Source organism: Borreliella californiensis (genome assembly GCF_014205885.1).
Classification (GTDB): Bacteria; Spirochaetota; Spirochaetia; order Borreliales; family Borreliaceae; genus Borreliella; species Borreliella californiensis.
The window spans coordinates 403,700-461,370 of sequence record NZ_JACHFB010000001.1 but is presented as its reverse complement, the minus strand read 5'-3'; the positions used below and the strand labels follow the sequence as shown (position 1 = coordinate 461,370).

General features: G+C 28.3%; 43 protein-coding genes (2 of these 43 running past the window's edge). 13 read left to right on the top strand and 30 right to left on the bottom strand.

The window, feature by feature from the left end; translation table 11 throughout:
• The 3 genes in view from HNP67_RS02170 to arcA are tightly spaced (at most 59 nt apart) and all read right to left on the bottom strand, a layout consistent with a single transcriptional unit that may run on beyond the window.
• Window positions 1-190: the beginning of a YfcC family protein gene (locus HNP67_RS02170; protein WP_184124528.1), read on the bottom strand. Its footprint begins 1,238 nt before the window's first position; only the first 190 of its 1,428 coding nucleotides appear in the window; its start codon is at window positions 188-190; its stop codon lies beyond the left edge, outside the window.
• 51 nt (window positions 191-241) lie between these two features.
• Window positions 242-1,225: an ornithine carbamoyltransferase gene (gene argF, locus HNP67_RS02165; protein ID WP_184124525.1), complete on the bottom strand. Its 984-nt coding sequence runs from the start codon at window positions 1,223-1,225 to the stop codon at window positions 242-244.
• Between the two features lie 59 nt (window positions 1,226-1,284).
• Entirely contained in the window at window positions 1,285-2,514 is a 1,230-nt protein-coding gene (arcA, locus tag HNP67_RS02160) for an arginine deiminase (protein WP_184124523.1), read from the bottom strand.
• 187 nt (window positions 2,515-2,701) lie between these two features.
• Between arcA and HNP67_RS02155 the strand changes: the two genes are divergently transcribed.
• The 3 genes from HNP67_RS02155 to HNP67_RS02145 are packed head-to-tail and all read left to right on the top strand — an operon-like array spanning window position 2,702 to window position 5,439.
• A complete protein-coding gene (locus HNP67_RS02155; RefSeq protein WP_184124521.1) occupies window positions 2,702-4,312 on the top strand; it encodes a hypothetical protein in 1,611 nt (536 codons plus the stop codon).
• 7 nt (window positions 4,313-4,319) lie between these two features.
• Window positions 4,320-4,919: a ribonuclease H family protein gene (locus HNP67_RS02150; protein ID WP_184124519.1), complete on the top strand. Its 600-nt coding sequence runs from the start codon at window positions 4,320-4,322 to the stop codon at window positions 4,917-4,919.
• Window positions 4,888-5,439, top strand: coding sequence for a hypothetical protein (locus tag HNP67_RS02145; RefSeq protein WP_184124556.1), 552 nt, complete (start codon window positions 4,888-4,890; stop codon window positions 5,437-5,439). The genes HNP67_RS02150 and HNP67_RS02145 overlap by 32 nt, the downstream gene beginning before the upstream one ends.
• A gap of 9 nt (window positions 5,440-5,448) precedes the next feature.
• Here HNP67_RS02145 and HNP67_RS02140 read toward each other — a convergent pair whose 3' ends face one another.
• Genes HNP67_RS02140 through uvrB form a run of 3 tightly spaced genes read right to left on the bottom strand, consistent with a single transcriptional unit; the run spans window position 5,449 to window position 13,706 of the window.
• Window positions 5,449-8,889 (bottom strand): LPS-assembly protein LptD, encoded by a 3,441-nt coding sequence (locus HNP67_RS02140; protein ID WP_184124517.1) that lies wholly within the window; start codon window positions 8,887-8,889, stop codon window positions 5,449-5,451.
• A complete protein-coding gene (uvrA, locus tag HNP67_RS02135; protein WP_184124515.1) occupies window positions 8,844-11,696 on the bottom strand; it encodes an excinuclease ABC subunit UvrA in 2,853 nt (950 codons plus the stop codon). Before uvrA ends, HNP67_RS02140 begins: the two co-directional genes overlap by 46 nt.
• A gap of 3 nt (window positions 11,697-11,699) precedes the next feature.
• The gene (gene uvrB, locus HNP67_RS02130; protein WP_184124513.1) at window positions 11,700-13,706 is read right to left on the bottom strand and encodes an excinuclease ABC subunit UvrB; all 2,007 of its coding nucleotides are present in this window, start codon (window positions 13,704-13,706) and stop codon (window positions 11,700-11,702) included.
• 132 nt (window positions 13,707-13,838) lie between these two features.
• Between uvrB and HNP67_RS02125 the strand changes: the two genes are divergently transcribed.
• From HNP67_RS02125 to HNP67_RS02110, 4 genes are read left to right on the top strand one after another with little or no spacing between them, the layout of a single operon-like run.
• A complete protein-coding gene (locus tag HNP67_RS02125) occupies window positions 13,839-15,548 on the top strand; it encodes a phospho-sugar mutase (protein ID WP_184124511.1) in 1,710 nt (569 codons plus the stop codon).
• Between the two features lie 22 nt (window positions 15,549-15,570).
• Complete coding sequence (locus tag HNP67_RS02120; protein WP_184124509.1) at window positions 15,571-17,790, top strand: AAA family ATPase; 2,220 nt, start codon at window positions 15,571-15,573, stop codon at window positions 17,788-17,790.
• A 14-nt stretch (window positions 17,791-17,804) separates the two neighbouring features.
• The gene (ileS, locus tag HNP67_RS02115; RefSeq protein ID WP_184124506.1) at window positions 17,805-20,933 is read left to right on the top strand and encodes an isoleucine--tRNA ligase; all 3,129 of its coding nucleotides are present in this window, start codon (window positions 17,805-17,807) and stop codon (window positions 20,931-20,933) included.
• Window positions 20,927-21,751, top strand: coding sequence for a hypothetical protein (locus tag HNP67_RS02110; RefSeq protein ID WP_184124504.1), 825 nt, complete (start codon window positions 20,927-20,929; stop codon window positions 21,749-21,751). Before ileS ends, HNP67_RS02110 begins: the two co-directional genes overlap by 7 nt.
• Window positions 21,752-21,775: 24 nt before the next feature.
• Here the strand turns inward: HNP67_RS02110 and HNP67_RS02105 are convergent, their stop codons facing one another.
• Genes HNP67_RS02105 through HNP67_RS02095 form a run of 3 tightly spaced genes read right to left on the bottom strand, consistent with a single transcriptional unit; the run spans window position 21,776 to window position 26,825 of the window.
• Window positions 21,776-22,711, bottom strand: a complete 936-nt coding sequence (locus HNP67_RS02105; RefSeq protein WP_184124502.1) for an ROK family protein — start codon at window positions 22,709-22,711, stop codon at window positions 21,776-21,778.
• A gap of 33 nt (window positions 22,712-22,744) precedes the next feature.
• Entirely contained in the window at window positions 22,745-25,594 is a 2,850-nt protein-coding gene (locus tag HNP67_RS02100; RefSeq protein ID WP_184124555.1) for an AAA family ATPase, read from the bottom strand.
• Window positions 25,581-26,825 carry an exonuclease SbcCD subunit D gene (locus HNP67_RS02095; protein ID WP_184124500.1) on the bottom strand — a complete coding sequence of 415 codons (1,245 nt, stop codon included), beginning with the start codon at window positions 26,823-26,825 and terminating at the stop codon, window positions 25,581-25,583. Before HNP67_RS02095 ends, HNP67_RS02100 begins: the two co-directional genes overlap by 14 nt.
• Window positions 26,826-26,899: 74 nt before the next feature.
• On the opposite strand from HNP67_RS02095, the gene topA reads away from it, so the two are divergent.
• From topA to HNP67_RS02075, 4 genes are all read left to right on the top strand, one after another.
• On the top strand, window positions 26,900-29,452 hold the full coding sequence (topA, locus tag HNP67_RS02090; protein ID WP_184124498.1) for a type I DNA topoisomerase: 2,553 nt from the start codon (window positions 26,900-26,902) through the stop codon (window positions 29,450-29,452).
• A 2-nt stretch (window positions 29,453-29,454) separates the two neighbouring features.
• Window positions 29,455-31,926: an ATP-dependent RNA helicase gene (locus tag HNP67_RS02085; protein ID WP_184124496.1), complete on the top strand. Its 2,472-nt coding sequence runs from the start codon at window positions 29,455-29,457 to the stop codon at window positions 31,924-31,926.
• A gap of 128 nt (window positions 31,927-32,054) precedes the next feature.
• Complete coding sequence (locus HNP67_RS02080; RefSeq protein WP_184124494.1) at window positions 32,055-32,570, top strand: hypothetical protein; 516 nt, start codon at window positions 32,055-32,057, stop codon at window positions 32,568-32,570.
• Window positions 32,563-33,345: a phosphodiester glycosidase family protein gene (locus HNP67_RS02075; protein ID WP_214646521.1), complete on the top strand. Its 783-nt coding sequence runs from the start codon at window positions 32,563-32,565 to the stop codon at window positions 33,343-33,345. The genes HNP67_RS02080 and HNP67_RS02075 overlap by 8 nt, the downstream gene beginning before the upstream one ends.
• Here the strand turns inward: HNP67_RS02075 and HNP67_RS02070 are convergent.
• The gene (locus tag HNP67_RS02070) at window positions 33,338-33,883 is read right to left on the bottom strand and encodes a hypothetical protein (protein WP_184124492.1); all 546 of its coding nucleotides are present in this window, start codon (window positions 33,881-33,883) and stop codon (window positions 33,338-33,340) included. The two genes, HNP67_RS02075 and HNP67_RS02070, sit on opposite strands and share 8 nt — an antisense overlap.
• 80 nt (window positions 33,884-33,963) lie before the next feature.
• On the opposite strand from HNP67_RS02070, the gene HNP67_RS02065 reads away from it, so the two are divergent.
• Window positions 33,964-34,335, top strand: coding sequence for a hypothetical protein (locus HNP67_RS02065; RefSeq protein WP_184124490.1), 372 nt, complete (start codon window positions 33,964-33,966; stop codon window positions 34,333-34,335).
• A 141-nt stretch (window positions 34,336-34,476) separates the two neighbouring features.
• On the opposite strand, the gene miaA is transcribed toward HNP67_RS02065, so the two are convergent.
• The 8 genes from miaA to panF are packed head-to-tail and all read right to left on the bottom strand — an operon-like array spanning window position 34,477 to window position 41,666.
• Window positions 34,477-35,397, bottom strand: a complete 921-nt coding sequence (gene miaA / locus HNP67_RS02060) for a tRNA (adenosine(37)-N6)-dimethylallyltransferase MiaA (RefSeq protein ID WP_184124488.1) — start codon at window positions 35,395-35,397, stop codon at window positions 34,477-34,479.
• Window positions 35,384-35,584, bottom strand: coding sequence for a DNA-directed RNA polymerase subunit omega (locus HNP67_RS02055; protein WP_184124486.1), 201 nt, complete (start codon window positions 35,582-35,584; stop codon window positions 35,384-35,386). Before HNP67_RS02055 ends, miaA begins: the two co-directional genes overlap by 14 nt.
• 35 nt (window positions 35,585-35,619) lie before the next feature.
• Window positions 35,620-36,162 carry a (d)CMP kinase gene (cmk, locus tag HNP67_RS02050; RefSeq protein ID WP_184124484.1) on the bottom strand — a complete coding sequence of 181 codons (543 nt, stop codon included), beginning with the start codon at window positions 36,160-36,162 and terminating at the stop codon, window positions 35,620-35,622.
• On the bottom strand, window positions 36,159-37,025 hold the full coding sequence (locus HNP67_RS02045) for a YicC/YloC family endoribonuclease (RefSeq protein ID WP_184124482.1): 867 nt from the start codon (window positions 37,023-37,025) through the stop codon (window positions 36,159-36,161). The genes cmk and HNP67_RS02045 overlap by 4 nt, the downstream gene beginning before the upstream one ends.
• Before the next feature lie 10 nt (window positions 37,026-37,035).
• Window positions 37,036-38,442: a UDP-N-acetylmuramate--L-alanine ligase gene (murC, locus tag HNP67_RS02040; RefSeq protein WP_184124480.1), complete on the bottom strand. Its 1,407-nt coding sequence runs from the start codon at window positions 38,440-38,442 to the stop codon at window positions 37,036-37,038.
• Window positions 38,432-39,379, bottom strand: coding sequence for a hypothetical protein (locus HNP67_RS02035; RefSeq protein WP_184124479.1), 948 nt, complete (start codon window positions 39,377-39,379; stop codon window positions 38,432-38,434). Before HNP67_RS02035 ends, murC begins: the two co-directional genes overlap by 11 nt.
• Complete coding sequence (locus HNP67_RS02030) at window positions 39,348-40,295, bottom strand: pseudouridine synthase family protein (RefSeq protein WP_184124477.1); 948 nt, start codon at window positions 40,293-40,295, stop codon at window positions 39,348-39,350. The genes HNP67_RS02035 and HNP67_RS02030 overlap by 32 nt, the downstream gene beginning before the upstream one ends.
• A 9-nt stretch (window positions 40,296-40,304) precedes the next feature.
• Window positions 40,305-41,666: a sodium/pantothenate symporter gene (gene panF / locus HNP67_RS02025; protein ID WP_184124553.1), complete on the bottom strand. Its 1,362-nt coding sequence runs from the start codon at window positions 41,664-41,666 to the stop codon at window positions 40,305-40,307.
• A gap of 299 nt (window positions 41,667-41,965) precedes the next feature.
• Here panF and coaBC point away from each other — a divergent pair, with 299 nt between their 5' ends.
• Window positions 41,966-43,165 (top strand): bifunctional phosphopantothenoylcysteine decarboxylase/phosphopantothenate--cysteine ligase CoaBC, encoded by a 1,200-nt coding sequence (gene coaBC, locus HNP67_RS02015; protein ID WP_184124474.1) that lies wholly within the window; start codon window positions 41,966-41,968, stop codon window positions 43,163-43,165.
• Window positions 43,166-43,168: 3 nt separating this feature from the next.
• Here coaBC and HNP67_RS02010 read toward each other — a convergent pair whose 3' ends face one another.
• The 12 genes from HNP67_RS02010 to nusA form a co-directional block, all read right to left on the bottom strand.
• On the bottom strand, window positions 43,169-44,578 hold the full coding sequence (locus HNP67_RS02010; protein WP_184124473.1) for a HEAT repeat domain-containing protein: 1,410 nt from the start codon (window positions 44,576-44,578) through the stop codon (window positions 43,169-43,171).
• A complete protein-coding gene (murJ, locus tag HNP67_RS02005) occupies window positions 44,575-46,095 on the bottom strand; it encodes a murein biosynthesis integral membrane protein MurJ (RefSeq protein ID WP_184124472.1) in 1,521 nt (506 codons plus the stop codon). Before murJ ends, HNP67_RS02010 begins: the two co-directional genes overlap by 4 nt.
• On the bottom strand, window positions 46,088-47,215 hold the full coding sequence (tgt, locus tag HNP67_RS02000; protein WP_184124471.1) for a tRNA guanosine(34) transglycosylase Tgt: 1,128 nt from the start codon (window positions 47,213-47,215) through the stop codon (window positions 46,088-46,090). Before tgt ends, murJ begins: the two co-directional genes overlap by 8 nt.
• Before the next feature lie 31 nt (window positions 47,216-47,246).
• Window positions 47,247-48,314 carry an LptF/LptG family permease gene (locus HNP67_RS01995; RefSeq protein ID WP_184124470.1) on the bottom strand — a complete coding sequence of 356 codons (1,068 nt, stop codon included), beginning with the start codon at window positions 48,312-48,314 and terminating at the stop codon, window positions 47,247-47,249.
• The gene (locus tag HNP67_RS01990; protein ID WP_184124469.1) at window positions 48,311-49,600 is read right to left on the bottom strand and encodes an LptF/LptG family permease; all 1,290 of its coding nucleotides are present in this window, start codon (window positions 49,598-49,600) and stop codon (window positions 48,311-48,313) included. Before HNP67_RS01990 ends, HNP67_RS01995 begins: the two co-directional genes overlap by 4 nt.
• Window positions 49,575-51,086 carry a ligand-binding sensor domain-containing protein gene (locus HNP67_RS01985; RefSeq protein ID WP_184124467.1) on the bottom strand — a complete coding sequence of 504 codons (1,512 nt, stop codon included), beginning with the start codon at window positions 51,084-51,086 and terminating at the stop codon, window positions 49,575-49,577. The genes HNP67_RS01990 and HNP67_RS01985 overlap by 26 nt, the downstream gene beginning before the upstream one ends.
• Window positions 51,087-51,092: 6 nt before the next feature.
• A complete protein-coding gene (gene pnp, locus HNP67_RS01980) occupies window positions 51,093-53,261 on the bottom strand; it encodes a polyribonucleotide nucleotidyltransferase (RefSeq protein WP_184124465.1) in 2,169 nt (722 codons plus the stop codon).
• A 15-nt stretch (window positions 53,262-53,276) separates the two neighbouring features.
• Window positions 53,277-53,543, bottom strand: a complete 267-nt coding sequence (gene rpsO, locus HNP67_RS01975) for a 30S ribosomal protein S15 (protein ID WP_002557393.1) — start codon at window positions 53,541-53,543, stop codon at window positions 53,277-53,279.
• Window positions 53,544-53,711: 168 nt separating this feature from the next.
• Window positions 53,712-54,560 (bottom strand): tRNA pseudouridine(55) synthase TruB, encoded by an 849-nt coding sequence (gene truB / locus HNP67_RS01970; protein ID WP_184124463.1) that lies wholly within the window; start codon window positions 54,558-54,560, stop codon window positions 53,712-53,714.
• A 2-nt stretch (window positions 54,561-54,562) separates the two neighbouring features.
• Window positions 54,563-54,925, bottom strand: a complete 363-nt coding sequence (gene rbfA / locus HNP67_RS01965) for a 30S ribosome-binding factor RbfA (protein ID WP_184124460.1) — start codon at window positions 54,923-54,925, stop codon at window positions 54,563-54,565.
• A 23-nt stretch (window positions 54,926-54,948) separates the two neighbouring features.
• Entirely contained in the window at window positions 54,949-57,498 is a 2,550-nt protein-coding gene (gene infB / locus HNP67_RS01960; protein WP_184124458.1) for a translation initiation factor IF-2, read from the bottom strand.
• A gap of 2 nt (window positions 57,499-57,500) precedes the next feature.
• On the bottom strand, window positions 57,501-57,671 hold the final stretch of the coding sequence (gene nusA, locus HNP67_RS01955; protein ID WP_184124456.1) for a transcription termination factor NusA. 1,278 nt of this gene lie beyond the right edge of the window; only the last 171 of its 1,449 coding nucleotides appear in the window; its start codon lies beyond the right edge, outside the window — the gene reads right to left on this strand; it ends in the stop codon at window positions 57,501-57,503.

Below are 57,671 nucleotides of genomic sequence, written 5' to 3'. Positions count from 1 at the left end.
GGTGTAAAAATCCCCTAGGCCCTCGATCGACATATTGATAAGTTCCGGCAACAATTATTTCCCTTTTGGATCCATCACCCATTTGCTTAAATTCTTTATCAAACTTACCAGCGGGAATCACATACGTTAAAATGGTAACAAATATAATTAAAGAAAATATTATTGTAAAACTACTTGGCATTCTGATCATAACGCTCCTCCTAAATCATTTCATAAATTTAATTTTACATAAAAAATATTATTATCCTAAAGTTGCTACCATAATAGCTTTAATGGTATGCACTCTATTTTCAGCCACATCAAAAACAACTGAATTTTTACTTTCAAAAATTTCTTCTGTAACTTCAATTCCATCAAGTCCATATTTATCAAAAATATCCTTACCAATCATAGTATTTAAGTCATGAAAAGCGGGTAAGCAATGCATAAATATTGCATCATCTTTTGCTTTGCACATTATCTCTTCATTAACCTGATAAGACCTCAAAAGATTTATTCTATCTTCCCAATTACTCTCTCCCATAGATACCCACACGTCTGTATACACAACATCGGCACATTTAACAGCCTCTTCTTTAGAATCTGTAATTGTAATTTTACCCCCACTCTCTAGTGCCAAAGCTCTGGCCTTAAGCGTCAAATCGGGGTCTGGAAAAAGCTCCTTGGGAGCAAAAATTCTAAAATCAAGCCCCATAATAGCACAGCCCTTCAATAACGAATTGGCAATATTTCCCCTACCATCGCCACAAAACACTATTTTAATCCCCTTTAAACTCCCCTTATATTCTTTTATTGTCATTAAATCGGCTAGTATTTGAGTTGGATGAGAAATATCTGTCAATCCATTGTAAACAGGAACATTAGAATAATTCGCCAAACATTCAACAGTCTGCTGAGAAAACCCTCTAAATCCAATAGCATCATACATTCGCCCCAAAACTCTGGCGGTATCTATCATAGACTCTTTTGAGCCTATTTGATTCCCCTTGGGTCCTAAATAAGTAACATTTGCCCCTTGATCATATGCCGCAATCTCAAAGGCACACCGGGTCCTTGTTGAATCTTTCTCGAAAATTATAACTATATTTTTACCTTTAAGTTTTTGCACTTCAATTCCTGCATATTTTGACTTTTTTAAATCAATTGATAAATCAAGTAAATATTTAATATCTTTGCTTGTAAAATCTAAAAGATTTAAAAAGCTCCTATTTCGTAAATTATACATCAACCACCAACCTCTTTACAATCAAGTTTTTTAAAACTCATTTAACTCATACCTAACTATTAAATATCCTCCCTTACTAAAGGCATAGACATACATCTTGGCCCACCACGACCTCTTGAAAGCTCACTAGACGGAATTCTATGAACTTTAATGCCATTTTCTTCAAGTAACTTATTGGTTACATGATTCCTAGAATAAGCAACTACTTCTCCTGGAGCTATCGCCAAAATATTAGCACCATCATTCCATTGCTCTCTTGCACCATGTATTAAGTCTCCACCTGCACATTTTATTATGTCAACTTTCCTGCCTAGATAAAAACTCAAAACATCTTTGAGTTTAGCTTTTTCTTTTTTAATATTAATTTTATTAGAACTTGAATTACAAGTTAAAACATAAATTGAGAAATACATATCATCACTTGTAAAACTTGTAAAAACATTATAATCAATTTGAGTAAAAACTGTATCTAAGTGCATATAAATTCTACTTTTTGGAATTTTAAAAGCCAAAATTGTATTAAATGAGGCCCTATTTTTAAAAAGACTAAAAGCCAGTTTTTCTACAGACTCCGCTTCTGTTCTTTCGGAAATTCCTATAACTAAAAGATCTTTACTTAAAACAAACTCATCTCCACCTTCCAAAGAAGTCTCTTCCCATCTATTTAACCAAATTGGAACATTTTCTTTGTAAATGGAATGGTATTTAAAAATATATTCTGCAAATATTGTCTCTCTGCGCCTAACCTTGGTAAACATTTTATTTATTGTAATTCCATTACCAATACTGGCAAAAGGATCCCTAGTAAATAAAACATTGGGCATGGGATCAATAATAAAAAGACTTGCGCCATTAACCAAATCATCAAGAGAAAATGCACAATCTTTAAGCTCTTCTCTTGCAACGCCCGAAATCATTTTAGAAACCATATTATCAACGGTTAAATTAGAAAAATAATCTTTTAAAATGTTAATTATGTCATCTGTTTTTATCTCTGCCTCAAAAATAAATTGAGATATAAATTTATTTTTGAGCGCCACAGAAGAAGCAAGAACCTCGCTAACAAGATCCTCAACATACTCAATTTCAACTGAATTATTTTTTAAAGTATTCACAAAAACTTCATGCTCTTGTCTTGCAACTTTAAGATAAGGAATATCATCAAATAAAAAATTTTTCATAATAAAGGGCGTCAAATTTTCCAATTCTTCTCCTGGCCTATGAAGCAAAACTTTTTTCAAACGACCTATTTCCGAAAATATATTTATTGGATTTAAATATTCTTCCATCCATTTCCCCCTTTATAAAAATTGCCATACATTAAAATATTAATGTTTATATTAAAAAATATCAACTATTTTTTAAAAAAATTAAAAAATTAATCTGGGTGTAAAAATTGCAAAAACAAAAAAAGCAGCTCAAAATAAAACTTTAAATCAAAACCATTGGACAAAAAATTATGCTAAAATACTACTCATGAGGAAAATTAGTAGATTATTAATATTAACTACACACATTTTATTATTCTCTTGTGCCTTAATTGCAGATAACAAGTTAAAAAATATAAGCACGTCAGAAATCATATTAACACAAAAAACACCACTAGAAAGCTCTTTAATAAAAAATCCTTCTAATATAGAATATCGAATACCAATATCTAGTATCCAAGAAATTTTAAACAATAATGATAATTCCTTTTTAATAAAACAAACGGCAGCAAAAGTCAAAATAAGCCCACAAAAACTTGAAGAAATAAAAAACTATCTAAATGCTTATAGAAATTATCTAAATAATGAAACAGAATGGATAAAGTTTTTAGATCAAAGCAGCGTCAATGGAAATCTAACAATTAAAATTGATACTGCTTTTGAAAAAAAACCAAATTTTAATCATACAAATTCAGATAATGAAAACTTAACAGAACTAATAGAACTACAAATGCATCTAGAAAAAGAAATTCTAAACTTAATCGAGCAAACATTTCATGATAAAAATTTAGGATATATACAATTAAGTCACATCAACTCATTCTTTCCTCAAGAAAATATAAACTCAATAACAAAAGAAATAATAGATGGAAAAGAATATATTGCACCGCACACAATAGCAAATCAATTATTAAAAATAAAAGATAAAAAATATTTTAAACAATTTATGCACTTTTTAAAAGTTGAAAACAGCAACATAGAAACAATAATTGAAAAGCAAAAAATTTCAGATCTTCACAATGAATTGTATTATTCAAAACAACCACCACCTAGAAGAAGAAAAAGGTCAACTGCTGACTCCGACAATAACAATAAACACGATATAATACCAAAAATAATAGATCCAAATACAGGTATTGAAATAACTCCTAAAAATTTAAGGTCTATTTTATCAAATGGAGACATAATATTAATAAAACCAAAAATAGATTGGACAGAGTTTTTTTATTTTTGGCAACATGTAGGAATATTTGATGAAGAAAAATACGAAGCTACTAAAAAAATTGCATTCAATGGAAATGATAGTTTTGATATAAAATCAATAATTACAAGCAATCAAATCAAATTCGATACAGCATCTACTCAAGGCTCAGGATATGAAAAACTTTCAACATATGTACAATCAAGAATATTAAAAATATTCTCACCAATAACAGACACAAGAACAATTAAAAAAGCTATTAATTTTGGAAGAAACAGATACATTGATAATAACTTTGGATATATGGTTCCCTTAATATCCTCTAATTTATGGACAGATTCATTTAATCTTGAAGAAATTCACAATAAAACTTATTGCTCTTTAGTAGTTGATAGAATATATAAAATAGCAGGTCTTAATGTATCAAGAAATTATGAAATTTCAGGAATAATTACTCCTGGAGAAATAAATGCAGCCGCTTACAATTTTTACATGTCTTATACGATTACGGGAATACTTCCAAGCGTGCTTCCAAAAAGGCTCATTAAACCAACCTTAAAAGAAAAATTCATTGGTTACAACAAAGAAATAGTAGATGCAATAGAATTAAAAAAATCGAAAGAAAAAATTTTTGGAAGAGCTTGCAATATAACAAATATCTGGTGCTCAGGAAGTTAATACTACCATGAACAAATATTATGCATGTATTTTGATTAATAGTAATGAAAAAATTATTTTCAAATCCTGGGAAGAATGCAAAAACACTATTAAAGGGAAAAATAATAAAATAAAAAGTTTTAAAACAATAGAACAAGCTCAAAATTGGCTATTTAATAATGATAACAAAATTTATCACCACCCAATTGGAATATATTTTGATTCTGGAACAGGAAGAGGAAAGGGCGTAGAAATTAGAGTTGTAAACGAAAAAAAAATTTCAATATTGGATAAAATCTTAGATAAATCCTTGATTAATAAATATGGAAATTATTATGTCAAAAATTTTCAAGGAATTAGCAATAATTTTGGGGAACTGCTTGCCCTATATACAGCACTCAAAATAGCATTAAAAGAAAATATAACAAACATATTTGGCGACAGTAAATTAATAATTGACTACTGGTCAAAAGGAATCCATAATAGCAAAAAATTACCACAAATTACTATTAATTTAATCAAAAAAACAGCTGAACTAAGGAAAAAATTTGAAGAGAAAGGTGGAAAAATTTCTTTTATTCCAGGAAATGAAAATATTGCAGATCTTGGTTTTCATAAAACTAAGTAGAAATATTGTCAAAAAATACATAAAAACAATATTTCTTATTTCAATGGTTTATTTTTTTTGTTGCACGACAATAAAAATAAACCATGATTATGAAACAGATTTTAAAATTCTAGAATCTCCTCCCTCTAAATACATTAAAATAGATGTAATTAAAGCCACAAATGAATATATTTATATTCAAATTACAAACAATAGCTTAGACATAGTAAAAATAGATTGGCAAAATACTAGTCTTAACAACGATAAAATCGTCTTAAAAAAAGAAGATCTTACAATAAGCAATAAAACAGAATATAAAAATAAATACAGAGAGTTTTTTATTGGCCCTAAAACTTCATTTAAATTTATAGCATATCCATTAAAAATTCACTCTAAAAACAAAAATAGCAATAACTCAAGCTCAGATATTAAATATCCGTCTATTTTCAAACTCAACATATCAAAAGTAGGAATTGAAGCAAAAAAACCAATAAACGTTTTAATAACAAGAACTATAAAAATTAATATTACTAATACATGAAAATCGTTATCATTTTTTTGTTTTTCTATTAATGATAAGCTCATAGCTTGTATCTTTATTGTTTTCAAATGATGCTTTTATAGGAGCAAAAAAATTCCAAGAAATATAAATTGTAAAATTATTTCTCCAAATAGGAGAATAAATTCCGTCAGATCCTATTAACAAATCTGGCTCTAAATTATATTCGCCAACAAATTTCCAATCATAAAAATTGAATTTAAAGCCTGATGAAAATTTTTTAATTTTAAAAAGTGAATCTTTTCTGTCTTGAGAATTAAAGAAATTAAAAGATTTTAATAAATCAGTAAAGACATTGACAGTCTCAAGGCCAATTTGGTCCATATATCCTTTAAAGTATTTAAAAGTCTTAGTATTAATAGAAAAAGTAGAAAAGTAAATTTCTAAAAATTCTGTATATTTAAACTTCAAGGTCAATGCAGATCTAAGCTCATTATCTGTAAATTTCTGCAAATTTATTTTCCAGCCAAAATCTACCCCTAAAGTAAAAGAAAGCTTCTTATCAAAAAAAGTTAAAACGTACAATTCTTTTTTATAACTAGAATCTAAAGAATATGGAACAAGTTTAGTTGTAGTGCCAACCTTGAAAAAATCTCCTTTTAAAGGATCATAATTATATTCAAAGTCATCTTTCATAGCAAATAAAAATTGGAAATCAAAAACATTAAGCTTAAAAGAAAGCTCGGAAACTCTATTTATCAAAGGATCATAAGCAGCTAAAAAACTAAATTTAAAATAATCCAAATATCTCGGCTCAATTTTATAATACAAAGCAGGAGACATTTCTATATTTTTATAAGGCGATGATGGTTTTTGGGGCTCTAAAGAATTTTGAATAGCAGAAATTCTAAGGTTTTTCATAGCATCTTCTTTAAATTTTTTATAATATTTAATTCCAATCCCGGCTTCTTGCAACAAATAAGGAAAATCTAAAGAAAATTTAAGCTCAGAAGAAGCCTTAATATCTTCAAAACTATTTTTTAATTCGCTTGAAAGCTCAGCACTAAAATAATCATAATCATAAATTAAAGAAGCTGTTAAACTTTGATAAAAAGTTTCCGGATCAGATAAAAAAATACTACTATTTTTATTAACCAAAGATTTTGCATCAGAATCATATTTTTTATTAAATGAATACAAGGTAGCCTTATTCTCAAACTTTAAAGTACTTCTAGAGAATAAAGAGTACCTAATAAAAGGAAGCAAGTTTAAATTTATTTGGTTAATAATAGAGTGCTCACTTTTTTTATCTTTATCTTCAACCTTAAAATCTTTATTTAAAGGATTATACTCAATAGTATTAAGATATAATAAATTTTCAAAAGTAATTAAACGATTATAAAAATCAGCATGAATTTTTATATCCGTTTTATTTTTTATATCAAATAAATAATTTTTTATTTCATAATCAAAGTCCTTTGGACTTGTTATACCATAATTATTAAAAAAAACATTATTTCTTAAATAAGGATTAATGCCAAACCTAATAAAAAAAGAATCGGATTGGTCAATATTTTCCAAAGTAATTGGTTCTGGAGGAATATACAAATCTTTGGTTAATTCTGCTGTTTTTTTAACATTTTTATCCTTCACGCTCTTTTTATTATTATCTTTATCTTCTAGATTTTTAATTTCTGGGCGCATTATCATTTCTCTAGTATCAGCTGGAAATGTCCATTGATTATTGTAAAGGTCTTTTTGGAAATTTAAATCAATATATGGAGCATAAATTCTCTCCAGATAAAACCATTTTCTTGTGGGATCATTAATATCTTTTGGTTTTTCCAAAGGAGATTTAACATAAAGATTTTCATAGCCCGACAATTTAAAACTTAAGCCTAAATTATTTAATTTATAATCTAAAATTGAACCGTCATTAAATGTTCGCTTATAAAAAGAAGACAAATTCCAATCAAAAGTACTAATGCTGGCTTGATCTTTAACAGAATCTTTATCTAAATTTAAAAGAGAAAAAAATGTGGCACTTTCTATTCTATCTTTAAAATCAATATTAACATATGGATCAGAATAGTGCTCTAAAACAACCGAAAAAAGTGCATCGCTTAATAGAAATTCTGTTTTTAATTTAAGTAAATATCTAAAAGGAACTTCAAACCCAAATATATCTCCTTTGTTAAGATTAGAAAAACTAAAAAGAGATTGTTTTAAAATCCTATTGTCAAAAGGATAATATCCTCCATCATAACTATAAACATTCCTAGTAAAACCTAATCCAAAATTTCCTTCCAAAGTTTTAAAATGTCCTAAAGTATTGCCCAAATTAAAATCAACTCCGGAATAGAATCCTAGATTAGCATAAATGTCAAAAATCAATTTAACATAATCTTTATTAAGACTGGATGCTGAATTTTCTGCAAAAAAATACGTTAAATATCCATTTCTTATATAAGGTTTTTTACCTGAATTATAAACAGAATTGAAATCAAAATCCAAAAAAGATGAATCTTCGCCTGAAGATTTATTGCCAAAAAGATAAACGGTATTAAAAACAGAAAAACCTTTTCGTGGATTTAGGCCTAAAGATGGATTAAAAAATAAACTATCTCCCGGTCTGAAAAAAAAGGGAATGTAAAATACTGGAACTCTTCCCATGTAAAATATAGCATTTAAAAACCCAAAATCTCCTGAGGGCAATACCCATATTTTAGAAGCTTTAATTGAATAGTACGGTTCTGGAATTTTACTAGTTGTTGCAAAAGCTTGTTCCAAAATGGTAACATCATTGTCTATCTTTTTTAAAACCTTTCCTCCAAACGAAAGAATATGATCTATTTGATTTTTTTGCATCTTTTTTTGAAGAATACCATCTTTTAATAGAAAATTTTGAGAATCAAAATCGACAAAAAATTCATTACCATAAAAATAAAGCTTTTCATTGGTATCCATATCAAGAATATATTCAACATTTCCAATAGAATAAAGTTTTTTAGAGTTCCTATTAAGGACTATCCTGTCACCTTTAATATTGTGTTTTTTATTCTCTTTAATATCTTCAACCAAGATATTAACTCTTCCTTCAAAAACAATGCTTTCATCCTTGGTAAGTCCATAAGTGAAATTTTCAAGATTATCTGTAGTTTCAATTATTATTTTATATCTACCAGATCCGGCAAGTCCTTTCCCCTTGACAAAAAGCTCAGGATCTATTCCAAACTTTTTTAAAAGCAATTCTCGTATTTTTGAAACATCTGTTTCTTTTAGGCCCTCTTGTAAGGCCCATTTTTTTAAATCCTCATCAGTTGAAAGCTCAAGCTCTCTTAAATAAGATTTTTGACTTAGGGTTAGCTTATCTCTTTTTTTAGAATTCTTGTCATTTACAGTCTGAGCAAAAATTGCATTAGAAAATATTAAAAAAATTAAAAATACTATAAAAGATTTTTTAAAAACATTCCTGTATAGGAACTTTTGCATTTTGCAACCTCTTCGGGAATACCAGAAACAACAATATCCCCCCCTGCCAACCCACCATCAGGACCCAAATCTATTATATAATCTGCCTGTTTGATTACATCCAAATTATGCTCTATTAGTACAACTGTATTACCATTAGAAACTAAACGCTGTAAAACCTCTAATAACTTCTTTATGTCATCAAAATGCAACCCGGTTGTTGGTTCATCAATAATATAAAAAGTTTTACCTGTGCTCTTTTTACTTAACTCAAAAGCTAACTTAATGCGTTGAGCTTCACCTCCTGATAAAGTTGTTGCGGATTGTCCTAATTTAATGTATTCAAGCCCAACTTCAATTAAAAATTTTAAATAATGACTAATTTTGGGGACATTCTCAAAAAATTTACTCGCTTCAAACACGCTCATCTCTAAAACATCGTGTATATTTTTTCCTTTGTATCTAACTTCTAAAGTTTCTTCATTAAATTTTTTACCCTTACACAAATCACAAGGAACAAAAACATCTGGTAAAAAATGCATTTGAATATTAAGATATCCATCTCCTTGGCATTTCTCACACCTTCCCCCTTTAACATTAAAAGAAAATCTACCGGCCTTAAAGCCCCTTGACTTAGCATCTGGCAGCTTAGCAAAAAGCTCTCTGATTTCTGTAAAAAATCCAACATAAGTTGCTGGGTTTGACCTTGAAGTTCTCCCTATTGGCTTTTGATTTATTTGAATAATTTTATCGATTTTTTCGTATCCAATAATGTCTTTAAAACCATCACAATACTTTTCATTAAACTTTAATCTACTATCAAGAGCTGGGTATAACACTTCGTTAAGTAAAGTGCTTTTTCCACTACCAGAAACACCTGTTATTACGGTAAAAACTCCCAAAGGGATACTTACATCTATATTTTTAAGATTGTTTTTATTAGAACCTAAAAGTAAAATTTCTCCCTTATCTGCCTTTCTTCTAGAGCTTGGAACATCTATTTTAAACTTACCGCTAAGATATTGACCAGTTAAGCTATTCTTGCTATTTAAAATATCAATTAAGGCTCCCTTTGCAACTATTTCCCCTCCAAGAATTCCAGCACCAGGCCCCATATCAATAATATAGTCTGCAGTACGTAAAGTTTGCTCATCATGCTCAACAACAATTACAGTATTGCCAAGATTTTTAAGATTAACAAGAGTAGAGATTAATTTTTCATTATCTCTTTGATGAAGACCAATACTTGGCTCATCAAGAACATAAATAACGCCTGAAAGTGCTGAGCCTATTTGAGTAGCAAGCCTAATACGCTGAGCCTCACCACCAGATAGGCTGCCTGATATTCTATTTAAATACAAATAAGAAAGACCAACATCAATTAAAAATTTAAGCCTACTTTTAATTTCTTTTAAAATTTCTTTAGATATTTTTTCATCCACCAAATCAAGCTGCAAGTTTTTAAAAAATACATAAGAATCAAATACAGACAAATTAGTAAGATCTTGAATGTCTTTCCCATTGATTTTCACAGTTAAAGCTCCAACGCTTAAACGTTTACCTTTACATGAATTACATATTTTTTTAGACATCAAATTTTCGTAAAAAATTTTAGTGCTCTCTGATTCTGTTGCAAGATATCGCCTTTTTAAAAGCGGCAAGAGCCCTTCAAATGTTTTAGAATAATGAAATCCTCCATCTAACTCCTTTGCTTCCATTTCTTTGGACTGGTAAATAAAATCTATTTTTTCATTTGAGCCGTATAAAATCTGTTTAAGAACTTTATCTGGAATGTCTTTTATAGGGGTATTTAAATCAAAATTATAATGTTTGGCAAGTCCTTTAAAAATAGCCACAGACCAAGACGAACTTGTCTTAAACGTAAGAAAAGCATCATCATTAAAAGAAAGACTAGTATCAGGACAAATACTTTCAAAATCAAACTCAAGTGTAACGCCAAGACCAGAGCACTCGCTGCAAGCACCAAATGGACTATTAAATGAAAAAAGTCTAGGCTCTATTAGAGGAAGTGAAAATCCGCACAAAGGACAACTATTGTGCTCTGTAAATAGTTTATCTATTTTCCCCAAATCATTATCAATTTCTACTCTTAAATATCCATTAGAAACAGCAAGAGAAGTCTCAATAGATTCTGCAAGTCTAACTCGAACATTATTGCCAAGCTTAATCCTATCAACTATAATTTCAATGGTATGTTTTTTATTTTTATGTAAATTTAAATTAAGTGCATCTTCTATTAAATAATCTTCAGAATTTATTCTAACTCTATTAAAACCTTGATTTAATATTTTTTCTAAAACCTTTTTATGAGAACCTTTAGAGCCCCTTACAATTGGTGCAAAAAGTATAACCTTAGATCCCTCAGAATAACTTAAAATAGTATTAACTATTTTATCTAACGATTGCTCTTCTATTAATCTTCCATCATTTGGACAGTATGCTTTGCCTATTTTCGCAAATATTAGCCTATAATAATCATAAATCTCAGTAATTGTTCCAACAGTAGAGCGGGGATTATTGCTTATTGTTCTCTGCTCAATAGCTATAGAAGGAGAAAGTCCATCTATATAATCAACATTGGGCTTTTTCATTACACCCAAAAACTGCCGTGCATAAGCTGAAACAGATTCCATATACCTTCTTTGCCCTTCTGCAAAAATAGTATCAAAAGCCAGAGAAGACTTGCCAGAGCCACTTTTGCCAGATATTACAACTAAACCATCTTTTGGAATATCTACATCAATATTTTTTAAATTATGTTCTTTTGCTCCTCTGACAATAATTTTTTTTTTCAAACTTTTTTCCAAAAATTACACCTCTCTTTTTTTATTACGAGCTATACTAATTTTGCTACTAATCTCTTTTATTTTGTCTCTTAAAACAATTGCATCTTCAAATCTTTCATCATTAACGGCTTCTTCTAAATCAAATTTAAGCTTATCAATAAGCTTTTTTTTAGACAATTTCTCGCCTGAAATAATTTTTTCAAAATCATAACCAAAATTTTTATTTTTATTATTGAGTTCTTTTTCTAAAATATTTTGAATCTTTTTAACAATTGTCTTAGGAGTAATATTATTCTTTTTATTATAATCAATCTGAATTTGACGTCTTCTGCTAGTCTCCTCAATTGCCTCCTGCATAGCTACACTTATTTTGTCGTAATACATTATTACAAGTCCATTAGAATTTCTAGCAGCCCTACCAATTGTTTGTATTAATGAAGTGGTAGATCTTAAAAACCCCACCTTATCAGCATCTAATATTGCAACAAGAGATACTTCTGGAATATCTAAGCCCTCTCTAAGTAAGTTAATGCCAACAATAACATCAATTTCAGATTTTCTAAGAAGTGAAATAACTTCCACTCTCTCAAGAGTGTCAAGTTCCGAATGCAGATATTTTGCTTTTACACCAAGACTTACTAAATATTCAGTCAAATCCTCAGACATTTTTTTTGTCAAAGTAGTAATTAAAACTCGCTCTTTAAGAGCCACTCTTTTTTGAATCTCGCTGTAAAGATCTTCCATTTGCCCATCAGAATGCCTAGTAATAATTTCGGGATCAACAAGACCTGTGGGACGAATTATTTGATCAACAACCACACTACTCTTATCATTCTCTTCAACACCCGGAGTTGCAGATACAAACACAACCTGATTAATTAATTCATCAAATTCATTATATTTAAGGGGTCTGTTTTCAAGTGCTGCAGGAAGTCTAAACCCAAAGTTAACAAGATTTAATTTTCTAGAATGATCTCCATTATACATTCCCCTAAATTGCGGCAATGTAACATGAGATTCATCTACAAATAATAAGTAATCTTTTGGGAAAAAATCAAAAAGACAAAAGGGCCTCTCCATTGTACTTCCACTTAAATATTTAGAATAATTTTCAATGCCTGAACAAAATCCTGTTTCTCTAAGCATTTCCAAATCATACTCTACTCTCTGCTTAAGCCTTTCGGCTTCTACAAGCTTGCCATTATCTTTAAAATATTGACATTGAAGACTTAAATCATGAAATATTTTAGGTATTGCTTCTAATACGTTTTTATAAGGAATTACAAAATAAGACTTGGCAAAAAGAGTAAAACTATTTGTAGCTCCTAAATTTTTCTTAGAAAATGAACTAATCCTATATATTTCAACAATTTCATCAAAATCTAAACAAATTCGATAAGCAAACTCTCCATGCTCACTGCTAGGCCAAATTTCAACAATATTTCCCCTAATTGAAAATTTATCTCTTTCCAAATTCATTAAAGTTCTCTCGTAATAAAGCTCTACAAAAATATCTGATATTTCTTTAATAGAAATTTTTTGACCTACAAAAAATTCTCGTGCTGATTTTTTGAAAAAATCTGGAGATCCAAGAGCATAAATTGAAGATACAGTTGCAACCACAATGACATCTCGTCTTTTAGCAAGAGAAGTTACCGTTCTTATTCTCTTAATTTCTATCTCAGCATTAATGGTGGCTTCTTTTTCTATAAATAAATCTTTTGAAGGCACATAAGATTCTGGCTGATAATAATCATAATAAGAAACAAAATACTCAACAGCATTGTTTGGGAAAAAATCCTTAAACTCTCTGTAAAGTTGTGCTGCTAATGTTTTGTTATGACTAACAACCAAGGCGGGCCTATTTAGATCTTTGATTATATTTGCAATTGTAAAAGTCTTTCCGCTGCCTGTAACACCTTTTAATGTTTGATATTTATTCCCCAGCAAAATAGAATTTTCAATCTCTTTTATTGCTTTAGGCTGATCGCCAGCAGGAAGATATTCTGACTTCAAAAAAAAATCCATCATTAATTTAACGACCAAAATTTAATACACATTCTTATAAATTATATGATAATAAATTCTATATCAAGTATATAATTCATTATAAATCAATATAATTTAATTAATCTTTGTTTAATAAAATAAAAGGAAATATTGATGCAAAAAATCGAAGCTAAAAGAAAATTGAAAAATTACATTCTTCTTGAAGAAGATACATATTTTCAAGAAGAAGCAATAAAAATTCAAAAAACAAATAATTCAACAGAAATTCTAAACAGATTTTATAAAGATCTAGAATTCGGCACTGCTGGAATAAGAGGAGTCATTGGAGCTGGAACATGCTACATGAACACATATAATGTAAAAAAAATAAGCCAAGGAATATGCAACTATGTACTTAAAATAAACAAAAACCCTAAAGTTGCAATAAGTTATGATTCAAGATATTTTTCAAAAGAATTTGCTTACAATGCTGCTCAAATTTTTGCCTCAAATAATTTTGAAACATATATATATAAAAGCTTAAGACCTTCTCCTCAACTATCTTATACAATAAGAAAATTTGATTGTGATGTTGGCGTTATGATAACAGCAAGCCATAATTCAAAAGAATATAATGGCTATAAAGCATATTGGAAAGGTGGAGTCCAAATAATACCACCTCATGACACACTAATAACTAATGAAATTCAACAAGTAAAAAACATAATAAATACAATTACCATAAAAGAAGGCATTGAAAAAGGGATCATCAAAGAACTTGACAATGAGATAGACGAAGAGTATGTGAAAACAATAAACAAAGAATTCCCTGATTTTGAAAAAAACAGCAAAGAAACAAACTTAAAAATAGCCTACACAGCATTACATGGCACCGGTGGAACCATAATAAGAAAACTCTTTGCAAATAGCAAAATAAAGCTTTTTTTAGAAAAAAGTCAAATACTGCCAAACCCTGAATTTCCAACAATAAATTATCCTAATCCAGAAAAAACCCTATCCATGCTTAAAGTAATAGAGCTTGCAAAAAAAGAAGATTGTGATATTGCCCTTGCAACAGATCCAGATGCTGACAGAATAGGAGTTGCGTTCAAAGATCAAAACGAATGGATATTCTTAAACGGAAATCAAATATCATGTATTTTAATGAACTACATACTCTCAAAAGAAATAAATCCTAAAAATACATTTACAATATCATCATTTGTAACAACACCAATGCTAGAAAAAATTGCAAAAAAATATGGTTCTCAAATTTTTAGAACTTACACAGGATTTAAATGGATAGGAAATTTAATTAATGAAATGGAAAAAAATGAACCAAATAAAAAATTTGCCTTTGCATGCGAAGAAAGCCATGGATATCTAATAGGAAGAAAAGTTAGAGATAAAGATGCATTCTCAGCCATAAAAGGGATTTGTTCTTTAGCACTTGACTTAAAATCCAAACAACAAACAATTAAGAATTATCTTGAAAAGATATACAAAGAATTTGGATATTATGAAGAATTTAATATAGAAAAAAACTTTGAAGGAGCTAATGGAGAAGTTCAAAGAGAAAAGTTAATGCTAAAACTGAGAAAAGAACAAAAAGCACAATTCGCAGGAATTAAAATAATTGAAAAATTAGACTATAAAACTCTTAAAAAGATTAATTTTAAAAATGAAATTTCAGAAATCAAAGAATATAAATACCCCATAAACGCAATAAAATTTATACTTGAAAACGAAATTGTAATCGTTGTGAGACCCTCTGGAACAGAGCCAAAAATTAAATTTTATATATCTGTAAAACTAGAGTATAAGGAAAAACATAAAATATTTGGTATAATAAATGCAATAAAGATGGAGATAAAAAAATATTAACATAACAGAAACTTTAATAAATTTGGTAGAAATAGACTCAAAAGAAATTGCAAGAAAAAATAAAAATAAAGAAGTTTCAATTTGGCACTTATTAATGTCTATAATTACCACTCCCAAAAAATCTGAAATAAAATTTCTAGATACTAAAACTCTAAAAAACATTAAACAAGAAGTTATATGTGAAATAGATAAATTAGAAAAAATTTTAATAGAAAAAAACGAAATAATTATTCCAAAAATCAATAAAGAAATCTTTACTCTAATAAAAGAAGCTAAAAAGGAGTTTAAATCCAAACCTTTAATAGGGGCAAAAGAAATTTTTTATCAAATATTAAAAAATAAAAAACTTCTTAAAAAGCACAAACTAAGTAAATCCAGCTTCAACTTTAAAGATCAAAATATATTGGAATACATGGAAAAAAACAAAATAAGATTAATTGAAACCTATAAAGAATTTGATGAAGAAATACGATTTGAAAATGAACACTTTGAAATTGGAAAGTATGTCAAAAATTTAACAGCACTTGCAAAAGCCAAAAAATTAGACCCCTTGATTGGAAGAGAAAGAGAGATCAAAGCTCTTACAAATATACTCTTGAGAAGAAACAAAAACAGCGCAATGCTCATAGGCGAACCTGGTGTGGGAAAAACAGCAATAGTTGAAGGACTTGCATCAAGCATAGTACAAAAAACAATAAGTAGCAAACTACAAGACAAAACAATTTTAATGCTTAAGGTTTCAAACCTAGTATCGGGAACAAAATATAGAGGCGAGTTTGAAGACCGTTTAAATAATATAATTAAGTATATTGAAAAAAACAAAAACACAATCATATTTATTGACGAAATACACACTCTAATAGGAGCTGGGAACTCCGAAGGAGCTCTTGATGCATCAAATATACTAAAACCATCACTTTCTAGAACTGAAATACAAATCATTGGGGCAACTACTTACAATGAATATCGAAAATATATTTCAAAAGACAAAGCATTCGCTAGAAGATTCCAAACAATTACTGTAAGAGAGCCTGATGAAAAAGATACGCTAAAAATAATCGAAAATATTGCAAAAAATTTTGAAGACTATCATGGAGTGATCTATGAAAAAAGCGCGCTTTTAAATATCGTAAAGCTTTCATCCAAATATCTAATAAATAAAAGATTTCCAGATAAAGCAATAGATATAATAGACATTGCCGGTGCAATTAAAAAAGAAGAACTTACAAAAGACAACATCATTACAGCAGATGATATACAAAAGGCAATAAATGAAATACTATCTATTAAAACAGCAAATAACACTAAAGAAGAAATTTTAGAATTAAAAGAAGTAGAAAGCGAAATAAATAAAAAAGTGATCGGACAAAACTATGCAGTAAACGAACTTATTAAAGAAATTATTAAAGTCAAACTTGGACTTAATGACGATTCTAAACCCTTAGCCTCAATATTGCTAATAGGATCAAGTGGATGTGGAAAAACTACTTTAACTGATGAAATATCTAAAAAAATTATCAAGGATCAAAATTCAGTATTAAAACTAGATATGTCAGACTATAAAGAAGAAAACTCTATTTCAAAATTAATTGGCACAAATCCAGGATACGTAGGCTACTCTGATGGAGGCATTCTGACAAATAAATTAAAACATTCATTTGAAACTTTAATATTGTTTGAAAACATTGAAAATGCCCACAACTCTATATTAAACCTAATAAGTCGAATGCTTGAAAATGGAGAACTTATTGATAGTAAAGAAGATAAAATACTATTTAAAAATACAATTATAATAATGACTACAAGCATTGGATCTAGAATACTTCTTGGAGAAAGAAATATTGGATTTAACAAAAATCACCAAAAAAGCTTAGAGGCAAAAAACTTTAAAGAAGAAATAAAACAAGATCTTGAAAAAAGATTTAAGTTATCCTTTTTAGATAGAATTCAAAAAAAAATTATTCTAAATACCCTTACAAAGGACAATGTAGAGGAAATTTGCAAAAACTACTTAAGTGACCTTAAGGTAAAATTTTGCTCTAAAGGAATCAAAATAGAAATAAAAAAAGATGTTGACAAATTCATAACCACAAAATACTATAAAAAAAATTCAGGAGCAAGAAGCGTAATTGCCGCAATCAAAGAAAAAATAGAAGAAAATATTATCACCATAATAGCTGAAAATCAAAACATAAATAAAATAACAATTTATTTAGAAAAAGAAAAAATAATAGTAGAATAAAGGGGAATTATAATATGTTTAAAAAAGTAGAAAACAAGGCAAATTTTCCTAAAATAGAAGAAAAAATATTAAAATTTTGGAATGACAATAAGATCTTTGAAAAATCAATAAAGCAAAGAGAAGGATGTGAAGAATTTACATTTTATGACGGACCGCCTTTTGCTACAGGACTTCCTCATTTTGGACATTTTGTTCCAAACACAATAAAAGACATAATTCCAAGATATCAAACAATGAAGGGCAAATATGTAAAAAGAAATTTTGGATGGGATACTCATGGGTTACCTGTTGAATACGAAGTAGAAAAAAATTTGGGAATTTCTGGCAAATACGAAATAGAAAATTATGGTATTGAAAATTTTAACAAAGAATGCAAAAAAATAGTACTCAGATACACAAAAGAATGGAAAAATATAATCCTGAGGCTTGGAAGATGGGTAGATTTTGAAAAAGGCTACAAAACTATGGATATAAGCTTCATGGAATCTGTATGGTGGGTATTTAAAAATCTTTATAACAAAGGTTTAATTTACGAAAGTTACTATGTACTACCCTATTCCCCAAAGCTTGCAACTCCACTTTCAAATTTCGAAGTGAATCTTGGAGAATACAAAGAAGTCAATGACCCATCCTTAACAATAAAATTTAAAATCAAAGACAAAAACGAATACTTACTAGTATGGACAACCACCCCTTGGACATTACCCTCAAACCTTGGAATTGCAGTAGGACAAGAAATAGAATATTCTAAAATTTTTGACAAAAAAAAAGAAGAAATTTTAATACTTGGATCAAAAAAGCTTAATAGCTATTATGATGATGAAAATTTATATACTATTATAGAAAAATTTAAAGGAAGCAATCTTAAAGGCATGGAATATGAACCTATTTTTAACTACTTTTTAGAACAAAAAGATAAAGGGGCTTTCAAAGTACACACAGCCGATTATGTTACAACTGACGATGGAACGGGAATCGTTCATCTTGCTCCTTTTGGAGAAGAAGACTACACAATACTTAAAAAACACACAAATGTTGACATAATAGACCCCTTGGATGCTGAATGTAAATTTACAAATCAGGCAAAAGATTTTGAAGGACTTTTTATAAAAGATGCTGATAAAAAAATAATAGAAAACCTAAAATTACGCAATTTTTTATTCAAAAGAGAAAATTATCTGCACAGGTATCCATTTTGCTACAGAACAAACTGCCCAATTATTTACAGACCAATAAGCTCGTGGTTTGTAAATGTAGAAAAAATAAAAACTAAACTCTTAGAGGTAAATGAAAAAATTAATTGGATGCCAACCCATTTAAAAAAAGGAAGATTTGGGAAATGGTTAGAAAATGCAAAAGATTGGGCAATAAGCAGGAATAGATTTTGGGGAAATCCAATTCCAATCTGGATATGCTCAAAAACAGGAAAAAAAATTTGCGTTGGATCAAAAAAAGAACTTGAAGACCTGTCTGGTCAAAAAGTCGAAGACTTACACAAAGACCAAATAGATAAAATAACCTGGCCAAGCAAAGACGGCGGCACATTTATCAGAACAAGCGAGGTTCTCGATTGTTGGTTTGAATCTGGAGCAATGCCTTACGCAAGCAACCATTATCCATTCACAAATGAAAGTAATTTTAAAAATATATTTCCTGCCGACTTTATTGCAGAAGGTCTAGATCAGACAAGAGGATGGTTTTATACTCTTACAATCCTAGGAACTTCTCTTTTTGAAAATACAGCATTCAAAAACGTCATTGTAAATGGACTTGTACTTTCAAGCGATGGAAGAAAAATGTCAAAATCCTTTAAAAATTATACAGACCCGATGGAAGTAATAAACACCTTTGGAGCTGATGCTTTAAGGCTTTATTTAATAATGAGCCCTGTAGTTAAAGCTGATGATTTAAAATATAGCGACAACGGAGTAAGAGACGTTCTTAAAAATATAATAATACCCATTTGGAACGCTTATTCATTTTTCACAACTTATGCAATAATTGATAAATTCAAACCTCCAAAAAATCTAAGCCTAGCCAAAAACAATAACCTTGACAAATGGATCATAAGCGAACTTGAAAGCCTAAAAAAAATACTAAATATAGAAATAGACAAATACAATCTAACAAAGTCAATAGAATCTTTACTTGAATTTATAGATAAATTAAACAATTGGTATATAAGAAGATCAAGGCGAAGATTTTGGAAATCAGAAAACGATAAAGACAAAAATGATGCCTACGAAACATTATATTATGCAATCAAAACTTTAATGATTTTACTTGCACCCTTTATTCCATTTATAACAGAAGAGATTTATCAAAATTTAAAAACCGATGAAGATAAGCAATCAATACACCTTAACGATTATCCAAAAGCAAATGAAAATTTCATTAACAAAACAATTGAAGAGAAAATAAATCTTGCAAGAAAAATAACTTCAATGGCAAGATCACTCAGATCATTGCACAATATAAAAATACGCATGCCTATTAGTACGATATATATTGTCACAAAAAATCAAAACGAACAAAGTATGCTAATGGAAATGCAAGAAATAATATTAGATGAAATAAATGCAAAAGAAATGAAAATAAAAACTAACGAAGAGGAGCTTATAACTTACAAAGCAAAAGCAAACTTTAAAGAACTTGGGAAAAAGCTTGGAAAAGATATGAAAGCAGTATCTGCTGAGATTAGCAAGCTAAAAAATGAAGACATAATAAAAATAATAAATGGAACATCTTACGAGATAAAAGTAGCTAATGCAAAGCATTATTTATCATTAAATGATATAATATTAGAAAGAGAAGAAAAAGAGAACTTAAAAGTAATCAATGAAGAATCCATTACAATAGGAATAGACTCACTAATCACTAAAAATTTGTACTTGGAAGGACTTACAAGAGAATTTGTAAGGCAGATACAAAATTTAAGAAAAGAAAAAAATTTTGATGTTAGCGATAGAATAAATTTATACATAGAAAACAATGAAGCTTTGAAAGAAATGCTAAATAAATTTGAAAAATACATTAAAACTGAAACATTGGCGTTAAATATCATGTTAAACAAAGATAAACTAGAAAAAAAAATAAACCTTGCCGATGACATATTTACACTAATAGGAATTGAAAAATGTTAAAAACATTAACAAAAATAATTACCATTTCCTGCCTCATAGTGGGATGTGCCAGTCTACCTTACAGTCCTCCAAAACAAAATCTAAATTACTTAATGGAGCTTTTGCCTGACGCAAATTTATACGCCCATGTAAATTTAATTAAAAATAGGTCTATTTATAACTCATTAAGCCCTAAATACAAATCCGCACTCGGGCTTATAAGCGATTTATACTTTAGCTATAAAAAAGAAAATAACGACTTTGCTCTACTAATAATGGGTAATTTTCCAAAAGATATCTTCTGGGGAATTCATAAAAATAAAAATACAGAATCAATAGGCAATATATTTACAAATCCAAAATGGAAACTTAAAAATTCAAACATATACATTATTCCAAACAAAGCTAGAACCAGCATTACAATAACCCAAAAAGATAAACCCGTAAAAGACAATAATATACTAACAACAAAATATATTGGGGAAGTAGAAAAAAATGAAATGTTTTTTTGGTTTCAAGATTCAGCATTATTGTTCCCAAGCCAAATGGCAAGCAGCAAAAATTTAATTCCCTTCAGTAGTGGAACTTTGTCTATCAACAGCTTAAATCAAAACGAATACATTTTTAAATCCCTGATCAAAACAAATAACCCACCAATACTAAAAATATTGTCAAAAAAGCTAATTCCAACCATCTTAGCAAACATGACTAATCTCACAATATCAAGCCACATAAAGACCACAATAAAAGACCAAAATACAGTAGAAATAGAATTTAATATTCAAAAATCTAGTGTTGAAAGCCTTATAGAAAGACTGGCTTCAAATATTCAAACCTAAAATTTTTATCGCACCATCACCCCACTAAAATGAGGCATTATTTTGCTTTTTGCAAGTAAAATAATGATACAAGGCTCCAATTTTACCAGATTCATTATTAAATTTAGTAGGCTCAAGTGTTACAAGATTTTTTATATTATTATTATTGTCAAAAGCCATTTCTAAAGACCATAAATTTTCTAATTTTTCATATATTTTATCTATTAAATCAGGCCTTGCACTTATTCCTCCTCCTATCAAAATTTTTTCAGGATTTAAAATAAAAGTTAAATTAAAAATACCAAATGACAAATTCTCAAAAAATCTTTCAACTTCATTTTTGGCATGAATATTTCCATTCTCAGCTAGATCAAAAACAAATTCTCCTGAAATTTCTTTTAAAGGTTTTCCTAATCGCATAGCAACTCTTTTCCTTAAGGCTGAAACAGAAGCAATGGATTCCCATCTGCAATTAAAAGGAATATTATTGCTAATGCCTCTAGTAATCATAAATCCAACCTCTCCAGACATAAAAGAACTTCCCCTTAAAAGCTTACCATTTGCAAAAATTCCAGCACCAATCCCTGTACCAAGAGTCATAGCAATAAAATCATTAGAGTTAATAGCATTACCCTTAAATTTTTCTGCCAAAGCTACACAATTAGCATCATTTTCAATCTCTGTACTTATTCCGGTTAAAGATTCTAATCGCTCTTTTAAAGGATAATTAACAAATCCAGAAATAGCATTTACTCTAAGAACATTTCCCTTAAGATCAACAAACCCAGGAATACAAATTGCAACTCCCGATATATCACTTGATTCCTTGTAAGAATTAATAAGATTAATTAAAATATTTACTTGTTCATCAGAAGTAGCACCTGTGCTTATTTCATTTTTATCAAAAAAACCACCGCCTGAATCTGCAAGCGAATATTTAGTACTAGTCCCACCAATATCAATTGCTAAATAACGTTTCATATTTATCCTTAAAGCCTAATTGTACATAAATGATCATAAATTTTCCATAGCAATATAAGAAATTTTAGAAATCTTGTTTATAACTATCTGTGCTTTAATCATTTCTTTTAAATAAGAAACATGAGAAATTATACCAATTTGTCGTCCAGTCATCATTTGAAACTTAGAAAGCTTAGGCATAACTTGAGCCAAAGTATCTTCATCAAGATTGCCAAAACCTTCATCTAGAAAAAAAGCTTCTATTTTCAACTCACTATCCCTTATTTTATCAGATAAAGCTAAAGACAAAGCTAAAGACACAAGAAATTTTTCACCACCAGACAAAGTTTTCACCGTTCTTATTTTATTAACATCTTTTTTGTCTTCAATTAAAAAATCAAACTCCTTGCTCTCTTTGTTGGTTTTAAGCTCAAAATCAGGAAAAATCCACCTTAAATACTTTTCATTGGCCAGCCTTAAAATATCATTAATTAAAAAAGTTTGAACATAATATTTCAATCCAGAAGATCTAATAACCACCTTCCTTAAAACATCTAGCTTATCTTTCCTTTCTTTAGCAAGATTTAATTCACCTCTTAGCAAGTCTAAATTAATTTTTTGTTGATTAATCTTTTTTTGAAGAGCTTGAAAATTTAAAAGCTTGATTTTATACTTTTCGATATCTCTAGATAAAAATTCAAGCTTAGCGCTAATTGACAAACTCAATTCTTGCAAAAAATACAGACTATTCTTATTGATTTGCTCTAAGGCAGTTTCTGATTCAAAAGAAAATGAACTAAAAAAACCACTTTTTAAATTTGAAATTATATTAATAAAACTATTTTTCTCTTCATTTAATCTAGCTTTTAAAGTAAATATAGATTCCTTTATAAATTTAATTTGTGTTTCGGTTTTAATTTTAAAATCTTCTAAATTTTTAAGATTTAAAACAAGCTTATCCCATTCATTTTCTACACTTTTCTGCTTAGCCAAAACAACATTAAATTCCCTTTCTAAAGAAGAATAATCATTAAAGCTTAAATTTAAATTAAGTTTTAATAATAAATCCCTAATCTTTAAAAGATTTTGATCAAAATTTTTATTTTTCAAAGAAATCTCAATTTTTAAATCTTTTTTCCTAACCTTAAATTGTTCAAGCTTTTCTAATTTACTTTCAAATGCTAAAATTTTTTCTCTGTCAAAATAACTTATGTATTTGTCAAATAAATTTTTTCCAATCAATCTTAAAATCTCAGCATCATTATTTTCAAACTCCAAAACATTAGCCTCTTGTTTAGAGATTTCTTCTTGTTTGCAAGATAGCTGATATTTAAGCTCATCAATTTGATTTTGTATTAAATGAAGTTTTGAATTTAAAGTGTAAAGCTCTTTCAAACTACAAACCGATAATTTATCTTTATGCTGATAATTTTTATATTCAACCTCAATATATTTTAATTTTTCTTTATCACTCTCAATAGAAAAATTTTTATCATCAAGATATTTTAACAACTCTTTATACAAGTCAATCTTAATAATAATATTTTTTTCCTTATTTTTATTAAAATCTTCTTTCTCAGTAGCTTTTAATAAAAACTCTACCCTATCTTTATATTTTGAAATCAGCTCATCATTAAAAGTTTGAAACAATTTCAATGCTTCATAATAAACATATTTGTCAAAATCAAAATTAGATTTCTCAGAAGAAATGCTTTTAATCTCATCATTTTTTTTACTTTGAGACCTTAATAATTCTTTTTTTTCATCTTCTAGACTATTTTTCCTTAAAAGCAAGCTTTGATAATCATTCTCAACAGGTCTTAAATTAAAGAGATTGCAATTTTTATTATAAAGTTCCTTAACATAACTAAAATTAAAATTATTGTTATCCAAATCTTTAATTTCTTTTAAATTACTCTTCACTTTCGAAAGCTCCAAATCAAGCAATCTGATATCATTAAACAACTCACCTTGCATAGCAACCAGATTTTTCAAATTCCAAAAATCTGAACATAAATAAATTTTTCGATCCAAATCCAAATTTTCTTTTAATTTATTTTGAACAGAATAGTCCCTCTCTAAAGAATTTAAATATTCAACATGAAAAGATAATTGATCCCTTAAAGAAGAAATTTCAATTTCCAAACCCAAATATCTCTCATTAGACGCTATTGCCTGATTGCAAAAAGAAATAGCTCTTCTAACATTTTCAAGATCAATTTCTAATTGATCAATATTAACTAAATCCAAATAATCCTTAAGAGATTTATACTCACTCTCATCATAATCAAGGATTGATTTTTCATAAGATTCAGAATTCAACAATTTATCTATATTAAACTTTGTGCGCTCAAAGTCACTTTTTAAATAAAATTCCAAATTATCATATTTTTTCAAATTAAAAATATTATCAATTATTGCGGTTTTCTCTTTAGGAGTTGACGTTAAAAATTCTTGAAAATTGCCTTGTGGCAAAATTACAGTTTGACAAAATTGGTTAAAATCTAATCTACAAAGACTTTTAATATGATCTAAAACATCAGTCCTACCCTCAATAATCCTGTTATCAAAAAAACAACTAAGCAACATGCTTTTGGGGGTCTCTATATTCTTTACATTAAGCTCAATAAAAGATTCATAAATTTTTCCAGAAATAGTAAACGTTAATTTAACGTAAGCACTAGTCTCGCCTTTTGATATAATATCTACAATTTTTTTTCCAAGTCTGTAAACACGAGCATATAACGCCAAAGTTATGCAATCTAAAATAGTGCTTTTGCCTGATCCAGTATTGCCAGAAATTAAAAAAATGCCCGATTGTCTTAAAAGAAGTGTATCAAAATTTAATTCGTGCTCACCTTTATAAGAAGCAATATTTTTAAATATGAGCTTATTTATCCTCATATTCACCCAAATATCCGTTAATTAAAACCTCGTTAAAAAGAGAAATAAGCTCTTCTTCCTTAAATTTGATATCCCTAATAGCACCACTCTCAAAATCTCGTCTCAACTTTTTCTCAAAAAAATATTTTTCATCCATTTCAAGCACTTCAAGTTCTCCAATAAAGTCAGAATCGCCTTGCAAATCCTGGCTTGAGGATAAAGAATAGGAAATGGAAACTAAATTCATAAAATTAAGCCTTGCTAAATCATAAATAGTCTCCTCAGCGCTAGTATCAACTGCTTCATTAAGCTCAATTTTCAAATAAATAGTAAAAGACTCTTCTATTTTGAAATTAGCCAAAAATTCAAGAACTTCATTCAAAGAACCTTTAACAAAGATTAATTTATTAAAAACCGGCACCGAAAATGCTTCTTGCGATATTAATTTATTGTTATCAAAATATAAAACATTTATATATTTATTACAGGACTCCTCATTAAATGAATATTGCATAGGGGATCCTGAATAAACAATATTATCTCTTAGTTTCATGAATTTATGAATATGCCCTAGAGCAACATAAGAAAAACTATTTCCAAAAACATTAAAAGGGATAATATAACTACCTCCCAAGGTATCCATCTTTTTACTGCTACAAAAAAAAGAATGCGCCATTAATATTTTAGGAATTCCTTTATACTTGTTTTCTAAAAAATTAGATATATTTGATATCTTTTCTCTGTAGGCATTTTCCAAATTTTCAAGAAATAGCTTGCTAGAAGACTGACCTTCTAGTCCAAAAATATCATCAAAATTTTGCCCTAAAATAAGCCTTTCATTTATATGTGGAAGACAAACAACAATAAACTTAAGATTTCCATTATCTTTTAATAAAACTATTTGCTCATCAGAATCATATTCTGTTATTAAAAAAAAATTAAACCGTGAGAGGAGTTTTTTATTTATACTTAAATAATCCCTTTTGTCATGATTTCCAGAAATAACCACGCACCATTTACAAGAAGTAAAAGAAAGCTCATAAAAAAAATTATTCACCAATCTTTGCTCTTCAAATCCAGGCCTTTTGGAATCATAAACATCTCCGGCAACAAGTAAAAGATCTATCTTTTCTTTTTTAATAAATTCTAAAAGAAAGGATAAAAAATTTTTCTGCTCCTTAAGTATTGAAAAATTTTCAATTTTTTTTCCAATATGCCAATCTGAAGTATGCAGAATTCTATAATTGCTCACAAAATACTCTCACTTTTTTTAATTCTTAAATTATATTTATATATTATAATACAATATATAAATATAAGGAATTTATGGAAAATAAAAAATTGATAATAGTTGAATCGCCAACAAAAGCCAAGACAATAAAAAAGTTTCTCGATGAATCATTTCTAGTAGAAGCATGCATTGGACACATAGTAGACCTACCAAACAATGCAAAAGAAATCCCCAAAGAATATAAAAAATACGAATGGGCAAATATTTCTATAGATTATAACAATGGATTTAATCCAATTTACATTATTCCTAGCAATAAAAAACCAATTGTATCAAAACTAAAAAAATTAGTAAAAACAATAAATGAAATATATCTTGCAACCGACCAAGACAGAGAAGGAGAAACTATAGCATTTCACTTAAAAGAAGTATTAAAAATCAAAAACTATAAACGAATGATATTTCATGAAATCACAGAAACTGCAATAACCGAATCACTAAAAAATACTAGAAATATAGACATGAACCTTGTTAATGCTGGGGAAGCTAGAAGAATATTAGACCGACTATACGGATATACAATCTCTCCCCTACTTTGGAAAAAAGTAGCCTACGGACTTTCTGCTGGGCGAGTACAATCTGTTGGATTAAAATTATTAATAGAAAAAGAAAAAACTAGAATAAATTTCAAAAAGGCCAATTATTATTCAATTTTACTTCAATGTAAACACGAGGAGAAAGACTTGTTGCTTGAAACAAAATTAGAAGAGATTGACGGCAAAAATATAGCAGAGGGTAAAGACTTTGTAAATGAAACTGGAAAACTTAAAAATATCGCCAAAACAATAATAATAACCCAAGATTTAATGCTAGAGCTTGAAAAAGAATTAAAAAATGGACAAAAAATTGAATTAATTTCAATAGAAACTAAAAAAATAAAAATACCTCCTCCAAAGCCATTTACTACCTCTACACTTCAACAAGAAATAAATAAGCGCCTTAAAATTGGAACAAAGCAAATCATGCAACACGCTCAAAAACTTTACGAATACGGATACATTACCTACATGAGAACAGACTCTCATAATATTGCTAAAATTGCAAAAGATAAAATAACACAAATAATAAAAAATAAATATGGAAAAGACTATATAGAGGAAAAAGATAGAATTTATGAAAAAGAAAAAATGGCTCAAAATGCACATGAGGCAATAAGACCTTCGGAAATGTTTATTCTAAATGAAACCATAGAAATAGAAAGTAAAACTGCTAAAGAAATTTACAAAATAATATGGGATAGAACCATTATTTCTGGAATGAAAGATGCAATAAAAGAAAATATAAAACTCACTTTTAAGTATAAAAACTTAATTTTTAGATCAAGTTTTACAAAAATAATTTTTGATGGATTTCTTAAACACACTAAAGAAAAAGATGAATATCTTAACATAAATTTTGACTTAATTAAAAAGGGAGATACATTTTCCATAGTTAAAATGAAAACAAGCGAACACGAAACAAAAGCCCCATTTAGATACACAGAAGCATCCCTTGTGCAAAAAATGGAAAAAGAAGGAATAGGTCGTCCCTCGACCTATTCTACAATTATATCAACACTTTTAGAAAGAGAATATGCATTCAAACTTAACAACACATTAATGCCAACTATAAAAGGAGCTGCTGTAATAAATCTTCTTGAGAAATATTTTCCAGTACTAATTGAACTAAATTTCACCTCTAATATGGAAGAAAAATTAGATAAAATTGCAATAGGAAAACTAGATAAAATAAAATATCTAAGTAAATTTTATAATGGCAAAAAAGGACTAAAAGATACAGTAATACAACTAGAGCCTAAAATTGATTCCTCTGAATTTAGAACCGTTATTAAAAGTCAAGACATAGAAAATAAAAATAATAATGGCATTAATTACACAATAAACATTGGCAAATATGGACCTTATTTGATATTTAAAGGGCATAATTACTCAATTAATACAAAAACTCCATTAGAAAATTTGTACAAAAAAGATGAAATAGAAAAAATAATAAATGAAAAAGAGTTAAAACCAAATATACTCGGTATTGATCCTTTAACAGGACTTAATGTAATCTTTAAAAATACAATTTATGGAAACATTGTCCAACTTGGAGAAGACACCTACGCCCCTCAAGAATATACAAAAAAGGGAAAACCTAAAAAATTAAAAATAATAAAAGCAAAAAAAGCATCAACTAAAAAAATTGACCCTGAAAACATAACATTAGAACTTGCTTTAAAATTGCTTTCACTGCCAAAGCCAATCGGCAAACATCCTCAAACCAACGAACAAATCATTGCTGCAACTGGTGTTTTTGGGGATTATATTAAAACTGAAAGCGGAAGTATTGCTTGCTCGCTAAAAAAAGATTTAAAAGCATATGACATAACACTAGACAAGGCGATTAGCCTACTCAACGAAAGAGCCAATAAAGTGGGCATAATCGTTAAAATAATCACATTTTCTAAAAACAAAATCGGCAACAAAATATATATTTACAAAAAAAACGACAAATTTTATGCTAAAATTAAAAGAAAGAAGATTGATTTACCTGATAACATTAATCTTAATGAAATAAATGAAAAATATGTATTCAGCTTGTTATAAATATGAATGATTTAAAACTCCCAATTTATAAATATAAAGATGAATTAATCAAAGTACTAAAAACCCATAATGTTTTAATTGTTGAAAGTCCAACAGGTAGTGGAAAAACCACCCAACTACCAAGAATAATATATGAAGCAGGTTTTGCAAAATTAGGAAAAATTGGAGTAACTCAACCAAGAAGAATAGCCACAGTATCAATAGCTGAATATATTGCCAAGCATATTGGCGTAAATGTTGGAGAAGAAGTTGGCTATAAGATAAGATTTGAAGAAATTACAAGCCCAAAAACCAAAATCAAATTAATGACTGACGGAGTACTTCTGCAAGAGCTAAAAAAAGATACACTACTTTATGAATATGACGTAATCATAATAGACGAAGCACACGAAAGAAGTTTAAACATTGATTTTATATTGGGTCTTATTAAAGACATTTCAAGAAAAAGAGATGATTTTAAAATCATAATTTCATCTGCTACGATAAACACAAAAATATTTTCAAAATATTTTAATAATGCACCGGTTGTTAGTATCGAAACTATCACTTACCCAGTACAAATAATATACAATCCTCCTCTTTTAAATACATCAAAAGGAATGATATTAAAAATAAAAGAAATTGTCTTAAACGTAATAAAAGAAAAAAAAGCAGGGGATATTCTTATATTTTTATCTGGAGAGAAAGAAATAAAAGAAACTATTAAAGAATTACAAGAATTAAACTCAAAAAAAAATTTAATAATATTCCCTTTATATGGAAGAATGCCCAAAGAAGCTCAGGAGCAAATATTTATGGCTACTCCTAAAAATAAAAGAAAAATAATAGTGTCAACAAACATAGCAGAAACCTCAATCACAATTGAAAATATTAAAATAGTAATAGATAGTGGAAAAGTTAAAACAAACAAATTCCAAACAAAAACTCATATCTATTCACTCCAAGAAGTTCCAATTTCAAAATCATCAGCAACTCAAAGAGCTGGTCGAGCAGGAAGACTTTCAAAAGGAACTTGCTACAGACTTTATAAAAGAGAAGATTATCAATTAAGAGAAGATTATCAAAAAGAAGAAATATATAGCACAGACCTATCTGAAGTAGTACTGCGAATGGCAGATATTGGAATTAGAGATTTTACCCACTTTGACTTTATCTCAAAGCCGTCAACCCATTCGATTCAAACTGCAAGCAAAATATTAAAATCTCTGGATGCTATAAACAATAAAAACGAACTTACAGAAATTGGGAAATATATGATATTATTCCCATTAATACCAGCACATTCAAGGGCATTAGTCGAAGCAATGATAAATTATCCACAAGCGATCTATCAAACCACAATAGGTCTATCATTTTTATCCACAAGTGGAATTTTCCTACTACCCCAAAATGAAGAGATGGAAGCCAGACAAGCTCACTTAAAATATAAAAATCCAATGGGAGATTTAATTGGGTTTGTTAATATCTTTGAAGATTTTAAAAAAGCTCCAAATAAAGAAGCTTTCACAAAGGAAAATTATTTAGATCTACAAGGACTTGAAGAGATAGCAAATGTACAAATGCAACTTGAAAACATTGTTAGCAAATTAAATATACCAATAATACAAAAAGGTGTTTTTGACAACGAAGGATATTTAAAATCAATAATGAGAGGAATGAGGGATTATATTTGTTTTAAAACTTCAAAAAAGAAATATAAAACAATCAAAGCTCAAAACGTAATAATTCATCCAGGATCACTTATTAGCACCGATTCTGTGAAATATTTCGTTGCAGGGGAAATTATAGAAACTACAAAAATGTATGCAAGATCTATAGGCGTCTTAAAAAAAGAATGGATTGATGATATCATCCTTAATGAAGAGGGTAAACACAAAGACATATCTGGCAAAAAGCAACAAATAACAAATACTGGGCAAACAAAAATTATCAATGAAATCAAAATAGGAAAAAAAATTTTCAAAGCGGAATACAAAAATAACATTTGTGTAATAAAAATTAACCTAGAAGCACTAAAAGAAATGATTTTCAAAAACGAACTAAACAATCAAAATAATGAAGATTTTAAAAAAATTAAAATACAATTGATGCATAAAAATATAACCGTTTTTAACAATAAAAAATTTTTAGAAACTATAGAAATAGTCAAAAACATGGGAAAAGATTGGCATTGTATAAAAAAATATGAAACAAACAGTGTACACATTAATGAACCTGAAAAAATGAAAAATCTTTTAGAATGTACAATGCAATTTATAAGCTCTCCCTCTAAAAAAAATGCTCTTTTTTTATCATTGGAAACAGATTATTCTGGAAATTTTAGACTAAAACCCAAACAAAATTTCATAATGGCAATAGAAGAATCTATGGAAAGCATAAAAAGCCTTATAGAAAACAAAGAATACATACAAAAGTTACATTTTATAAAAAAATTAATAAATAAAGTTTATAAAAAATTAAATTACTTTTTTTAAAAACTAAACTCTTGAAAGCCTTGTTATAATAGAAAAGATAATAACAAATATTCTTCAAAGTTAGCAGCAATGCTGAGAATAATTTCGAATTATTTTCATTATTCTCAAAACAAAGTTTATAATAAATTATGGATTTGCTATCCTTTTTTTATGTTTTATTATTTTTAGTAATTTCTCCTTTTGAATTACAGAGCAATAATAAAGAAAATATAGAAAATTTAATAAAGCTACATATGCTTTATGATTTAACTAATAACCTGTCAAAAGAATTAGAAACAATAAATAAAATTAAAAATTTTGACCTAGAACAATACTATCTGCTAATTATAAAATACTATCTAAAAATAAAAAAATATAAAGAAGCTAATAATTTTTTTAAAAAAATAAACCAAAAAAAGATTAAAAATCAAAAAATAAAAAATGAAATCATTTCACTAAAACTAAGAATACATGGGGATAATATTAATGAAGAAGAAATTCAAAAAATTTTAAATAACGAAAAAAATATAGGTGTCAAAATAATTTATCAAATATTTAATCTTATAAAATTCAAAAATGAAAAATTAGCAACTAAAATTAAAAACCTCATACTAACAAACTACCCCAAAAGCATTTATTCTTATAAAATAAAAAGAAATGAATAAAAAAATATTAACGCTGCTGGTGTTGATTTTAAGCATTTCATCAGGACTAATGCTGTCCAAATCAATCACTAAAAAAGCCAAATACAAAATTATTAGAGATTATTTCATAAACAGTAATTATGTTCTAGTGAAAATTGAAAATAAAGATCTAAAATTCTCCATATCAAAACCTATTTACGACAAAAAGCTAAATACTTACTACTTTAAAGGTCAAACAACAAGCCATTTCTTAATTTCTAACAATGTTGACATTGCAATTAACACAAGTCCATATGAGGTAAAACAAAACATGTTTTTTCCAAAAGGACTATATATATATAATAAACAAATAATTTCAAAAAAAATAAATAACTACGGAGAAATCGTAATAAAACAAAATAAAATTATATTAAATCCCAAAGAATACGAAATAGAAACTTGCGATTATGGATTTAGTGGATTTTTTGTTTTAATCAAAAACGGAAAGTATAAAAAAAATTTCAAAGAAACAAAGCACCCAAGAACAATAATAGGAACTGACAAAAATAATAAGTACTTATTTCTTGCTACAATAGAAGGAAGGGGAGTCAATAACAGCAAAGGGGCTTCTCTTAATGAAGCTATTGATTTTGCATTAAGCTATGGCATGACTAACGCCATTAATCTAGATGGGGGAGGTTCAAGCACTCTTGTTGTAAAATCAAACAACTCTCCTTACAAATTAAATTTCACTGCAAACATCTTTGGAAAGGAAAGATCTGTCCCATTTCATTTAGGAATAAAACTTCCTAATTGAAAAATCTCCAACCGATATTAAATCCAAGCATAATCTCAGTTGTTAACCCAGAAAAATTTTTATTATTAGAAAATGGAGAAATAAAAAGCATAAACAAAGGTCTAATGTATAAACCCTCAAGATCGGGAATAAAAAGATCAGCAGCAAGCCCCATGCTTAAAAAAAAGAGATTAAAGTTTTTAGAGCTCAAATCAAAAGCGTATTTAAACCCAATCAGGGGGAAAAGCATTCTGACCTGATCTTTAAAAACCATCGGATATGTTCCATAAAGCCCAAGCGAGAAATATCTCCCATTATGAGTATCAACAAAAGCCTCTTTGTAAGACATTTCAAAAAGTGCATAATTTGCATCAAAAAATAAATTCAAATTAATCCCATGATCTGCTCTAGTAAAATTTGGAGCAAATTTAGTGGTGCCTGTTTTATCAGTATAATTAGTAAATTGATAAGAAAAACCTCCACCAAAAGAAAGTGGATAAGAAACAATTAACTTATTAGAAGAGATGAGAAATAAAATAAAAAAAAGATATTTCTTCATTAACAATCCTTAAAAATTCTAAAAAATACTATATTATTATAGTAACACACTAAAATAGTATATAAAAAATCAAGGAAATTATGAATACAAAAACATTATATTTAATATCCTTAATTCTTTTAGCTTGCAATAACAATAATAAAATTCCCCTCATTCAAAAATTAAATTTACCCAAAAGCAGCATTCTAGGCTTTAGCAATAAAATGGGCATAATAATAAAAGACTATGCTTTTCTTAGTAAAAGCACTAAGAAAAATAGCGAATTGGATTATGACTACGCAGTTCTACTCAGAAAAGATGAAGTCGTAAAAATTGAAAAAACACTAGAAAAAACAGAACGCTATGGAATTGAAGGAAATTGGATCCTAGTCAATTACAAGGGTATTAAAAGATACATCTTTAGCAAAGACATAAATATAGTCAACAACCTAATAATTGAACATTCTAAATAGCTCCACTACATAACCGGACAAAAGTCCGATCTATGTAATAAATTATTTATTTTTTTTCTTATGTCTATTTTTTCTTCTTTTTTTCTTCCTTTTATGGGTAGAAATCTTTTTTAATTTTCTTTTTCTTCCGCAAGGCACTCCTTAAATCTCCTTATCAACTTTAAAAATTAAATTCAAAATGTCATCTAAATCATCCTCTGGATGAAGCCATAAAACATCAGAAATTTTGGCAAAAAAGGTCATTTGCCTTTTTGCATATAAAAACGAATTTTTGTTTATTAAACTTATTATATCATTTAAACCATAACAAGGTCTACTTTTCCATAGCAAAAACTCATTATAGCCTATCCCTTTAAAAGCTGGGGTATTTTCATTGTAACCTTTACCGAACAAACCTTTAATCTCGGAAAGTAATCCGTTATTGAGCATTTCATTAATTCTTATTGATATTCTAGTTTTCAAATCTTCAAAAGATCTCTTAAGGCCTATAATCACAATATTCTTAAACTCGCTATTTTGGTTTTTTTGAAATTGGCTAATAGGAATTCCTGTTTGATAGTAAACCTCAAGCGATCTTTTAATGCGATAAATATCATTTTTATTTAACATATTAAATCTAATGGGATCTACATTTTTCAATTCTTTTAAGAGATAAGATTTACCTTTAAGATCTAAAAGATTGTTTACATAAATTCTTATTTTAGAAGTAACAAAAGGTGTTAAAGGAAATCCATCCTTTAAATGCTTAAAATAAAAAGCAGTACCTCCTACAAATATAGGAATTTTTTTTTTCTGTCTTATTTCTTTTACTATTTTTAAAGCTTGTTCGTAAAAAATTCCAATAGTATACTCCTTTTGAGGATCTAAAAAATCTACTAAATGGTGCTTTATATGTTTCATTAAATTTTTACTTGGCTTTGAAGAGGCTATATTAAACTCTTTATACACTTGAATAGAGTCAACATTAATAACTTCTGCTTTATTTTTTGGAAAATGAAACAAAATATTGCTTTTGCCCACAGCTGTAGGACCAAAAATAAAAACTATTCTATCTTCCTTCAATTGAATAGCTATATTTACCAGTCAAAACATCATTAAAAGCTTGTCCTAATATTTTATCATCAAAAGTAGCATGTTCTGCTAAAGAAATATTGTCTATGATTTGCTCTGTGCGCATTATAGTTGCAACAACAAGTTCATAAAAATTTCCATCAAAATCTTGTATTTTTTTTAAAGGCACTTTAGTCATTTAATCTCCTTATAAAATAACCATATCAAATAAATTTAGCTTATTTTTTTCAAGTTTCTTTTATCAATTTCATCTCTAATTAATTCAAAAGCTTCATTTGGATTAATGTTTGTAACATCAATCACTAAATCGGTCTCTGAAAAATAATCATCAATATCTATATTGTATATAGCTAAATATCTTTTTTTATCATTTTCATCTCTACTAAAAGTACTGCTTAAAACATCAGAATACATGCCCCCTTCTCTAGTCATTATTCTTTCAGCTCTAACTTCCATTTTAGCATAAAGATATATTTTTAAATCAGCACTCTTAGAAATCCAAATAGCAAGACGAGAAGCAAGTACTGTATTATTTCTTTTAGAAAGCATAGACAATTTATTATCAAGATACCTATCCCAATAATAATCATCTCTTCCTATTATCTCTTTTTCATAAAACTCTGAAAAAGGGATATTATGTTCTCTTGCAATATCATGAAAAGTATAATTAATAAACTCAAGACCGTAATGTTTGGCAATCATGCCACTTACAGTAGTATTACCACAACCACTCTTACCAGAAAGTGCTATTTTCATTCAACATTCCTTATTTGCTCTTTTATTTTTTCTAAATTTAACTTCATATTTAAAATCAAATTCTTAATATCAAGATCAACCGCCTTATTACTCATAGTTGTTATTTCTCTGTGCATTTCTTGAGAAATAAATTCAAGAACTTTACCACATATCTCATATTCAAGATTTTTATAAAAAGCTTCTATATGAGAATCTAGACGCATAATCTCTTCGTTAATGTCCAAACGAATTGCCATTTTAGCTGCCTCTTCTGCAATACTTAAATCTCTAAATTCATCCATTAATTTAGAGATATTTTCTTTAATGCTTGCAAATAATCTGACATTTATATCACTGCAAGCATCTTTAACAATTTTAAGATCCCGCTCTATTAAAACAAGGGTTGAGACTATATCCGATTTAGTGTTTTCTCCTTCAAAACTTCTTCCACTATTGTAATGGAATAAGGTTTCCTCTAGAACACCTTTAAACAGCCCATAAATCTCTTCTTGATGCTCACTATCCTCGTCAATTATCAAAGCTCCCTTTAATGATAAAAAATCACCTAAACTTAGTTCGTTTTTAATATTAAGATTGGTATGCGCTAAAGAATCTCTAAGTCTAGAAATAGCCTCAATATAATTAGGATTAACTGTAAAATTCACACGAGGGACCAATTCTTTATATCCTACATTTAAAAAAACATTGCCTCTGCTAATATATTTTGAAATCAAATTTCTTATATCAAGATCATAGCCAGAAAAAATTTCTGGTAACCTAAATTTAAATTCTAAAAACTTTCCATTATAAGATTTTAAATTAACACTAAACATATAGTTACCAATTATCTTTTCCAAATAAAAAAATCCCGTCATACTTTTCACTATAACACCCTTACAGAAAATCGTGTAAAATAAAATTATTTCCAGCGCCCATTGTAATAAACAAATCTCCCGGCATTAATAAACTTTTTATAAAGTCAATAGAGTCTTTAGCATCTTTAAAAAAATAAGTATTTTTATTTATTCTTTTAATATTTGAAAACAATTTAACAGAAAGTTCATCTGGATTAAAATTTTCCCTATTTGAAAGATATATATTGTGCAAAATTAATATATCGGCAGCACTTAGAACTTCAACAAAATCTGCAAAAAATTCTTTTGTTCTTGTAAAGGTATGGGGCATAAAATCCAAAATTATACGTTTGTTCTTATAAAAATTTTTAATACCAAAAAGTGTATTTCTAATTTCCCTGGGATGGTGAGCATAATCGTCCATGTAAATCACTCCATTTTCCTCTTTAACAACTTCAACCCTTCTTTTTATACCACTATAATTTCTTGCAATTTTCTTTATTGCTTCTTCAAAATCAAAAATTGATTTTCCATTACTTTCTAAAAAAAGATTTAAAGCCATAAGAGCTGCTGAAAAATTTAATACATTATGAAATAAAACGGTCTTAAGCTCAACGTTTAACAAGCCTAAAAAAGAAAAACAAAAATACTCACTCTTAACTGCAATATTGCTTATTTTAAAATCAGATAAATCACTAGATCCATAGCTAAAAATATTTATATCTTTTCTGTTAATTTGCCTTTTAATTTTAAGCAAATTATTATCATCGGAATTAATTATTAATATTCCATTTTTCTTCAAATTATTAATATACTGTAAAAAAGCGTCTTCAAGCGCCTCATAACTTTTAAAAAAATCAACATGCTCATAGTCAATATTGGTTAAAATAAGCATATTAGGGCTAAAATTCAAAAAATGTTTTTTATACTCACAAGTCTCAACAATAAAAATATTACTAATACCTGCTATTGAAGAATTATCTTTAAAATCTTTAACACTTGATCCTACAATAACATTGGGATTTAATCCTAATTTGTTAAAAAGAACACCTAAAAACGCCGTAGTGGTAGTTTTACCATGAGAACCTGCAATTCCAATACTATAGTACTTTCTAGAAAGCTCACCAAGAACCTCAGGATAAGATAAAATAGGTATATTTAATTCTTTTGCCTCAAGTAAAACTTGCAAACCATCCTTATCATAGGCTGAAGAATATACTATTAAATCAAAAAATTTATCAAGTTCTTTTAATGAAAACTCATAAATATTCTCATAATAAGATATTTTATTCTTGCTTAAAATTTCATCAGTATGAAATTTATCAGAGACATCTACCCCTTCTACACAATACCCTTTTGAATTCAAAAAACAAGCCAAAGAACAAACCCCAGCACCCTTAATTCCTACAAAAAAAATATTATTCAAATTGTCAAAATCAACCTTCATAGCTCTCTTCTAAATAATCTTTTTTGTCATAAAATTTATGTATAACTATATCAATAGATAATATATTAATTATTGTATACTTAAGTACGTTTGTAATAATATAGGTTCTAAGCATTTCTGTATTATTAAGCAAGTTATTTCCAAGAGGGATATTTAAAAACAGCTTAAAAAGGTAATTGTTTCCATCTTTTTTGATTTTAAGATCATAAACAATATAATTTCTATCATACTCAGAAACACAATGTTCAATAATTTGCCTTACAGCCCTCTTAGAAATAGATAAAACCCCTTCTTCATAAAAATGGGGCCTTACAACAGATCGAATATAATTTTTCTTCCTAGCAAAAAACCATCCGCTTTTAAAAAAAACTTTAATTGAATTTAATAGCAAATTGGGTCTAATAGACGTTATTTCAAAAGCAGCTGCTGGTACAACATGCTCCCCCATTTGCCTTGAAATCCTTGCTTTTTCTATTTCCTGTCTGGTTGAAACATCTGTTATGTAAATAATCTTAAAAACATTTGGCAACAAAAGTCTTGAAATTATTTTGTCTATCATTTTAAGACTTGTTCCTAATATTAATATTTTATTAAATTCTTCTCTTGCAAGTACTTCAAGCATTTCTCTGCAATGATCATCATCTTCAAATACAGATCGCCTTACCGCTTTAAAAACATTGTCTTCAAACTTAGCAGAACTTCCAGCAATAATTTTCATGTTTTTAATTAACACACCATCATCAATGATTAAAGGTATTGAATATTTATCTGCTACCAAATGTGATCTAAAGCTCTTACCAGTTCCAGCAGATCCTACTAATGCATACACCTTCACTCTAACAAATTTATGTTTAATACTAGTTGCAAGATTTTTAACCTTGCCTAATATTTTTTTTAAAAAAAAATTACTTGAAAAATTCTGAAAATTCATAGACATCAAAAATATCTTTTACTTGCTTTAAAAATTCTAAACTAGGCTTAGAGTAAAATTCATTCTTTTTAAAGAATGTTCCATTAAATTTTACCAAAAAAGCATGTAAAAAGTAATTGCTTTTTTTAAATTTATCACAGTATTTCTTGTCATTAATTAAAGGATGCTTGTTAAAGGAACACTGAGACCTTATTTGATGAGTAAAACCTGTTTCAATAACAATCTCAGCAAGAGTAGCTCTTTTGGAAGATAATATTGGATTAACCTTTGTAATTGCATTAACAATCCCCTTATCCTCTAAAACAAAAGTTTTTCTCAACCTTTTATTTCTAAATAAATGATTTTTATAAACAACAGTTGACTTAACCTCCCCTAAAAGTATTGCAAAATATTTTTTAATTATAGATCCACCACTAAATGCCTCACTTAACTTTCTTGCAGTATTTATATTTTTTGCAAAAATAATAATACCAGAGGTATTCCTATCAAGCCTATGAACTGCCGAAGGTTTAAAGCTTAGAGATCTTAAATTTTGACTTAAAAGATAAGCATTCACTAAAAAATCAAGAGAATTTTTGCCTCCATGAACTAAAATGCCTCTTTGCTTATCTAAAACAAGTAAATCGCTGTCCTCATAAATTATTCTTTTTCGAATACATTCAAAATCAATATTGCTTTTAAAGCATTCATCCATGATTAAGTTCAAACTTTGGGCTAAAGATTTATATAAATAAATTTTATCACCCTTACAAACTCTGCATGAAAAATGTGATTTTAGGCCATTTAACCTAATATCACCCTTTCTAATATGTTTTATTATCTGAATCTTTGAAAAATTCAAAATTTTAATTAAAATTGAATCTAGTCGCTTGCCATTATCATTAGCAAGTACTTCTAAAAGAATATACTTATCCAAATGCAAAAAATATCCCTAACAAGCCTTAATATTTTTTTTACAAAAAAAATTAACTATTAAAAACGTAAATATAGAAACAAAAAATGATGGAAAAACGGGATGAAAAAACCAAATATTTAAACCAAAGAATAAAATGCACAAATAAAGTATTAAACCTAAAAACATAGAAGCAAAAGCCGCCATTTTACTTACAAAATTTAAATAAAGTCCAAAAACAATAATGGGAAAAAATGAAACTTCCAAAGCCCCAAAAGCAAAAATATTAACAAAGAATAAGAAATTAGGAGGAAAGAGAGAAAATATAAGTATTATTAAAATAAAAAAAATATTAGAAATCATTATTACCCTGCTAACCTTTATATCTTCTTTTAAATCTTTTTTATAAATAAATATTGACTTTATTAAAACAGATGTCATTAAGAGCAAATTTGAATCTACCGTAGACATTATTGCAGATAAAAGCCCCATAAAAAACATAAAACAATAAAAAGGACTTAAAACTTTTAAAGCTACATTTAAAACAACTTTATCATTTGGATTTAAATCCGGAAAAAGAATAACAGCAAAAAACCCTATCAAATGCATCAAAACAATTAAAAAGCTGATAATAAAGGTAGAAATGGGAAGAGATAATTTTATAGCATTCTCATCTTTAAATGCTATAAAATTATTAATAATCTGGGGCTGCCCTAATATTCCTATTCCTATCAATATCCAAAAAGAAATTATATATTGTGGCTTTAGGTCAACATTTGAAGGAAGTAAAAGGTTTTTATCTAAACTAGATGTTGCTGTTTTTAATAAATTATTAATACCCCCTCCCAAATCTAGCATCTTGGAAAACAAAATAACAGATGAAACTAGCATTAAAAATCCTTGAATCAAATCTGTATAAGCTACTGCCTTAAAGCCACCAAAAAATACATAAATAAAAACTAATAAGGCAAAAAACAAAAGACCAACTGCGTAATCAATACCCCAAAAAACTTCTATAAGCTTAGCACCACCTATTAATTGAGCAGAAATCAAAAACATTGAAAAAAAAATCAATACACATCCACTCATTAGCGCTAAAAAATCACTTTCATATCTATGCCTAATATAATCAATAATATTAATTGCATTAATTTTTTTTGATTCGCAATTTAATCTCTGACCAACAATAATAAAAACAATTAAAGTTGTGGGAATTTGTATAGTAGCTAATAATATAAAAGATAACCCATACTTATAAACAGCAGAAGGCCCAGAAATAAAACTACTAGCACTAATATAGCTAGACGAAAATAACAAAGCCATAACAATAAAATTAATATTTCGATTTGCAAGAAAGTATTTATTTAACAATAAAAATCTACCTCTATTTCTTTTTTTTATTTTTTTTTAAAAAAAATTATCGATAATGTATTAAGTTTTACTAATTACTAAAATAAAAAAACAAACCAAAAAAAAATTTATACCGGGAAATAAAATTCCTGACCCAAAAAACCACAAAGGAATATTAAATATAGTAGCTGATGTGTCAATAAAATAGGCAAAACAAAACCACAAGAAAAACATAAAAACATAAAATAATACAGCGTACAAAATCCTATTTCTCATTTAAAACAACCTTAACAAAGGGACATCAAAATTTATAAATTCAAATATAATGTATATTATATAATATAAATTATATGAATAAAAATAAACATATATTAATTGGTATATGTGGAGGCATAGCCGCTTACAAATCCGTATACATAGTTTCTAGTTTAGTTCAATTAGGATATGACGTTAAAGTTATAATGACACAGAATGCAACTAAATTTATTACTCCATTAACTTTAGAAGCCATTTCTAAGAACAAAATAATTACTAGTTTATGGAATTTAGATCATAACAAGGTTGAGCATATAAAAATTGCAAAATGGGCACATCTAATTCTTATTATTCCTGCTACCTACAACACAATATCTAAAATTGCATCAGGAATTGCTGATGATGCATTAACTACAATAATATCTGCAAGCACAGCTCCTACTTATTTTGCAATAGCAATGAATAGTGCAATGTATTCAAACCCTATTTTAAAAGAAAATATAAAAAAGCTTAAAGCCTATCATTATAAATTCATTGAGCCTGATAAAGGATTTCTGGCTTGCTCATCAAATGCTTTAGGGCGCCTTAAAAATGAAGACAAAATTATAAAAATAATATTGAATGAATTTAATCAAAAAGATTACTACCTTAAAAACAAAAAAATACTTATCACAGCATCCAGAACTGAAGAATTAATAGATCCAATTCGCTATTTTTCAAATACATCAACGGGAAAAATGGGGTTTTGCTTAGCACAAGAGGCTGTCAAACTAGGAGCCCAAGTTACAATTATTACAGGACCAACCAATGAAAATGAGCCTGAAGGTGTCAATATTATAAAAATAAAATCTGCAATGGAAATGTACAAAGAGGTTCTCAAGATATATAATAAATTTGAAATAATAATTGGGGCTGCAGCTGTTGCCGATTTTAAACCCAAACACATTTTAAGTAGTAAAATTAAAAAAAATAAAACCAATGAATTATATATAAAATTAGTAAAAAATCCTGACATAATCAAACACGTGGGACACAATAAGCTTAAAAACCAAATTGTTGTTGGATTTTGCGCTGAGGATTCTAAAAATTTAATTCAAAAAGCTAAAGAAAAATTGAAAAATAAAAATTTGGACTTTATCATTGCAAATGAACTTAAATATTTTGGGTCAAACTTAAACAAAGTTTATATAATAAATAAACAAAGCACAAAAGAACTGCCAGAAATGGAAAAATCAGAAGTAGCCAAAGAAATTTTAAAATTTTGTACTAATGCTAATATGCTAGCGGATTATTAATAATCAATAATCTTTTAAAAGCATTTTAATATATTGAGAGTTCGTTTCACTTTTAATTTTTTTAAGTTTATAAGAAAGCGATGAAGATTTATTATAAACAGCTCCTTTTAATGCAAAATGCTTTAAATCAACATTTTTACTGTCAATGATTTTAGAATAAAAATTATCAAAATTACCCTTTTTGCCAGCCAACATTGAAGCAATGCCTTTTAAAACATTTGAAGGTCTATTAACATTTTCTTTGTTAACAATTTTTAAAGCAATTGACAATGCTTTTAGGGAATTCTTATCTAAAAGGTAACTAAACATTGAAATTTTAAAATTATTATCAATCTTAAAATCAAACATAATGTTTTTCAACTCAATGTCCCCAAGATCCATATCAATTAAAGCCTTAGCAGAGGCCTCCCTAACTTTAAGAGATGGATCGCTTTTAAGCTTATAAATCAAAATATCTTTTGCTGAAGAGTCCTTATGTCCTTTGATTGCATTAATAGCTTTAAATCTAATATTATCATCAGAATCTCTTAAAAATCCTTGTAAAATCTCTTTAGACTTTAAAGAAGGATCTTTGGACAAAGAAGCAATAATAGCCAATTTAACATTTAAATTATTGTTATTACTCTGAAGATACAAATCAGCATTTGTAGTTACTTTATCTGGAGCAATATATGACAACGCTTCTATTGCAGCAGCCTTAATTGATGGACCCTCGTAATTATCTAACGAAATTTCATAAATTCTATCCTGATAATCAACAGCGATCATTTTTCCAAGAGCAATAAGTATTTCTCTTCTAGTACCATCATTTCCAGAATATTTTTCAAAAACTTCCATCATATTTTTAGAATACTCAAGAGAATTAAGCTCTCCTAAGTAATAAGCTGCAATAGATACCATATTACCCTCTTTATTTTCAAGAATGTCAATAAGAGTTTTTTTTAATTTCTCTTTATCATCAAACTCCTTAAGATAAGAAATTGCCAAGCCAAATAAAGCATTTGAATATCTCTTACTCTCATAATTTTCAAGAATATAATTTGCTGTATCAATGCCCCCTGAATACTTAAGAAAAATAAACAATTCAAGTATTTCCTTTTTAATCTCAGCATTAAAAGTTTTCTCGAGTCTTTTTTTAAGAGATAAATTATATTGACTATCGCTTGATTTTTTAAGAGCTTTTATAATGCTTGTAACTTGACTATCAAGTCCATAAAGAATTGTATCATTAACATACTTACCATCTAAACCAATATTAGAAAAATTCTCGCCCTTAGAAGAATTTTCTCTCTCAACAAGCTTATTTTCTGTAATCTCGGGCAACAAAGGGGGACTAGGAAGAGTTGGAGAGTTAACATTTTGAGCATATACATTAAAAATAAGTAAAAAAAATAAAAAATCAAAGTATTTCATAAAGCATTCCTTCTAATAACCCTAAAAAGCTTATTTATTCCTAAAATAGAATAACAAATAAACAAAATAAAAATACTAACAATTCCGGCTGTAATTAAACAATAAAGATTTTTAAAACTAAATCCCACATCCCACTGAAACTTTTCAAAAAAGAAATAAATAATATATAAAGGAAAAAGCGTAATAATTGCCTTTAAAAGAACAAATAAAATCTCAATTAAATCAATTTTAACTCCACTTTTTAAAATTATGAAATAAAAAACAATTACACAAATCATAAAAGAAATAGATTGAGCTAATGCTAAAGCATTCAAACCATAATAATTAATACCAAAAAAAGAAAGTGCAATATCAAGAATAGAAAATAAAACACTAAAATAAAATGGTGTTTTTGCATCACGAATAGAAAAATAATATTTTTGGAAAAAACCAAACATTGAATAAAAAAGTAAACCTAAAAGAAAACATTTCAAAACACCCGCCGTTTTTTGAGTATCATAAATCGAAAACTTACCCCCCATAAGAAATAAATTTAAAATATGATCAGACCAAATAAACATTAAAAAAGAGACTGGAATAAAAATTAACAATAAAATTTTAATTCCATCCACTAAAAGAGCATTTAATTTTATATCATTCCCCAAAACAGCATACTCTGCCATTTTAGGGAAAATTACTGTTGCAATAGAAATATAAAAAATTCCTACAGGAAGCTGATAGTAAACCACAGCATTACTAAGAATAGAAACACTTCCTATATCAAGAGTAGACGCCAATGCAAATGAAATCTGCTGAGTAACAATTGAAATGGAAAATCCAAAAATCATACAAAGCCATCTGGTTAAAAAATTTAAAAATACTTTTTCTTTAAAATAAAATGATGGCCTCCATACAAAACCAATCATAAGGCAATTTACAAACGGAATCAAAAATTGTAAAAATCCCCCAAAAATTACGCCAATAACAGCACTATATATTCCAAAACGACTATAAAATAAGAATATATTCAATATTATTCCAAAAGAAAGCATAATAGGCGAAACTGAAGGAATGAAAAAAATTTTATATGAATTTAGAATAGATACGAAAATTGATGCTAGACTTATTAGCAAGATATATAATACCAAATACCTAAATACAGAACTTGCAAAAATTAAGTTCTCCCCCCTATAATAAGATATAAAATATATAATAGGCTTTGCAAAAATAATCATAACTAAAACAATTAACCCAATGGAAATAACATTAAAAGTTATAACAGTTCTAAAAAAAGAAACAGCTTTTTCGTGCGATTTATTTTTTTCATGTGTAAATTCAGGTAAAAAAGCCGAAGTCATTGCACCCTCTGAAAGAATTTTGCGCAAATTATTAGGTATATTGAAAACATAGTTAAAAATATCAGCATCGAGATTTGCGCCAAAATAATAAGAGAAAATTTTTATCTTTACAAAGCCCATTATTCTTGAAAAAAAAGTGGAAATCATGACCAAAATTGTAGAAACAACATATTTATTCATCAAAATTTCCCTCTTCATACTTTTTTAAATATGCAGTTCTAAAGTTTAAAAAATTATCATTTAGAATTGCGGTTCTGATCTTTGAAATCAACCGAAACATATAGTGAATATTATGCTCACTTGCCAAAACTATTCCAAAAAGCTCTTTCGATTTTATCAAATGTCTTAAATATCCTCTTGAATACCTTGTACATAAAGTACAGTCGCAATTTTTCTCCACCTGGGAAGTATCATCCTTATACTCCTTTCTACCAATGCGCATCACCCCATTATCTGTTAAAAGAGACCCATGCCTAGCAATTCTTGCAGGATTAACGCAATCAAAAATATCAATGCCGTAATATATGGCATCAAGTATATACTGGGGAGTGCCAATACCCATTACATACCTTGGTTTTTCTTTTGGTATCAATAAAGAACTATATTCAAGAATTTCTAAATATTTCTCTCTTGGTTCTCCAACAGAAATGCCTCCGATGGCAATACCTGGACTATCTAATTCCAATATATCATTGATGCTTCTTTTCCTTAAATCTTTAAAAAAATTTCCCTGAGTTATTAAAAATAAAAGTCCATTATATCCCTCTTTTCTGTTTTTATAAGATTTTAATGTGCTGCGAGCCCAATTGGTTGTGATATTTGTATATAAATTGGCTTCATTATAATCAATCCCATAAGAACTGCAAATATCAAGTGGCATAATAATATCACTGCCAAAAACTTCTTGCATAGCAAATACTCCCTCAGGAGTAAAATAATGATAAGACCCATCTAGATGGGATTTAAAATGTACACCTTTTAGATCAATTTTTCTCAAACCAGAAAGAGAAAACACCTGAAATCCACCCGAATCGGTTAAAAAATTTTTATTCCAAGTTGTAAAATTATGAAGACCGCCATATTTTTCAATAGTTTTAATCCCTGGCCTTAAATATAAATGATAAGTATTTGCAAGCATCAAATTGCATTTTAACTTCTCAAGAATAGCATGCTTTAATCCTTTCATTGCCCCTAAAGTACCAACCGGCATAAAACAAGGAGTATCTACTCTGCCATGAGGAAGATTGAGAAATCCAACCCTTGCATTAGAATATTTGTCACTTTTGATTACACTAAACATATAAATATCCCAAATAATTATTTTATATATATTATTTCCTAACAATCCTATAAACAAAAAAATTGATAATCAAAAAAAATATAGTTGTAAAAGAGCTTGCTACATATATATGCAAATAACCAAGATCCGCTAAAAAATTAAAAATTACAATAGAAATGACATATACAACAGCAAAAGCAATGCTATTTAATAGACTGAGTATAAAAATATTTTTTTTAAGGGCAAGGGCAATAAACCCAACAGTAAAGCTAAGAAGAATTAATCTAAATGAAAAAAACACCCTATTTAACAAATCAAACAATGCATCATAATAATTTAAACGTTCGGTTTTGAGAAAACTTATCCAATTAATAAGTTTAGTAAAATTTAATGCCTTTGATGAGAGCATCATGGTTCTTATGTAATCAGGCGCCAGCTTAATAATTCCTGTCCCATCAAGAACATCGTAGGCATTCTCTTTAATTTTTCTACCAACCTTAACAAACTCTCTAATACCATAAAGCTTCCATTTATTATCTTTCCATTCAGCTTTATTTATATCATACCTTGTTTGAAACTCATCTTTACTATCCTTAATTATAATCATCAAGTTAACAAAAGTATTCTCATCAATATCATAAGACTTAATATTATAAATTTCTCTAGCAAGATCTCTTATTATTATAGTTTTATCGCCAGATCCACTATTGCCAATGCTATTTTTAATAAGAATATCTCTTCTTGCTACAGTATCTATTACTAAATAATTATCAAAAAAGAAAAGAACAACTGAAATAAATATACTAATTAAAATGATTGGTCTTAATATCCTGGTAAGTGGAACTCCACAACTAAAAAGACCTATTATTTCATTTCTCATAGAGAGATTGCCAATAAGATTCGAAATAGCAAAAAGAAAAGATAAAGCCACACCATCTGAGAACGCCTTTGGCAAATATAAATAATAAATATAAAGAATATCTTTAAGACCAATATTCTTTTCAAGATAATTAAGAAGATTGACAAATAAATCACCAAGCATAATTAAAATCATGAAAAGTAAGTTCATGGAAAAAAAAGTAAGAATGATACTTTTTACAAAAAGCTTATCTATTTTCATTTTTTTAACAATCTCAAAAAGAGTATTGCTCCTGCAACAACTAAAATTAAATTGGGCAAAATAGTAACAATAATAGGATTTGGTGCATACTGCACAGTATAAACTTTTCCACCAATAAACATTACCCAATAAAAAACACAAACAATAATTGAAATTACAAGCTCGAGAATAATAGAATATTTCCTATTAGAATACATTCCCATTGAAAAAGCCAAAAAAATGAAAAATAAAACTGAAAGCGGCAAACTAATTTTTTGGAAAAATTCAAGATTAAAAAGAGCCAAATTTTGCTTCATGCTTCTATCTTGATAGGGTTTAAAATTTAAATTTAAATTATACATATAGTTTAAATTTTCAAAAAAATAAGATTCATCTACATAATAGTTTTGATTGTATAAATAATTTAAATAAAGATTTGAAAAATTTAAACTTAAAAAGTCTCCTTCTAGATTATTTTTTATATTTGAATCTGCAATTAAATTATTTTGCTTTTTAATTAATTTTATAACATCCCTCATGCTCATTTGAGAAGGAGTTACATAATTTAATAAAAAACTATCGCTAAATGTAACCTGATCGATTGAATATTTCATCTTATCTGCATAAAAATAATCATAAAATCCACTCTCACTGTCCGTTAAAGCAATAGATAAAACATCATTTAAAATAAAATATACTTGAAAATTTTCTTTTCTAATATCAAGATTTTTTGCCATAAATATTCTATCAAAACCCTTAAGCCCAGTGTTATCAAAAAAAGTTACATTCTTATATCCATTTTCCGATTTTTCACCAGAAACAAAAATCAAATCTCCATACTGTTTGCTTGAATAAGGCTTTAATATCAAATGGGGGACTTCTTCTTTTATTTCATTAAAAATTTTTAACCTACCAATAGATCCAAGTGGAAGTAAAATATCATTGGATATAAAAGATACAAAAACAATAACTACTCCCAATTTAAAAAATGGGACAAGTAAATCAAAAATTGATATGCCAATTGAACGAAAAGCTAAAATTTCATTGTGAAGCTTGAATTTATGAATAGTAAGAATTACTGAAATCAAAGAAGCAAAAGGGGGAGAAAGCGCAATCACCATAGGAAGAGAATATATAACAAAAATAAAAGCCTTAAAAAAGGGAACATAATTTTGAAGAAGTATTCTCATAAAGAATAAAATTTGATTTATAAAAAATACGAAAAAGAAAAATAAAAACGTAATTAAAAAATATTTAAAAAATTCAGTAATTATGTAAGACTCATAACTGTTTTTTAATATTTTCATTTACAAAAACCAAACCGTTATTAAGAGTACCCAATATGACATAATTTTCAAATTTAGAAACTTTTATTAAATTCAAATTAAGAAGTCCATTATTGGGTCCAAAATAATCCCAATTGTCATTTTCAGAATCATAAATCAATAACCCATGATCAAAGGTTGCAAACAATAACTTTTCACCTTTAATCTCCATATCCATAAAATAATTAACATCAATATTATTGGCAATAACGTGCTTTTTATAGCTATTTTTATTTAAATTTAATTCAAAAAGACCCCCACCATATGTTCCAACAAAATAACTATCTTTATATTCTTTTATAAAATTAATATTTTTTTCATTATCATTCTTGCTAAAAAAATCCAAATGTTTGACCTTTTTCAGGTTATCGACATTAATACTATAAATGGCCTTGTCAACTGTTCCAACTAATAATAAATTTTTTAAACTATCAAAGTACAGTGAAGAAATTTTATTAGATCCAAGCGGTATATTTTTCCAATTTTTTAAATCATAAAACCATAACCCAGAATTTAGAGTACCAACAAATATTCCATTTTTAACACCAAGCAAAACTTGCACATTGCTAAAATCAGCATTATCGGGAACATTTATTTGCTTTAAATCTCCATCAATATCATCTATATAATAAATAACATTTTTACCGCCAATATAAATTGCTCCATTATAATCCGCAAAACCCCTAATGCCATTTAAAAAAATGCTTTTTTTATCCTTAAGATAGACTCTACAATCATTTTTTTTAATATTATATCTTAAAAGCCCTCCCAATATATTAGTTACAAATATATTGTCATTAAAGACAAATGTATCAAAAACGCTATTGTCAAGAAATCCTAAAGACTCTAAGTTTAAATGACTTACTCCAAGTTTATTACTTAAAAAATCATAAATCTCTTTATCATAACCTGATATAGAAAATTCATTAATCTCTTTAAATGCAGAAATTGCATCCGATTTTTCTTTAGCAAGATATTTTAATTCAGCTGATCTTAAACTGGCATGAGAATATTTATAGTCTTTTAAAAATAGATCAAAATTATATTCGGAAAGATCATAAAAACCATTCTCATAATTTACATATCCAAAAAACAAATTCGCCTTAGCTAGCAATTCTCTGCTATGCTGATTCTCATTAGCCGCTATTTTATTCAAATAATAATTTGTCAAGCCAATATTTTTTTTAGCATAACTTTCTCTGGCTTTTTTAAAATAAAAATTATTTTCCTTTAAAAAAGCATCACTAAGAAAAAAAGATTCATTGTCTTTTAATCCTATCAAATAGTCTCTTTTAAATTTACTCTCAAGATCGTCGTTATTATTATCAATAATGGCTGTTTCTTTTTTTTTCTCTAAAATGCCTCTAATATGAGAATCTTGAATAGATCTATTTGTAGTAAGGCAAGAAAAAAATAAGACAAAACATAGAAAATAACCTTTAAATAAATTATTAAAAACAAATTTCATATTATTTTAATAATCTTTATCTCTAACAATTTCAAGATCAATTTTCCCAAATTTGTCTATATCAATTATTCTAACTTTAATTCGCTGACCTTCTTCTAATTTTGGAGGTCGGACTAACGCTGCATTACCCCTTATATTATCTGCACCACCACCAAATCTAGAATATCTATTACCACTCCCAAATCTTCCAGAACCATACTTACTATCTCTGGGTTTCAAACGAGTACTTAAAAATCCTTCCTTTGAAGGAGTAAGTTCAATAAAAGCCCCAAAGCTATTAATCTTTTTAACCGTTCCTTCATAAATTTCGCCTATCTTTGGTTCTCTTACAATACTCTCTATTTTTTCTTTAGCCTTTTGCATCTTAAAATCATCATCCCCAAAAAGAATGATTTTTCCATTCTGCTCAATTTGAACCTTAACTTCAAATTCATCTGTTATAGCCTTAACAGTTTTTCCAGTAGATCCTATCACAAGAGATATCTTGTCAATGTCAATTTGAAGTTGAACAATTTTGGGAGCATACTTAGATATACCAACTCTTGAATTAGAAATTACAGTATTCATAATAGACAATATGTGCATTCTGCCTATTCTTGCCTGCTCAAGAGCATCTCTCATTAAATCTTTAGTAACATTTTCAATCTTAATATCCATTTGAAATCCAGTAATTCCATTTTTTGTACCAGCCACTTTAAAGTCCATATCACCTAAATGATCCTCTTCTCCAAGAATATCACTTAAAACTACATATTTATCCCCTTCGCTAACAAGCCCCATAGCTATTCCTGCAACTTGCCCTTTAACAGGAACCCCTGCTGACATTAAAGACATGCTCCCAGCACAAACAGTAGCCATTGAAGAAGATCCGTTAGATTCCAAAATCTCAGAAACTACCCTAATAGTATAAGGAAAATCATTTTTTTCAGGAACCATTGATTCTAAAGCTCTTTGAGCTAAATGACCATGGCCAATCTCACGCCTGCCAGTCATAAGTCTACCAGTCTCGCCAACTGAAAATGGTGGAAAATTATAATGGAGCATAAAATTAAGACGCTTATCACCATCAATATCATCCATTATTTGCTCATCAATGCTTGTGCCAAGAGTAGTTACCGCTAAAGCCTGCGTCTCTCCTCTTGTAAAAAGTGCAGATCCATGAGTTCTACTTAAAATATCAACTTCTGAAATAATATCTCTTATCTCATTAGGAGTTCTGCCGTCTGTTCTAATATTATCGTTAAGAATAGAATTTCTAACAATCTCCTTCTCAAAATCATCAAAGGCTTTATGAAAAAGAGATTCATTACTATCAGTCAATTTTTCAAGAGAAGAAAAATGCTCATAAGATTTATTTCGCAGCAAAGTTATAGCTTTATCTCTATTAAGCTTTCCCTTAACAAAACAAGCTTCTTTAAGCTCAGCATAAATAAAATCCCTAAGCTCCTCTTTAAATTCAAATATTTTTTCTTCAAAAGCTAAAGGAAGTTTTTCCTTTTCCCCTACAATATCTAAAAATTCTTTTTGAGCATTGCAAATTTGTTTAATATATTCATGCGCACTGTCTATTGCTAAGAGCAAAATATCCTCACTAACCTCATTAGCACCACCTTCTACCATAGTAATTCCATTTAAACTTCCGGCAACAACAATATCAAGGTCAGAATCATGAATCTCTTCAAACGAAGGATTTACTATAAACTTACCATTCAAATAAACCATTCTAACAGCTGCAATTGGACCGTTAAACGGGATATCTGACAAAAAAACTGCTGTAAAAGCAGCATTCATTCCAACAATATCCGGAGGATTGAGCTGATCTGTAGCTAAAGTCGTAGGAATTACTTGAATTTCTCGACCAAATCTTTTGTCAAAAAGAGGCCTCATTGGCCTATCTATTAGCCTGGAAACAAGTATTTCTTTATCCTTTGGCTTTCCCTCTCTTTTGATAAATCCTCCCGGAATTTTACCAGCTGCATAATATTTCTCATTATATTCAACAGAAAGCGGGACAAAATCTAAATCTTCTCTTACATTACTTGAACAACAAACAGTTGCAAGAACCGAAGATCCCCCATAAGTTGCAAGAACCGATCCATTAGCCTGCTTAGCCATCAATCCAGTCTCAAACACTAACTCGTCTCTGCCTATTTTCAACTTTAATATTTTCTTCAAAATTCAACCTCTTTTTTACTTTCTAAGACCAAGTTTAGATATTAACATCCTATAAGCTTCTAAATCTTTTTTCTGGTAATATCGCAATAAACTTCGCCTTTGCCCTACCAACTTTAACAAGCCTCTTTTTGAACTGTGATCTTTTTTATTTATCTTTAAATGTTCAGTTAAATACTTTATTCTACCTGTAATAAGTGCGATCTGAACTCCAACAGAACCAGTATCGCTTTCATTTTTTCCAAATTCAGAAACTATTTTTTGCTTTTGCTTTTTATCTATCATAAAGCAACTCCTATACCATTATAGCAAAGCTCTAACAAACCCATTGCCATAATTTAAACTTACTATGATAGATTATAATATTTTTTCTTAAAAATAACAAAAGCAATTTATCCTTTTCTAGTTATTTTTAAGAATAAATTTTTAAACTGTTTAAAAAACAATTTAAAATTAAAATATAATAACATATTTATATTTATTCAAACCCAATCCTTGAATTACTGCTAATATTTTCTCCTCTCTGGATTTTAAAATCTTAAATTCATTAATATTGATTTTAATTTCAACATAAACACCATTTTTAACAAGATTTATCTTATTAGAATCAATGTAAACTTTTTCAAAACTTTTTAAAGATTCTAGACTAATTAAGTAAGCTTTACTCAAATTTTCACACAATGTGGAATCTTTTAATCTAAACATACCCACTTTGGTTCTTTTTAAATTGCTAACATAAGCGCAAGAATTTAGAGAATAAGCCAAATCCCTTGCAATACTCCTAATATAAGTACCTTTTGAACAGCTAATTTTTAAACTAAGCAAAGAAGAACTAAAATCATAACTTAATCTTTGAATATTATAAATAGTCACTCTTCGTTTTTTAATTTCAAAAAACTTTCCATTCAAAGCAAGTTTATAGGCTCTGCTACCATCAATATGCACAGAAGAAAATCTAGGGGGACTTTGATAAATCTCTCCTACAAAATCTTTAAGCTTTAAATCTATATCCTCTAAATTAGGAATATAATTAGTTTTACTAACTATCCTTCCATTAGGATCAAGAGTATCTGTTTCTAATCCAAATCTAAATTCTGCTACATACTCTTTATCTAAAGAAGTAAAATAACTTGAAAGCTTTGTATATTTTCCTACAAGACCAATCAAAATTCCACTTGCAAATTTATCAAGCGTGCCAGCATGCCCAACACGATTTGTATTAAAATATTTTTTTATAGGAAAAAGAGTTTCAAAAGAAGTTTTACCTTGTTGCTTATTAATTAAAAGGAATCCATTTTCCAAATTTAATTCTCTCTTGTAGTATTTAATCCTTCAATTAATTTATTAACATAAAATGATTTGGAAAGAGAATCATCCTTAACAAATAATAATTTAGGAGTATTTCTAACTTTAATTCGCTTAATAATTTGACCTTGAATAAATCCCTTAGCATTATTTAAAGCTTTAACTGCATTATCCAAAGAAGCACCTTCCTTAATAGAGCCCACAAACACTTTGGCATTTATTAAATCTTTTGAAAATTCCACTTTAACCACGGTTAAAAATGAATGAATTCTGGGATCTTTAATCCCCCCACTTACTATTAAATTGCCAATTTCTTGAGCAATAAAACTTTCAAGTTTAAACTTTTTTATATTCTTATACATAAACACATATAAATAAAACAATACTAAGTTTTAAAAGATTTTTTCACCTTTTTTATCTCAAATGCTTCAATTATATCTCCTTCTTTAATATTAGCATAATTATCAATCACAACACCACACTCATATTGCTCAGCAACTTCTTTAACATCATCTTTAAATCGCTTTAAAGATGATATTTTTCCAGAATGAATCTGCAAACCATCTCTCATTACATTGGTAATCGCATCTCGCTTTATTAGACCCCTAGAAACATAACAGCCAGCTATTACTCCAATTTTAGGAACATTTATTACAGCTCTCACTTCAGCAAAACCAATAAACTGCTGCTCAACATCTGGCTCAAGCATTCCCTCAAGAACTGACTTAACATCATTTATAGCATCATAAATAACATTGTACTTTCTAATCTCAACTTTTTCTTGATCTGCTAATATTTGAGCTTTTGCAGTAGGCCTTACATGAAATCCAATAACAATAGCATCGCTTGCTGAAGCAAAACTAATATCTGTTTCAGTTATTACCCCTGCTGATGAATGCACAACTCTTACTCTAACCTCATCGTTTGTTAATTTTTCAAGAGAATTCTTTAAAGCTTCGACTGAGCCTTGAACATCTGCTTTTAAAATTATTTTAAGCTCTTTAAGAGTTCCTTCTTTGATTGAATCATAAAGATTTAACATGGTGACTTTCTTTACATTTTTGGAAGATTCATATTTTTTAAGATCTTGCCTTTTGGAGCTGATCAATTTTGCTTCTTTTTCAGTTTTAGTTACTTGAAAAGGGTCTCCGGCCTGAGGCATCGAAGAAAATCCTAAAACACTAATAGCTTTAGCAGGGCCAACACTTTTAACAGGAATACCCTTGTCGCTAATTAATGCCTTAACTTTACCATAACACGCTCCACCCACAAAAGAATCTCCCACATAAAGGGTTCCATCTTCAATAATAACAGAACAAACTATTCCGCGTCCCAAATCAATCTTAGCATCAAGTACTTTTCCAATAGCTCTTTTGGATGGGTTAGCTTTTAATAACATCATATCTGACTGTAAAAGAATCATATCAAGAAGTTCAGAAATTCCTATATTTTTAAGAGCAGAAATCAGCACAAAAATAGTGTCTCCCCCCCAATCTTCAGATACTAAGCCGTATTCTGAAAGCTGATGTTTAATCTTATCGGGATTTGAATCTGGCAAATCAATCTTATTTATAGCAACAATAATTGGAACATTTGCTTCTTTTGCATGATTAATGGCCTCAATAGTTTGAGGCATAACACCATCAATTGCTGACACAACTAGAACAACAATATCTGTAACCTGAGCCCCACGACTTCGCATCATGGTAAAAGCTTCATGACCAGGAGTATCTAAAAATGTTATTTCTCGACCATTATAAACAATAGTATAAGCTCCAATATGCTGAGTAATACCACCAGACTCTGTTTGATTTATATCTATATTTTGAAGCACAGAAAGTAGTTTGGTCTTGCCATGATCAACATGACCCATTATTGTAATAACAGGGGGCTTTTCAATTCTTTTGCTTTGATCCTCTACCTCTTCTTCTATAACCGTTTCATCATAAATAGAAACAACATTAACTTTTGAACCATATTCTTCAACTAAAATAGTTGCTGTATCAGAATCTATTTTTTCATTAATAGTCACCATTACACCCAAAGCCATTAATTTAGCAATCAAATCAGAAGATTTTAAATTCATCTTTCTTGCAAGATCAGAAACAGTAATGCTACCCATAATGTCAATTGACTTTGGGACAGGATTAGCTAAATTTTCTCTTTTCTTTTTTTGAAGTTGTTCAAAAACTTTTTGTTCAATTGTCTTGCTCTCAGTTTCTGCTTTTTTTCTCTTATAGCTTTTTTGACTTTCTTGTTGCTGTTTCTTTTTCTCACCAAGCTTACGATTTAACTCTTTACTATTCTCAGAATCTGTTGAAGATGTACTGCTAACAATAACAGGAACTTTGGTTTTTATAACTCTTCTAAAAGACACAGAAGTAGTATATTTATTCTGAGAATTATTTTTAGCAACAAATGTCTTCTTTGCCAAACCTTGGTATTGAGAGGCTAAACTATCTCTGTTTTGTGAATACCCGCCATTTCTGTTGTCTCTGCTTTGTGAATACCCGCCAGTTCTGTTGTCTCTGCTTTGTGAATGCCCACCAGCTCTGTTATCCCTATTTTGCGAATACCCGCCAGTTCTGTTGTCCCTATTTTGCGAATACCCACCAGTTCTGTTGTCTCTGATTTGTGAATATCCGCCAATTCTGTTGTCTCTATTTTGCAAATACCCGCCAGTTCTGTTGTCCCTATTTTGCGAATACCCGCCAGTTCTGTTATCCCTGTTTTGCGAATATCTACCAATTCTGTTGTCTCTGTTTTGCGAATATTCAGCTTTGCTGTTGTACTTATGCAAATCAACAGAGCTGTTTGAATCACTTTTACCACTTAAATCATTATGCGTTACAATTTTTACTACCTTCTTTTTTAACTTAATAATCTTAATTTTTTTACCATCTTCATTTTTAATATCATCAATATTCTTCGACAAACCTATTCCTCCTCAAACTCAAAACTAAGCCCTATTTTACAACCCGGACAGGAGGTCATACTTTCATTAATAACAACACCACATTCAGGACAAAGAAGCTCTTCGTCTTCTTCCACCTTTTCCATAGACTCATCATTGTCATTAGCAATTATTATCATTCCCTCTTTTAATAT

Excerpts from the sequence above, each read along its gene's own strand:
- argF (WP_184124525.1), bottom strand. The coding sequence starts at position 1,225 with ATGTATAATTTACGAAATAGGAGCTTTTTAAATCTTTTAGATTTTACA.
- arcA (WP_184124523.1), bottom strand. The coding sequence starts at position 2,514 with ATGGAAGAATATTTAAATCCAATAAATATATTTTCGGAAATAGGTCGT.
- HNP67_RS02155 (WP_184124521.1), top strand. The coding sequence starts at position 2,702 with ATGAGGAAAATTAGTAGATTATTAATATTAACTACACACATTTTATTA.
- HNP67_RS02150 (WP_184124519.1), top strand. The coding sequence starts at position 4,320 with ATGAACAAATATTATGCATGTATTTTGATTAATAGTAATGAAAAAATT.
- HNP67_RS02140 (WP_184124517.1), bottom strand. The coding sequence starts at position 8,889 with ATGCAAAAGTTCCTATACAGGAATGTTTTTAAAAAATCTTTTATAGTA.
- uvrB (WP_184124513.1), bottom strand. The coding sequence starts at position 13,706 with ATGATGGATTTTTTTTTGAAGTCAGAATATCTTCCTGCTGGCGATCAG.
- HNP67_RS02125 (WP_184124511.1), top strand. The coding sequence starts at position 13,839 with ATGCAAAAAATCGAAGCTAAAAGAAAATTGAAAAATTACATTCTTCTT.
- ileS (WP_184124506.1), top strand. The coding sequence starts at position 17,805 with ATGTTTAAAAAAGTAGAAAACAAGGCAAATTTTCCTAAAATAGAAGAA.
- HNP67_RS02110 (WP_184124504.1), top strand. The coding sequence starts at position 20,927 with ATGTTAAAAACATTAACAAAAATAATTACCATTTCCTGCCTCATAGTG.
- HNP67_RS02105 (WP_184124502.1), bottom strand. The coding sequence starts at position 22,711 with ATGAAACGTTATTTAGCAATTGATATTGGTGGGACTAGTACTAAATAT.
- HNP67_RS02100 (WP_184124555.1), bottom strand. The coding sequence starts at position 25,594 with ATGAGGATAAATAAGCTCATATTTAAAAATATTGCTTCTTATAAAGGT.
- topA (WP_184124498.1), top strand. The coding sequence starts at position 26,900 with ATGGAAAATAAAAAATTGATAATAGTTGAATCGCCAACAAAAGCCAAG.
- HNP67_RS02085 (WP_184124496.1), top strand. The coding sequence starts at position 29,455 with ATGAATGATTTAAAACTCCCAATTTATAAATATAAAGATGAATTAATC.
- HNP67_RS02080 (WP_184124494.1), top strand. The coding sequence starts at position 32,055 with ATGGATTTGCTATCCTTTTTTTATGTTTTATTATTTTTAGTAATTTCT.
- HNP67_RS02075 (WP_214646521.1), top strand. The coding sequence starts at position 32,563 with ATGAATAAAAAAATATTAACGCTGCTGGTGTTGATTTTAAGCATTTCA.
- HNP67_RS02070 (WP_184124492.1), bottom strand. The coding sequence starts at position 33,883 with ATGAAGAAATATCTTTTTTTTATTTTATTTCTCATCTCTTCTAATAAG.
- HNP67_RS02065 (WP_184124490.1), top strand. The coding sequence starts at position 33,964 with ATGAATACAAAAACATTATATTTAATATCCTTAATTCTTTTAGCTTGC.
- HNP67_RS02055 (WP_184124486.1), bottom strand. The coding sequence starts at position 35,584 with ATGACTAAAGTGCCTTTAAAAAAAATACAAGATTTTGATGGAAATTTT.
- cmk (WP_184124484.1), bottom strand. The coding sequence starts at position 36,162 with ATGAAAATAGCACTTTCTGGTAAGAGTGGTTGTGGTAATACTACTGTA.
- murC (WP_184124480.1), bottom strand. The coding sequence starts at position 38,442 with ATGAAGGTTGATTTTGACAATTTGAATAATATTTTTTTTGTAGGAATT.
- HNP67_RS02035 (WP_184124479.1), bottom strand. The coding sequence starts at position 39,379 with ATGTCTATGAATTTTCAGAATTTTTCAAGTAATTTTTTTTTAAAAAAA.
- coaBC (WP_184124474.1), top strand. The coding sequence starts at position 41,966 with ATGAATAAAAATAAACATATATTAATTGGTATATGTGGAGGCATAGCC.
- HNP67_RS02010 (WP_184124473.1), bottom strand. The coding sequence starts at position 44,578 with ATGAAATACTTTGATTTTTTATTTTTTTTACTTATTTTTAATGTATAT.
- murJ (WP_184124472.1), bottom strand. The coding sequence starts at position 46,095 with ATGAATAAATATGTTGTTTCTACAATTTTGGTCATGATTTCCACTTTT.
- tgt (WP_184124471.1), bottom strand. The coding sequence starts at position 47,215 with ATGTTTAGTGTAATCAAAAGTGACAAATATTCTAATGCAAGGGTTGGA.
- HNP67_RS01995 (WP_184124470.1), bottom strand. The coding sequence starts at position 48,314 with ATGAAAATAGATAAGCTTTTTGTAAAAAGTATCATTCTTACTTTTTTT.
- HNP67_RS01990 (WP_184124469.1), bottom strand. The coding sequence starts at position 49,600 with ATGAAAATATTAAAAAACAGTTATGAGTCTTACATAATTACTGAATTT.
- HNP67_RS01985 (WP_184124467.1), bottom strand. The coding sequence starts at position 51,086 with ATGAAATTTGTTTTTAATAATTTATTTAAAGGTTATTTTCTATGTTTT.
- rpsO (WP_002557393.1), bottom strand. The coding sequence starts at position 53,543 with ATGATAGATAAAAAGCAAAAGCAAAAAATAGTTTCTGAATTTGGAAAA.
- rbfA (WP_184124460.1), bottom strand. The coding sequence starts at position 54,925 with ATGTATAAGAATATAAAAAAGTTTAAACTTGAAAGTTTTATTGCTCAA.